This window comes from Rathayibacter sp. SD072 (assembly GCF_017355185.1).
GTDB lineage: Bacteria > Actinomycetota > Actinomycetes > Actinomycetales > Microbacteriaceae > Rathayibacter.
Genome location: NZ_JADILJ010000004.1, coordinates 55618 through 112484, shown reverse-complemented (window position 1 = coordinate 112484; position 56867 = coordinate 55618). Strand labels below are relative to the sequence as shown.

Genomic DNA, 56867 nt, shown 5'->3' with positions numbered 1-56867 from the left:
GTCGAGGTCGCGTTGCCGCTGAACTCGGCCAGCGCGGCGATGCGCGACGTGCGCTCGTCCTCGGTCGCGAGCTCCGGGAGGATGTAGCGCGAGCGCCACGGCACGAGGATCTCGGCAGCCGGGTCGGCCTTCGCATCCGGGAGCGTGCCGTACAGGGCGTTGCGGCGCAGGGCCGGATCGAGCTCGCGGAGCGTGCGGCCCGCGCCGTCCCAGCCCACGAGGACGATCTGGTGGCGCTGGACCCACTCCGCGATCGTCTTGCGGACGACGCGCTGGATGCCGGTGGCGAGCCCGGTGCGCGCGGTGTGGTGCACGTCCACGACGACGGCTCCCGAGACCACGCGGACTCGGGGCGTGCGCAGGCGGTTGAGGACGAAGCCGTTCGCCCGGCTGCCGATGAGGGAGCGGACGAGGGCGCGGGGCCCGTCGAGCCGGACGAGGCGGAGCGCGTCGACCACCTCGTCGCGCACGGGCAGGGCGCCGGTGAGGACGGAGAGCGTGAGCCACACCTCGTCGCTGCCGGGCTCGGCGAGCGCATCGGCGAGCTGGTGGACGAGACCGTCGGCGTCGGCGGCCGGAGCGATCTCGGGCGCCAGTGCCTCCAGCAGCACGCTCATGCGATCCACGGCGAGTGCATCACGCATCGACGTCCTCCTTCGTGATGACGGAGCGGGCGGCTCCCCGACCGTCGGGGACGAGCGCGTCCCACAGCTCCTGCGCGTAGTCGTCCCAGGTGCGGACCGGTCGAGCGAGAGCCTCGGCACGGAGCTGCTCGATGCGCTCGTCGGAGTCGAGCAGCTCGCGCATCGCGGCGAGCAGCGCGTCGTCGTCGCCGGGGTCGACGGTCACGCAGCCTCCGTCGCGGGCGATCTCGACCAGCGAGCCGTGATCGGACGTGATGACGGGCACCCCCAGGGCGAGAGCCTCCGCGACGGGCAGTCCGTAGCCCTCGTGCGTGGAGGGGAACACGAGGAAGCGCGCGTTCTCGTAGGAGGCGATCAGCTTGTCGTCGCTCGCCCCGCGCCACAGCTCGACGGTGCGGCCGCGGTTCTGCGCCTCGCGGATGCGGACGTCGAAGACCTTCGTCGACCAGTCGTTGCCGTTGCCGATGAAGCGCAGCGTGAACACCTTCCCCTCGCGCCACAGGCGCTCGGCCGCGTGCAGCACGGCGAGGTGGTTCTTGCGCGGCTCGGTGCTGCCGACGGCCAGCACGAGCGGACCGACGACCGACGGGGCGATCGACGCGTCGACCGAGTTAGGGCGGTCGACGGGGAGGGCCACGGTGCTGATGCGGGGCCCGACCAGGCCCTGGGCGGGCAGGGCGTGGGCGAAGCCCTCGAACTCGGCGGACGCCGACTCGCTGATGCCCGCGACGCGATCGGCGTGCTTCACGATCGAGAGGTAGTTCACGAAGCGGGCGGTCTCGACACCGGGGACCGTATCGGCGCTCACCACGGGGATCGCGTCGTAGCCGATGAGGCCGACGGAGTTGCCCGAGTGCGCGGCGAGCGACGCGTAGGGCCCGCACAGGTTGAACCCGGGGACCTCCGGGATCAGCACGGTGGAGCGGAACGGCACGACGAAGCGCACCTGGTCCGGATCGCCGTCCTGCCAGGGCTTGGAGCGGCTCACCTCGTAGTCCACGACGCGCTCGAGCTCGACGGGGCTCAGACGGCGCATGGCCATCGAGCCGTTGACCCAGGCGACCGGCAGGACGTCCTTGTCGCCGTGCCAGCGCCTCATCGTGTTGCGCACCACCCGCTGGATGCCGGTCTGGTGGGCGTGGCGCGCGCAGAAGTCGACGTCGGCGACCACGGCACCGGTGACGATCTCGACCGTCGATCCGAGATCGGCGTAGCCGGTGGTCGCGCGGGCGCCCGCCGCGAGGAAGACGCGGATCGCCTCGTCCGGCTCGCAGAGCTCGAGGGAGCGGCGGAACCAGAGGAAGAAGTGCTCGACGGGCATGACCGCGAGGAACGCGGCGAGCGCGAGCCACGTGATGTCGTCCGAGGCCCGGCGCTTGGTCTCGCGCGCGATGGCGTCCAGGAGCGGCCCCGGCCCGCGGCCGCGGAGAGCCTCGCGACGGCGCTCATCCTCGATGACGAACGGAGCGAGCTGGTCGAGGCGCTGCTGGAGGAACGCCCGTCGGTCCGCTCGGGTCGACTGCTCCGCCATCAGGCGCGGCGGCCGAGTCGACGGGAGACGTACCGGGCGGTGTGGCCGACGGCACCGCCGACGCCGAGCTGGGAGGCGCGGATCTGGAACAGCCGGACGGCGCGCAGGGGCTTCGTCACCCGCCAGGACAGGGTCGATTCGAACGGGGCCGCAGCGACCACTCCCCCGACGTGCATGTGCTGGAGCCACTCGTCGAGGGGGTCGTTCAGCAGCGCGTCGAGGCGCTCCCGCAGCTCCTCCACCGTCTCGTCCTGCGACCAGGCGGCGGTCGCGGAGTCGGATGCTGCGGGGACGTCGTCCCCGCGGGGCGGCTCGTTCTCGGTCACGTCAGGCACCCGTCCATATTAGGTGGACGTCGTGGAGCCGTTCGACTCGAGGGACACGCTCTCGAACAGCTCCCGGTACTGGGCCACCACGGTCTCACGGGAGTAGAGCTCCTCGGCGATGCGGGCGCCCTCGACGCGGTCGAGGCCGTCCTCGCGGATGCTCTCGAGGGCGCGGGTGATCGCCTGCGCGTCCCGACGGGGCACGATCCGACCGAAGCCCGTGCGCTGGACCGGAGTGCGCACGCCGGGCAGATCGGAGGCGATCGCCGGCGCACCGGCGCGCATCGCCTCCACCTGCACGATGCCGAACGCCTCGAGAGCGTTGATCGAGGGGAGGGCGAAGACGTCGAGCGACGCGTAGAAGTCGGGGATGCTCTCCTCCGCGACGAACCCGAGGACGCTGATCCGGTCGTCGCCGCCGATGCGCCGGCGCACCTCCTCGATCACGCTCCCTCCCGCCACCGCGGCGAAGTCGCCCCCGATCAGCAGGCGGGCGTCCGGGTCGTCGAGGGCGCGGAAGCCGTCGACGAGGTAGCCGATCCCCTTCTCCTCGACGATGCGCCCGAGGAAGCCGACGTGCAGCCCGGCGCCGGTGCGGAAGGCCGCGGAGCCGCCGGTGCGGTCGCGGGTGGGCGGTGGGATCTCCTCGAGGCGTCCGCGCTGGAGGGTCGCCGCCAGACGCGAACGGCTCGCGTAGTCGAGCGTGGTGACGATCGTCGCGGCCGACAGCCGGATCGCCGCCCGGCAGGACGCGTCCATCGCGGCCATCTGGAAGCGGTCGAACGCGCCGGCGCCGAGGGTGACGTCGCAGTGGTAGGTCGAGACCACCGGGGTGCCCGTCCGGACGACCGCGGTGATCACTCCGGACTCGAGCATCGGGAGGTGCATGTTCACCACGCGGCTGCGCCGCGCGTAGCGCGCGGCGACGACGGGGAACGAGGCCGAGAGCAGTCCCTTGCCGATACGGACCTGGACGGCGCACCGGCGCACCTCGACGCCGGCGATGACCTCTTGCGAGGGCAGGGAGTCGTCGTGCTTCTGCGCGACGACGGCCACGCGCACGCCCTCCGCCGCGAGCGACTCCGCCACCATGCGGACGACGTCCGTCAGTCCGCTGACGTAGGGGGCGTAGTAGTTGACGACGAAGAGGACGTCGATGTCGCGGTCGGGACGGGGCACGCCGCTCCTTTCGGTGTCTGGTCGGGATCCGACGGGACGGGGGTCACCGCGGGCGGTGCCGCCGTGCGATCGCCTCGATCCGGAGGAGGTGCAGGGCTCCCGCGAGAACCGATCCGACGGCGAGCGGGAGTACCGAGCGTACGACATCGTCCACGGGGAGCAGCAGGGCGAGCGCCCCGGCGGCGGCGCCGATCAGCCAGTGCGCCGAGAGCGCGGCGTGGTCGCCGAGCGCGGCGAGACCGTCGGAGGCGACGAGGGCGACCAGGAGCAGCGAGACGGCGGCCGCGATCGCGCCGATCCCGACGGCGTCCGGCGCGGCGACGGCGGGGAAGGCCACCGACATGACCCACGGGCCCAGCAGCGAGGCGGTCGCGACGACGAGCACGGCGACGACCGAGGCTGCGCCCACGGCGACCGCGACGACGCGCCGGGCCCGCGGACCGTCCCCGTCGCGCAGCGCCCCCGCGACCAGCGGCAGGTACATCGACTGGAGCGACTGGTACACGAAGATCGGGATCCGGGCGAGCGTCACCGTGGACAGGACGGCGCCCGCGAGTGCGCCCGGGGAGAGGGCGGCGGCGAGCAGCGGCGGCGAGTTGAGCAGGAGCTGCAGGACGATGGTCCCGAGGACGAGCCGGGACAGCCCGTGGCGCACCTCGGCGCCGGTCGGAGTGCGCACGGCGTCGACCTGCGCACCCCGCTCCCCCCTGAGCGCCAGCAGCGCCGGGACCGCCGACGCCGCGGCGGCGACGGCGACGAGACCGGCGAACGCCGCCGTCTCGGGCAGGAGCAGCGCGACCAGGAGCGCGAGGAGGATCCGCGCGACGCCCTCCGATCCCACGACCACCCCGTAGAGCGCGCGACGGCCGGTCCCGGCGAGGAGCCCCCGCACCGAGAACTGCACGGCGTAGCCCGCGTAGCTGAGCACGAGCGCGCCGAACAGGACCAAGGACCGGGAGGAGAAGCCCACCAGGACCGCCCAGAGCCCCGCGCTCACGACGCCGGCGAGCAGGGCGAGCACGAGGCCGCGCCGCAGCATCGAGCCGACGACCGTCGACGCCGGCCCGGCGAGCCTGCCCGTGCTGACGAGCCGCGACGTCTCCTGCTCGAGCGGGAGGAAGACGCCGAGCGCCACGATCACGGTCATCGACCAGAAGACCGAGAACTCGGAGTAGGCGGACGCCTCGGCCGTGGCGGCCACGATCAGGACCAGCGCGTACGTCGCCGCTCCGGCCACGGCGGCCCCGGCGAGCAGGACGAGCGCCGTCGTCCGGGACGGTTCCGGAGCACGACGAGACATCCCGCACAGCCTAGTCATGCCGTGACGGGGCCGGTGCGCGCGAGGTAAGTAGTATTCACTGGCCGACTCCGCCCTCCGGGCGTCCGATCGCGGGCGCGCGGGCCTCGGAGCCCTGACCCACTCATTGGAGCGAACGATCATCGACACCGACCGTCTTCCCCGCGCCCAGGCTCCCGATGAGGAGCGCTCCGGTGGATCCCGATGGGCGTCGCGGGAGGCGATCGGGCGCAGGAGCCGCGCTGTCGTCTCGCGGGGAAGCCACCTGTGGCCGCTGCTGGTCCTCGCCGCGGCGACGACGATCCTCTGGGGCCGGACCGCCCTGCGCGACTTCGGGAACCTCCGCCTCTCGAACGCGGGCGACTCGGAGACCTTCGTCTACGACCTGCAGTGGAACGTCCACGCGCTGCTCACCGGGCAGGACCTCTTCCTCACGCCGAACCTCTACGCGCCGACCGGCCTGGACCTCGGCAACGCGATCTCGCTGCCGAGCGTCTCGATCCTCGTCGCTCCGGTCTCGCTCCTGTTCGGAGGCACGACCGCCTACAACGTCGCGTTCCTGCTCGCGATCTTCCTCGCGGCGGCGTCCGTCTACCTCCTCGCCCGCGAGCTGACGGGGTCGAGCATCGGATCGACCCTGGCCGGGCTGCTGACGGTGATGAGCCCGTACTTCACGGCGCACTCCCTCTCGCACATGAACCTCATGTGGATCTTCGGCCTCCCGTTCCTCGCCTACCTCACGGCGCGCTACGTGCGCGGCAGGCTGCACGCGGCGCTGTACACCGCACTCATCGGCCTGACGATCGGTTTCACGGCCGGAGCCTCGACCGAGCTCCTGATGACCTCCGCCGTCTTCGGGCTCGTCATCTACCTCGTCGCCCTGGTCTTCGTCCAGCCGCGCTGGCGCTCGAGGCTGCTGCGCGCCTTCCTCTGGATCGTCGCCGGTGGACTCGTCGGCGCCGTGCTCTCGCTCCCCGTCGTCTTCGCGGCGCTGCGCTCGGGCATCCCCGCCACACCGGGCAACCCGCCGGAGCTCTACAGCACGGAGCTCACCAACCTGCTCGTCCCGACCCGCCTCTTCGCGTTCGGCGAGAGCTACTTCCAGCCCGTCTGGCCCCTTTGGGTGGGCAACGACGCCGAGAACTCGGCGTACATCCCGCTCACGCTCATCGCGCTCCTCGCCGTGACGCTCCTCCTGGTGCGCAACCGCAGCACCGGCGGCCTCGTGGTCTTCGCCGTGATCGCACTCGTCTTCAGCTTCGGCCCGTACCTGACCGTCGCCGGTCGCGCCACCGTCCCGCTCCCGTGGATCTACACGAAGGAGATCGTGGGGATCGACCACGCCCTGCCGAGCCGGTTCTCGGCCTTCGTCTTCTTCGCCCTCGCCGTCCTCGTCGCCGTCGCGTGGGCCGAGCTCCCGCGCCTGCGGGTCCTCACGGCCGCCCTGGTGGCCGGGTCGCTCGTCCTCCTGCAGCCCAGCTTCGCCGTGCTCGGCTTCCCGGTGAGCACGGAACCCGACGAGTTCGTCACCTCCGGATCGATCTCGGACTTCGTGGAGCCCGGCGACAACGTCCTGGTCCTGCCCTCGGGGCAGAACGGCCCGGGCATGCGCTGGGTCGCGGAGGAGGACTTCTCGTTCTCGATGCCGACGGGAGGCGGCGGCGGCGCGATCAAGCCCCCCGCCCTCGACACGCCCATCGGCGATGCGCTGTGGCGTCAGGACCTGGGCTTCGACTACGCCGCCGCGCTCCCCTCGTTCATCGACGAGTACGGCATCGATGCGATCATCGTCGACGACGACCACCCCGAGTGGGTCCCCGTGATGGAGAACGCACTCGGCGTAGCGCCGGTCGTCGAGGACGGAGCATCCGTCTGGGAGCTCGACAGCCCGTCGAGATGACTCCGCTCGCGCGGCCCGACTCACCACTGCCACTACGGAGGAGAACCCCTCACATGCTCTCGAGCCTGATCGCCGGCCTGCGACCCCGCCAGTGGGTGAAGAACATCCTCGTGATCGCCGCGCCTCTCGCCGCGGGGATCCTGCTGGAGCCGCCCGTGCTGCTGCGGGTCGTGATCGCCTTCGTCGTGATGTGCCTCGCCTCCTCGGCGATCTACCTCCTGAACGACCTGCTCGACGTGGAGGCCGATCGGGCGCACCCGAAGAAGCGCTTCCGCCCGATCGCCTCGGGCCGCCTGCCCGTCCCGCTCGCCTGGGCCGCCTTCGTGGTGCTCGTGATCCTCGCGCCCGTGCTGGCGCTGGTCTACGCGACGTTCGGCTTCTTCACGATCGTGGTCCTGTACATCGCCCTGCAGGTCAGCTACTGCGTCTGGCTGAAGCACGTGGTCGTGCTCGACCTGGTCATCGTCTCGAGCGGCTTCCTCATCCGCGCCGTCGCCGGTGGTCTCGCCACCGATGTCACGCCGTCGCAGTGGTTCCTGCTCGTGACCGCCTTCGGGTCCCTCTTCATGGTGGCGGGCAAGCGCTACTCCGAGAAGCGGCAGCTCGAGGGCTCGAGCGAGACGCGCCGCAGCCTCGCCGCGTACAGCCCGGGCTACCTCCGCTTCGTCTGGCAGACGGCGGCCGGAGTGGCCCTCGTGGCCTACACGCTCTGGGCCTTCGAGCTCTCCGCCCCGGACTCGGCCGTGGCCTGGACGACGATCTCGATCATCCCCTTCGCCGTCGCCCTCCTGCGCTACGCCTACGAGATCGACCGCGCCGAGGCGGGCTCGCCGGAGGACACGGTCCTGGGCGACAAGCCGCTGCTCGTCCTCGGCCTGCTCTGGGTCCTGACCTTCTCGCTGTCGGTCGTCGTCCGCTGACCCCCTCGCAGACGGCCCCCATCGGAGGACGGGGCCCTCGCGGGCGACCGGTGTCGGATGACCGCAGGATCGACGCGTCAGCCTTGCGCGGGCACCTCGAAGAGGAGCCATCGGCCCGCACTCGAGGCGACCTCGGGCTCCAGGTCCGGCGAGACAGCGTCGACGAGCGACCGCCACGCCTCGGCGTCCTCGGGGTAGGCCGCGGTGTCGACGAGAACCGCGCAGGCTCCGCTCCCGCGCACCGCCTCGGCGAACGACGCCGGTGATCCGGAGCCGTCCCAGACGTCGAAGCCGGTCGTGCCCTCGATCGATCCGTAGCTCCAGCGCAGCGAGGCGTCGTCGGTGTAGAGGTAGGGCAGCGCCTCGTCGTAGTCGCGCATGCCGCCGATCGGACCGGTGTCGGGGAAGCTCTTGATCGGCAGCTGCACCACTCCGCACCCGTCGGGCAGAGCGTCGTCGACCGAGTCGACCAGCTGCACCACCTCGTCGTCCGCCACGGGATCCACCGGCAGGTCCTCGCGGACGCCCAGGAGCTGATCGGACACCGCGACCAGCGCGAGCAGGCTCGCCACGACGATGAGGGAGCGCCGGCGCATCCGCTCGAGCGCCAGAGCGAGTGCGCCCAGCGCGAGGAGGCAGAGGACGATGCTCAGCCGCGACCAGGCGCGGATCGTCGGGCCGACGAGGAAGGCGAACGCCATCCCGAGACCCGTGAGCAGGTAGAAGGCCAGGGTCCAGAGCGTGGCCGCGGCCAGCACGCGGAAGCGGGAGTCGTCGAGCAGGCGTCCGACGGCGGAGCGCCGCAGTCCTGCACCGCCGAGCGCCAGGACGGGCAGCGCCGCCAGGAGGACCCCGAGGGCGAGCGACGCGATCAGGGGCAGGCCCGGCGGCTCGGTCATCGGACTCGAGCCGGACTCCGCGTAGTAGAGGACCGAGATCGTGCCGAGCTTCGGGATCCCCGTCGCGGCCCAGGGGAACAGCAGAGGCAGGAACTTCCCGGCGTACAGCTCCGACTCCGCGATCCGCCTGCCCTCGAAGTACGGCGCGTAGCGCTCCCCGTAGCCCAGCGAGAGCAGGAGCAGCTCGGCGCCGATCACGACGGCGAGGGCGACGACGGGCGCCGCTCCCCCCAGCGCGGAGCGCAGCCCTCCTCCGCGGACCAGGCGGGAGACCGCGCCGATCCCCCACACGCCGCCGACCACGATCGCGGCGAAGACGTAGTAGTAGCCGCCGCCGCTGGCGATGAGCAGGGCGACGACGGCGGGGGCGGCCCACCTCCGCAGCAGCGCCGAGCGGCGGCTCGTCGAGGAGCGCGCCCAGCGGCGGAACGGATCCGTCGACTCCCCCGCGACCGCCAGCACGAGGATGCCGAGCAGCGGGATCGTCCAGTAGTTCGCGAGGAAGGCGTGGCCGGAGGCGACGCGGAGGAAGTGGTACGGAGCGAGGGCGAAGACGACCGCCAGAGCGGCGGAGAGCCAGGGACGCACGCGCAGGACCCGGAAGAACGGATAGGCGGCGGCTCCGACCGAGCCGAACGTCAGCAGGTAGAACGTGTTCAGCAGCACGATCCCGTTCGGGATCGCGAGCCCGAGGACCGAGACCGTCAGCGCGCTCGCCAGGTCGAACTGCGTGCTGAAGAAGGCGTTGAACCCGTCGGGGAAGCCCAGCGCCCCGTTCGTCGCGAACGGGAAGGACTGCGTCGCGCTCGTGAACAGCAGGTAGTGCAGGATCTGGTCGTCACCGCCCGCCGTCCATCTTCGGGCCAGGTCGCCGGGGTCGAGCCCCAGGGCGAGTGCCGCAGCGAGGATCGGCACCACCGCGGCTCCTGCCGCCCAGGCGACCTCGACGAGGAGCGGTCGGGAGCGGCGGAGACGGGGCGCGGCCGTGTCAGAAGTCACGATCCTCCTTCGCCCGGTCGATGCTCTCGCCCACCAGGCGGTTCAGCTCGGCCGCGCCAGGACCGCCCTCGTAATCGTAGATGTCGAACTCCCCGCAGGGCACGACGGCGAGCGGCTCGCCGAGCGCCCGCGTCGCCAGCACTCCCCAGTCGGGATCGTGGTCGGCGAGGACGAAGGTGAAGGGCCGGCGCTCGTAGTCGTCGATGTTGCTCATCCAGAGCTGCGCCGAGAAGTCGAAGTTCACCTGGACGAGCTCGAGGCGCGGATCGCCGTAGAGCTGCAGCGGTCGCACCGTCCAGAAGGATCCGACGCCGGCCAGCTCGCGCTCGCCGATCCAGTCGGTCAGGCACCGCTCGGACGACGAGTCCCGTGTGCCCGCGGACGCCGACGCCACGGACGGCAGCGCGACCGCGGCGACGACGAGCGAGGCGACCGCGGCGATCGCCGCACCCGCACGGCGCACCCCGCGCCGCGGCGTCCTCGGTGCCGCGCGCGCGACGAGCACCAGCGCGGGCAGAACGGCGAACACGGCGACCGGCATGAGGTAGCGCGTGACAGTGCTCCCGGTCACGACCTGCCCCGACAGCATCGCGAGCGCGGCGACGACGGGGAACACGGTGAGCAGCGCGGCCGTGGCGTCCGGGTCGTCCCCCCTCCGGCGCGCGGAGCGCAGGACGACGACGGGGACGACCACCAGCAGCGCCGCCAGCAGGACGAGCTCGAGCACGCCCGCCGGAGTCGACGCGACCGACTGCACCTGCAGCCGGAGCGCCCCCGCGGCGAAGCGGATCCGCTCGAGGTGGAGGTAGGTGCTCGCGTCCACGGCGACGAAGCGCTCGAACGGCCCGCGCGACGCGTAGCCGAGGATGGCCGAGCCGACCACGGGCGCCGTGAGGAGCATCGCCGCGCGCACGGGCACGACGCGCACCACCGCGAGCAGGACGACCGACGCCAGCCACGGAGCGACGACCACGAGCACGAACAGCGGATTCGAGAGGGTCGTGAGCGCGCCGATCACGAGGGCCAGCACCACGGGCACGACGACGGGGCGGCCGTCCCGCCGGCGGCGCAGCGCCTGGAGCACCAGGGCGAGGCAGGCCAGCCCCGAGAGGACGACCCCTCCGTAGTAGGTCGTCAGCAGGAACGTGGTGGCGAGGGCGCCCTCGTTGTTGAGCGCCCGCCCCTCCGTCAGCACGAGCACCAGCAGGAGCAGGGTCGCGACGACGGCGCCGACCACCGCCTGCGGCCGCCGCGGGGCGACCAGCGAGGCCAGAGCGCGGAGGAGGGCGTAGAGGACGACGACGTTCAGCACCGCGTTCACGAGGAGCGAGCCCTCGACGGACCCGCCCAGCAGTCGGCTGAGCAGGTGGAGCGGGATCTCCGGGAAGAGGAAGATCTGGCTCGTCATCACCCAGTGCAGGGGATCGACGTCGGTGCGCAGCAGCAGCGGCAGCGCGAGCGAGTCCCCCTCGTAGAGGATGTAGTGGCGCCACGGACCCGAGACGAGCACGGCGAGGGTCGCGATCGCCGACGCGGTGACGACGACGAGGCTCAGCACCTCCCGTGCGACGGCCGCACGGCGTCTCCCGGCGGGGTCGGAACCTCCTGCGATCGGCTCCCCCATCAGCGCCGCCGCGAGAATCGGAGCCGCAGGACGAGCAGTAGGTTCCGCGCGAGGGTGTCGCGCGGGATCTTGGACGTGCCGTGCGTGCGGTCGACGAAGACGATGGGCACCTCCCTGGTCCGCTTCGATTCGCGCAGGGCCCGGTGCTTGAGGGCGATCTGGAAGCCGTACCCGGACGCGTCGACGTCCTCGACGTGGATGCGCCGCAGGAGCTCCGTGCTGAAGAGGTTGAAGCCGCCGGTCCAGTCCGTGAGCCGGGAGCCCAGGAGCAGTCGCGTGTAGATGTTGCCGCCCCAGCTCAGCAGCTTGCGGTCCAGGGTCCAGTCCGGCGTGCCACCGCCGCGGACGTAGCGCGACGCGACGACCAGATCCGCTCCCGCGCGGACCTCTTCGAGGAATCGCGCCACGTACTTCGGATCGTGCGACAGGTCGGCGTCCATCTGCAGGATCGCGTCGGGCGGGTGCTCCGAGGAGAGGATCCGCTCGAACGCCCAGAGGTAGGCGGCTCCGAGTCCCTTCTTCTCGGCCCGGACGAGCACCTCGACCGAGAACCGGTCGGAGACGAGGCCCGCACCGACCTCGCGAGCCAGTTCGGCGGTGCCGTCGGGCGACGAGTCGTCGACCACGACCACGCGCACGGCGGTGTCCACCTCCCGGGCGGCGACCTCCGCGAGCCGTCGGAGGAGCTCGCCGATGTCGGCGGCTTCGTTGTAGGTGGGGACGACGAGTGTCAGCGAGAGCATCAGGATCCGATTCGTACCGGGACGGCGGCGGCGGTGGACGCGGGCAGCCGAACATTATCAGCGCTTCCGCGGCCCTTCCGCCGAGTGGATGTCCGTGGAACGACTTCTCAGACGCCGTTCGCCTGCGAGGGGGTCACTCTTCAGATCCAGTGCGTAGTGTCGATGGTGTCGTGTTCGTCCGAGCCGATGGAGACGAGCCCGGAGGACACCCCGCACATGCCCCACCGCGAACCGGATCGCAGTGCTCGCAGGAGCACCGTCCGGGCCGCCCGCGCCGAGGCGCGCGGCACCGGTGCGCGCGGCGTGCGGCGCGTGCTCGATTCGCAGAAGGTGCGCTTCCTCCTCGCCGGGTGCACCAACACCGCGCTCGACTTCCTCGTCCTCAACGCGCTCATCCTGCTGCTGCACCTGCCGACCCTGGTTGCGAACGTCTTCTCGGTGCTCCTGGGCATCACGATCTCGTACGCGCTCAACCACTTCTTCGTGTTCCGTCACCCGGGTCGCATCAAGTGGTCGACCTTCGCCAAGTTCTTCGCCGTCACGGGCTTCAGCTCGCTGGTCCTGCAGTCGGTCGTCATCTGGGGCTTCGAGGTGTTCTTCGACACCCGTTTCGGAAACTCCCTGCTCTTCCTGCCCAGCTCGGGCGAGAACGCGTTCCTCGCGATCAACGTGGCCAAGGCGTTCGCGGTGTTCGTCGGCCTGATCTGGAACTTCTGCATGTACAAGTTCGTCGTGTTCCGCGCTTCCGCGACGCCCCCGGTGCCCGCGCTCGAGACCGTGTCCCCGGCCGCCGTCGCCGTCGCCGGCGAGCCCCTCGACGTCACCCGCTGAGGCTCAGGGCCGCTTCTCGAGCCCCGTGCTAGCCTCGTCGAGTTCTTCCGACGGAGCCTTCGCCCGTCGACGCCGCACCTCCGGAGGCTCCCATCGCCCGCTCGACGTTGCCCATCGCGGTGGTCGTGGTCACCCACTTCTCGGGTGAGGTCCTGCGCGCGTGCCTCGAGTCGATCCCGGAGGCGACCGAGCACGACGTGCACGTCGTCGTCGTGGACAACGCGACGACCGACGACTCGGTGCGCAGGGTCGTCGAGCGTCGTCCCGAGGTCGTGTTCCACGAGACGGGCGAGAATCTCGGCTACGGCAAGGCCGTCAACTACGCCGTCGACCGCCTGGGTCCGGAGTACGAGTGGATCCTGGTGACGAACCCGGACACCGTGTTCCTCCCCGGCTCGATCGACGCTCTCTACGCCGCGGCCTCCGCCGACTCCCGGATCGGCTCGATCGGCCCGCGCATCCTCGACTCGGACGGCACCGTGTACCCGTCGGCGCGCGCTCTGCCGTCGCTGCGCACCGGAGTCGGTCACGCCCTCTTCGCGCACGTCTGGCCCGGCAACCCGTGGTCGGCCCGGTACCGCCGCTCCCGAGCGGTCGGCACCCTCGAGCACGGGAGCATGACGGCCGGCTGGCTCTCGGGCGCCTGCGTCATGGTGCGCCGCACCGCGTTCGAGCAGATCGGCGGCTTCGACGAGCGCTACTTCATGTACTTCGAGGACGTGCAGCTGGGCGACTCGCTCGGCCGACTCGGCTGGACGAACCTCTACCTGGCGGACGCCCTGGTGTCGCACCTCGGCGGCCACTCGACGCGGCTCGCGTCCGCGCGCATGCTCGCGGTGCACCACCGCAGCGCCTACCTCTACCTCGCGCAGAAGTACGACGCCTGGTACCTGGCGCCGGTGCGTCTCGCGGTGCGCATCGGGCTGCTGGCCCGAGTGGGGCTGATGCGCCTCCGCCCTCACCACTGAGGCGGAGCGGAGGCGCTCGTCAGCGCCCGAGTTCGAGCAGCCGCTTGAGGTAGGCGCCGTAGCCGCTCTTGACGAGGGGTGCGGCGAGGTCGGCGAGCTGGGTGTCGTCGATCCAGCCGTGGCGCCAGGCGATCTCCTCGATGCAGCCGATCTTGAAGCCCTGACGCTGCTCGATGACGCGCACGAACTCGGTCGCCTCGATCATCGAGTCGAACGTCCCCGTGTCCAACCACGCCGTCCCACGATCCAGGACCTGCACGTTCAACCGGCCCGACTCGAGGTAGCGCTCGTTGATCGTCGAGATCTCCAACTCCCCCCGAGCCGACGGCTCGATCGTCTTCGCGATCGCGACGACGTCGTTGTCGTAGAAGTACAGACCCGGGACCGCGTAGTTGCTCTTGGGCGACTGGGGCTTCTCCTCGATCGACAGAGCCCGGAACTCGTCATCGAACTCCACCACCCCGTACGCACGCGGATCCGCGACCTGGTACGCGAAGATCACCGCACCCTCGATGACCGTGTTCGCCGCCAACGCGGTGCCCAGAGCGGTCCCGTGGAAGATGTTGTCGCCCAGCACCAGCGCGACGGAGTCGTCGCCGATGAAGTCCTCACCGATCAGGAACGCCTGCGCCAACCCGTCCGGCGACTCCTGCACCGCATACGAGATCGACATCCCCAACGACGATCCGTCGCCCAGGAGGGCCCGGAACTGGTCGTTGTACTCCGGCGTCGTGATCACCAGGACCTCGTCGATCCCGGCCATCATCAACGTCGACAACGGGTAGTAGATCATCGGCTTGTCGTAGATCGGCATCAACTGCTTCGAGATGCCCTTCGTGATCGGCCACAACCGCGACCCCGACCCACCCGCCAGAACGATCCCCTTCATCGACCCGCCTCCTGCTCGTCGAGACCCGAGTAGTAGGCCCGAGCCTCGTCCCACGTCGGCAGGAGGCCCTGCGCCTCGGCCTCGGCCAGGGTCGGGGCGTCGGTGTCCTTCGGCGAGAGCAGCAGCTCGCCCGCCTCGGCGGGGAAGCGGAGGCCGATCTGCTCGTCGAGCGGGTCGATCCCCTTCTCCCGCACCGGGTCGAAGGTCGAGTTCACCAGGTACGAGACGACGGCGCCCTCGGTCAGGGCGACGAAGGCGTGGCCGATGCCCTCGGAGATGTAGACGGAGCGGCGGTCGACGTCGTCCAGCAGGATCGTCTCGTACTGCCCGAAGGTGGGCGACCCGACCCGGATGTCGACGACGTAGTCGAGCACCGCGCCCGAGAAGCACGACACGTACTTCGCCTGCGACGGCGGGATCTGCGCGAAGTGGATGCCCCGGACGGTGCCGCGCTTGGACACGGAGGTGTTGCCCTGCTTCAGCGAGAGCGGGTGGCCGACCTTCTCGGCCAGGTGGTCGAAACGGTAGAACTCGAAGAACACCCCCCGGTCGTCGGGGAACTGACGCGGAGTGATCTCATAGACGTCGGGGATGTCGAGTTCGCGGATCTGCACGGGGGCCAGTGTAACGAGCGCGTGTTTCCAGGACGCGACGCCCGTGCGGGGGCACCTCCCCGTCGGGCGCGGTGCGCCCCCTCCTCGCCGGACGGCGCCTCCGGCATGATGAACGGGTGACCTTCCTCCTCACGGGCGCCTCCGGCATGCTCGGCACCGACCTCCGCTCCGCACTCGGCGATCGACCCGTCACGGCCCTCGGCCGCCGCGACCTCGACGTCACCGATCTCGACGCCGTGCGCGCCGCGGTCGCGGGGCACGACGCGGTCCTCAACTGCGCCGCCTACACCCGCGTCGACGACGCCGAGAGCGACGAGGAGGAGGCGCGCCGGGTCAACGCGCTCGGTGCGCAGAACCTCGCCCTGGCCGCCGCCGAGATCGGCGCGGCGATCGTGCAGGTCTCGACCGACTACGTCTTCGACGGATCCGCGACGAGCCCGTACCGCGAGGACCACCCGCGCGAGCCGATCTCGGCGTACGGCCGCACCAAGGCCGAGGGCGAGGAGCTCGTGCTCGCCGCGAACCCGGAGCGCGGCTACGTGGTCCGAACTGCCTGGCTCTACGGGGCGCACGGCGGCAACTTCGCGAAGACCATGGTGCGCCTCGCCGGCTCGCACGAGACTCTCACCGTCGTCGACGACCAGCGCGGACAGCCCACCTGGACGGGCGACCTGGCCGTGCGGATGATCGAGCTGATCGACTCCGATGCCCCGTCGGGCGTCTACCACGGCACGAACGCCGGCGAGACGACGTGGTTCGGCTTCGCCCGCGCCGTGTTCGAGAAGGCCGGGCTCGACCCCGAGCGGATCCGCCCGACCGACAGCGGCAGCTTCGTCCGCCCCGCCCCGCGCCCCGCCTACTCCGTCCTCGGCCACGACGGCTGGAGCCGGGCGGGCCTCGCTCCGCTGCGCTCGTGGGAGGACGCGCTCGCCGCCGCCCCCCTCGAGGCGGTCACGCCGTGACCACGACCCTGCGCGTCGTCGTCGACCAGATGCTCGCCCGCGTCCCGGGCGGCATCGGCCGGTACACCGAGGAGCTCACCCGCGAGCTCATCGCGACCGCTCCGCGCGACTGCGAGGTCGAGGCAGTCGTCTCGGCGCATCCGCCCGAGAAGGAGGAGGAGCTGCGGCAGCGCCTCCCCGGTCTCGCCCGCATCCACCGACTGCACCTGGGTCGGCGCGAGCTCTCGCGGGCGTGGCAGTACGGCATCGGCATCCCGGCCGGCGGCGGCATGCTGCACGCACCCAGCCTCTTCGCACCGCTGCGGAGTCACGAGGGCCGCGAGGGCGAGCAGATCGCCGTGACCATCCACGACACCGTGCCGTGGACGCACCCCGAGACGCTGACGCCCCACGGTGCGAAATGGCACCGCGCCATGGCGAAGCGGGCGCGCAAGCACGCCGACGCCGTCGTCGTGCCCACCCACGCGGTCGCCCAGCAGCTGTCCGAGGTCCTCGACTTCGGCGACAGGCTGCGCGTGATCGGCGGCGCCGTCGGCTCCGCTCTCGTGCTGCCCGACGACGCCGACGAGCGCGCCGCGGCTCTCGGACTGCCGGACGAGTACGTCCTGAGCGTCGGGACCCTCGAGCCCCGGAAGGGTCTCGTCTCGCTGATCACGGCGTTCCAGGGCGCCTCCGCACCGCAGATCCCCCTCCTGATCGTCGGGCCGACCGGGTGGGGCGAGCTCGACATCGCCTCGGTCGCCGACGAGCAGGGTCTGGACGAGCACCGGGTGCGCGCCCTCGGCGTGCTGAGCGACGCCGATCTCGCCGTCGTCCTGTCCCGCGCGACGCTCTTCGTCTACCCCAGCATCGCGGAGGGCTTCGGCCTCCCGGTGCTCGAGGCGATGCACTTCGGTGTGCCGGTGATCCACTCCGACGACCCCGCCCTGCTCGAGGTCGCGGCCGATGCCGGAGTGGCCGTGGAGCGCGCGGTCGCCAAGGACTACCCCGAGCGCCTCGCCCTCGCGATGAGCAGCGTGCTCGCGGACACCGCGCTGCGCGAGCGGCTGTCGATCGCCGGTCGCGACCGTGCGCGCGCCTTCAGCTGGCGCGACTCCGCCGAGCGCGTCTGGGCGCTGCACGCCGAGATCTGACGACCCGCGGGGCCCGTCGAGCTATTCCCCGGAGTCGGGGAACAGCGCCTCGCGCACCATCGAGTGCACGAGGTCGTAGTCCGGGTCCGTCGGATCGATCGCCGGCGGCACCATCTCGACCGAGGAGACCGGCAGGCCCTTGGTCTTCAGCCCCAGCTGCACGAAGTAGCCGAGCATCCCCTGCGGCACGTCGGTCTTGATGACCTGCGATCCCGCCGCGGCGACGTCCTGGAACTTCGAGAGCACGTTGGCCGGCTCGAACTGGCGCAGCAGCGCCTCCTGCACCTGGCGCTGCCGGTTCATCCGGTCGTAGTCGCTCGTCGTGTAGCGCGAGCGGGCGTAGGCGAGCGCCTGCTCGCCGTTGAAGTGCCAGTCGCCCGGGTCGATCCACTGGTTCACGCCCTGCATGACGCCGTCGGAGTCGGGCAGACCTCCCAGCGGCAGCGGATCCGGACCCGCGTAGGTCACGTCGATCCCGCCCAGCGCGTCGATGAGCTGCGCGAACCCCTCCATGTCGATGAGCGCGTAGTACTGCACGGGGAGGTCGAGGATCCCCTCGACCGCGTCGCGCATCGCCTCGATGCCGGGCTCGCTGCCGTCGGCGACCGCGTCCGGGTAGAGCTCGGCGTTCTTCAGCTCGACCTCGGTGTAGATGGAGTTGAGCTGGCAGACGTCGACGTTGCAGTTGTAGGTGTTGTAGCCGTCCGGGTAGAGCTCGTGCATCGGGCTCCCGTCCGGGAACGGGATGTTGTGGAAGTCGCGGGGCAGGCCGATGATCGTCGCCTCACCGGTGGAGGCGTCGAGGCTGACGACCGAGACGCTGTCCGGGCGCAGCCCCTCCCGGTCCTCGCCGGCGTCGCCGCCGAGCAGCATGATGTTGTACCGGCCGTCGACCGGAGCCTCCATCGCGCCCCCGCCGAAGATCGACGAGAGCGTGCCGCGCGTGACGCCGAGGAGGTACGTGCCGACTCCGGCCGTGCCGACCGAGACGGCCAGCAGCGCGACGGTCGCGAACGCCAGCACCCCGCGCATCCTCGGCCGCACGCGGACGACCCGGATGAGCCGCAGGGTGTCGAGGGTCAGCACGAGCCAGACGACCGCGTAGATCACGAGCGCCGCCTGGAGCGCCAGCATCGACAGATCGAACGTCGCGAGGGTGTAGAGCCCCGTCGGGAAGACGAAGTAGAGGGCGAGTGCGACCAGCAGAGCGGTCCACAGCGCGAGGGTGAACGCGAGCCCGAGCCGGCCGAGCCGGCGATTGCCCGCGAGGACCTGGGCGGAGCCGGGCACCAGGAAGTTGCCGACCAGCAGCCACCAGGCTCGGCGCGTCATGAACGTGCTGGACCGCACGTCCGGATGGCGCAGCGGCAGGGACACCGCCGTCACAGGCTCGCCACCAGGGCGTCGTTCTTCGCGGCGACCTGGGTCTCGAGGTCCTCGGCGAACGCGACGAGCTTCTCGGAGAGGGCGTCGTCGGCCGTGGCGAGGATCTTGACGGCGAGCAGCCCCGCGTTGCGGGCTCCGCCGATGGAGACGGTCGCGACGGGGACGCCGGCGGGCATCTGCACGATCGAGAGGAGGGAGTCGAGGCCGTCGAGCCGGGCGAGAGGCACCGGCACGCCGATCACGGGCAGCGGAGTCACCGCCGCGAGCATCCCGGGCAGGTGCGCGGCACCGCCCGCGCCCGCGATGATCGCCTTCAGACCGCGCGACCGGGCGTCGCGACCGTAGGCGATCATCGCCTCCGGGGTGCGGTGCGCCGAGACGACCCGGACCTCGTGGGCGACGCCGAACTCGGACAGGGTCGTCGAGGCGGCCTGCATGACGGACCAGTCGGAGTCGGAGCCCATGACGACGCCGACGACGGGCGCGGATCCGTTCACGAGCGCGTCCGCGCTCACGTGGGGTCTCCGGCGGGGGCGGGGGTCGTCAGTCGGCTCGTCACGGCCACCATGGTACGTGTCAGTCGGTGAGAAGCGCCGCCGCGGCTCGCGCCTCGTAGACGACGCTCTCGAGCTCGTCGCCGGACGCGTTCACGTGGCCGACCTTGCGCCCGGGGCGCGGCTGCTTGGAGTAGTTGTGCACCTTCACACCCGGGTGCTCGGCGAGGACGCGCGGGTAGCGATCGGTGAGGGACTCCCCCACCGGCCCGCCGAGCACGTTCACCATGACGGTCCAGGGATCCCGGCAGCCCGTCGCACCCAGCGGCAGGTCGAGGACCGCGCGCAGGTGCTGCTCGAACTGCGAGGTCGTCGATCCGTCCATGGTCCAGTGCCCGCTGTTGTGCGGTCGCATAGCGAGCTCGTTCACCAGGATGCGGTCGTCCGTCGTCTCGAAGAGCTCGACGGCGAGGACACCGGTGACGCCCAGGCGCTCGGCGATCGACTCGGCGATCTCGGCGGCGGCCGCCGCGACGCGACCGGCCGATGCCGGGGCGGGCGCGAAGACCTCGGCGCAGACCCCGTCGCGCTGGACCGACTCGACCACCGGCCAGAGCATCGTCTCGCCGGAGGGCCGGCGGGCGATGAGCTGCGCGAGCTCGCGGCGGAACTCGACCAGCTCCTCGACCAGGAGCGAGCCGCCCCGGCCGTCCTCGGCGAGCGCCTCGAACCAGTCGTCGGCCTCCGCCGCGCCGCGCACGACGCGCACCCCCTTGCCGTCGTAGCCGCCGCGCGCGGTCTTGACGACGGCGCGGCCGCCGTGATCGGCGAGGAACGCCGCCAGCTCGTCGGCCGACGAGACCTCGGCCCAGTCGGGGACCGGGAGGCCGAGGTCGGCGAGCCTGCGGCGCATGAGCAGCTTGTCCTGGGCGTAGAGGAGGGCGTCGGGACCGGGGTGCACGGCGATCCCGCGGGCGACGAGCTCGCGCAGGATCGGCTGGGGCACGTGCTCGTGGTCGAACGTCACGACGTCGACCGTCTCGGCGAACGCCAGCACGGTGGCCTCGTCGCGGTAGTCGCCGACCTGCGTCGCGGCGAGCGCCGCGGGGGCGCCCTCGGTCTCGGCGAGCACGGCGATCTCGATCCCGAGCTCGACGGCCTCGGGGATCATCATCCTGGCGAGCTGGCCGCCTCCGATCACGCCGACGCGCATGGTGCTCCTCCGTCTCCGCCCGCTGGCGCGGGGCGGGACCATGGTACCGACGGGGAGTCCGGACGGCTCACTCCGGAGGGAGGGGGTCCGGCCACTCCGGGACCGGCATCGGTGCCGCCGCGATCGCCTCGCGGAGCACGAGTGCCGTGAGCTCCGGGTCGGGCAGGTCCCTGAGCACGAACACGTCCTCGCCGTCCTGCACCAGGTGGACGTCCGCGCAGCGCGCCAGCCGCTGGGCCGGAGTCCGCGACACGCTCACGCTCATCCGCGGGTCGAAGTCGACGACCGCGCGGCGCACCCTGACGAGACCGCGGCGGGCGTGCAGCCTCTGCGGGGTGATCCGGTAGCGGATGCCCGCCCAGCGGGCGAGTGCCGGCGCGCAGAGGAGGAGGACGAGGACGGCGGTGCCGATCGCGATGATCCACCGCTGCAGCGCGAGGTCGAACTGCGCGGCGAAGTAGAAGCCGGTCCAGGTCAGCAGCAGGAGCCCCGCGACGGGAGCGACGGCCTTCCGGGCACGCGGGGCGAGCCGCGCGAGCTCGCGCTCCCCGGTCATCGGAAGGTGCTCACTGGCGCAGGTGCGTGACGTCGCCCGCCGAGAACGAGCGCCGTCCCGCCGGCAGGTCGACGACGAGGCTCCCGTCGGCGTCGAGGGCCACGGCGTCGCCCTCGAGGACGGAGCCGTCCGGCAGCTCCACGCGGACGCGGCGGCCGAGCGTGCCGCAGCGCTCCCGGACGGCGTCCGCGGTGCCCGCCGCCTCCGCGTCGCCCCGGGCCAGCAGGGGCCCGAGCAGAGCCGACAGCTCGGTCAGGTACGCCGCCAGGACGGCGTCCGCGTCGGTGCTGCGCGCCCCGGCGAGCGCGAGCGACGTCGCGGTCGGCACGGGCAGCTCGTCCTCACCGAGCAGGAGGTTGACACCGGTGCCCAGGACCACGCGCCCGTCCGGGAGCCGCTCGGCGAGGATCCCGGACGTCTTGCGCTCGTCGAGGAGCACGTCGTTGGGCCACTTCACCGCGACCGGCACGTCGACGAGCGGAGCCAGGGCGCGGGCGAGAGCGGCACCGGCGACGAGCGGCAGCCAGCCGGCCGCCGCGGCCGGCAGAGCCGACGCGTCGACGAGGATCGACGCGGCCAGCGTGCGTCCGGGCGTCGCCTGCCACACGCGCCCCAGACGGCCGCGGCCGGCGCGCTGGTCGTCGGTGGCGACGACGGAGAGATGCGGCCACCCGGCGGGATCCGCCGTGGCGCGCTCGCGGAGGACGTCGTTCGTCGACCCCGCGCTCTCGAGCCAGAGCACCTGCGGGGAGACGGAGCGGGAGAGCGGGAGCTGCATCCCGCCACGGTACCCGCGCCTCCCGTCCGCCCGCTGGAGCAGCGGTCCTTGTCGACATCCTCCCGTCCCGGGCCGCGCTCCCTGTGGCCGGACGACAAGGGGGCCGCCCCCACCCCCGCCGGTAAGGTGAGCGGGTGACCGCGAACATCGAACGTCCCGCGCCCGACATGTACACGACCGCGGGGAAGATCGCCGACCTCAAGGCCCGGTACCACGAGGCGGTCACCGCGAGCGGCGAGGCCGCGATCCAGAAGCAGCACGCCAAGGGCAAGATGACGGCTCGCGAGCGCATCGACACCCTGCTGGACCCGGGATCGTTCGTCGAGCTGGACGAGTTCGTCCGCCACCGCACCCACGCCTTCGGCATGGAGAAGAAGCGGCCCTACGGCGATGCCGTGGTCACCGGCACCGGCACCATCCACGGCCGTCAGGTCGCGGTCTACTCGCAGGACTTCACGATCTTCGGCGGCTCCCTCGGCGAGGTCGCCGGCGAGAAGATCATCAAGGTGATGGATCTGGCCCTGAAGACGGGCGTCCCGATCATCGGCATCCTCGACTCCGGCGGAGCGCGGATCCAGGAGGGCGTCGTCGCCCTGGGCAAGTACGGCGAGATCTTCCGGCGCAACACCGCGGCGAGCGGCGTGATCCCCCAGATCTCGATCATCTGCGGACCGGCGGCCGGTGGCGCCGTCTACTCCCCCGCGCTGACCGACTTCGTGATCATGGTCGACAAGACCAGCCAGATGTTCGTCACCGGCCCCGACGTGATCAAGACCGTCACGGGCGAGGACGTGGGCATGGAGGAGCTGGGCGGGGCGCTCACGCACAACAAGATCTCGGGAGTCTCGCACTACCTCGCGAGCGACGAGAACGACGCGCTCGACTACGCGCGGACGCTGCTCTCCTTCCTCCCCGACAACAACCTCTCGCAGGCCCCGGTCTTCGACAACGAGGTCGACCTCGAGACCACCGACTCGGACCGCTTCCTCGACACGGTCATCCCGGACAGCCCCAACCAGCCGTACGACATGCGCGCCGTGATCGAGCACATCGTCGACGAGGGCGACTTCCTCGAGGTGCAGCCGCTGTTCGCCCCCAACATCGTCATCGGCTTCGGCCGGGTCGAGGGCCGCTCGGTCGGCATCATCGCGAACCAGCCGAGCGCCATGGCCGGCACCCTCAACATCGAGGCCGGAGAGAAGGCCTCGCGCTTCGTCCGCTTCTGCGACGCGTTCTCCCTCCCGATCCTCACCCTCGTCGACGTGCCCGGCTACCTCCCCGGCACCGATCAGGAGTGGACCGGCGTCATCCGCCGCGGCGCCAAGCTGCTCTACGCGTACGCCGAGGCGACGGTGCCGCTGGTCACCGTCATCCTGCGCAAGGCCTACGGCGGCGCCTACATCGTCATGGGCTCCAAGCAGCTGGGAGCCGACATCAACCTCGCGTGGCCCACCGCCGAGATCGCGGTCATGGGCGGCCAGGGTGCGGTCAACATCCTGTACCGCACCGAGATCAAGAAGGCCGAGGAGGCGGGCGAGGACGTCGCCGCCGTCCGCACCCGCCTCGCGAACGAGTACACGTACAACGTGGCGAGCCCGTTCCTCGCCGCCGAGCGCGGCGAGCTGGACGGGGTCATCGAGCCCTCCGCGACCCGGGTCAGCGTGATCAAGGCGCTGAGGGCTTTGCGCACCAAGCGCGCGAACCTGCCCGCGAAGAAGCACGGCAACATCCCGCTCTGAGGCGTCGGCGGCAGCGGCCCCGGGCCGCGCCGCCGCCCTGTTAGCGTGGGCGCCGACGGCATCGACCGTCGGCGACGGAGGGAGGGCGAGGATGACCGCGGACTCCCTCGCCCGCCTGTCGATCTCGTACACCGACGACTTCCCGGTGCGGGGCGCCGCCATCTCGACCATCGGCTCCTCCTTCGGGGGCGAGACCGTCTCGGCGACCGACGACGTCGCCGCTCGGCTCGACGAGATCCAGCTCGACCTCGGCGAGGGACCCTGCTGGGAGGCCTCCCGCCGCAGGACCCCGGTGCTCGTCGTCGACGTCCGGGCCGAGGCCGACCGCTGGCCGCTGTTCTCGGCGGAGGCGGGTCGGCTGCCACTGGCCTCGGTCTACGCCTTCCCGCTGCGCATCGCCGGGCTCGACGTGGGAGTGGTGGACCTCTACAACGTCCGCGCCGCCCCCCTCTCGACGGCGGACATCGAGCGCATCCGCTCCCGATCTCCCGGAACGGCCCTGCGCGTCGTCGCCCAGGTGCTCACCGACGACGCGGGCGAGGCGAGCGCCAACGTGCACTCGCGGCGGCTCGTCCACCAGGCGACGGGCATGATCCTCGCCCGTCACGGCATCACTGCCGACGAGTCGCTCCTCCTGCTCCGGGCCCACGCGTTCGCCCAGGGCCGCCCGGTCTCGGAGGTCGCCGAGGAGATCGTCGACCGCCGCACCGGCTTCCCCCCTCCTCCCCTCGAAATCTAGGATCGACAGCATGGCGGCCCGCACACGGGAGCACGACCTCATCGAGACGTTCGTGACTCTCTCCGACACCCTCGTCGACGACTACGACACGGTCGAACTGCTCCAGACCCTCGTCGACCGCAGCGTCTCGCTGTTCGACGCGGCCTCCGCGGGCATCGTCCTGCGCGATGCGAACGGGGTCGCCGAGGTCCTCGCGTCGACGGACGAGGACTCGCGGCTGATCGGGCTCCTCCAGCTCCGCGAGGAGGCCGGGCCCTGCCTCGAGTGCCTCACCACGGGCGAGGCGATCATCGTCGCCGACATCGAGGACGTGCGAGCGGCGTGGGGGCCCTTCCGCGATCGGGCCCTCGAGCTGGGGCTGCGCTCCGTTCACTGCGTGCCCATGCGGCTGCGGAACGAATGCATCGGCTCGCTGAACCTGTTCCGCACGGAGACGGGGACGCTGCCCGACGAGGACGTCGCCGTCGTGCAGGCGTTCGCCGACGTCGCCACGATCGGGATCCTGCACCAGCGCGCGCTCGTCGAGAGCGACACCGTGCGCAGCCAGCTCCAGCACGCTCTGAACAGCCGGGTGCTGATCGAGCAGGCCAAGGGAGCCGTCGCCTACGCCCGCGAGATCCCGCCCGACGAGGCGTTCCAGCTCCTGCGGCGGCACGCCCGCTCGCACTCGACCGCGCTCACCGTCGTCGCGGGCCGGGTCGTGGCGGGCGAGCTGCGCCTGTAGGCGGGCGCCGACCGCACCGAACGACCGGCGGTTCAGGCCGCGGTCGTCTCCGAGACAGCCTCCCGAGCCTCCGGGCGCGCGCCCAGTGCGCGAGCGAAGGCGAGGGCGTCGCGCGCCGAGAGGTCGGGCAGGTACGCGCGGGCGAGGGCGGTCCCGATCTGCGGGAGGCGCAGCGCGTCGGGGTACGCGAGCCAGAGGCCTTCGTAGCGGGGGTGGAACTTCGCCTTGAAGCGGAACAGCGACGTGAATCCGTACGCCGGTTCGAGAGTCCGCGCGAGGAACTCGAGCAGCCGCGAGAGCACGGTCGGCTCCGGCGGCTCCTCGCCGTCCGCGACCGGAGCGGTCGCGAGCGGCGCACCCGAGAGCGAGACGAACTCGGCACCGTCCTCCTTCGCCCGCAGGGCCGCCGAGGCGATCAGGAACTCCATGATCCCCGGCATCGCATCGTCCGAGCGGCGCATGAAGTCGAGGGTCCAGCCGACGACGGCGCCCTCGCGGCGCACCGGCAGCCAGCTGGTGACGCCCTGCAGGACGCCGTCGGGGCCGACGGCGAGCAGGAGGGCGACCTCGGGATCGCGCGCCTCGTCGAGACCGCCCAGCGTGAAGCCCATCTCGGGCAGCGCCTTCTCGGCGACCCAGCGCTCCGAGAGGTCGACGACGCTGTTCGCGGTGGCGAGCGACAGCTCCGGCCAGGTGGTCCACTCGGCCCGGATGCCGAGCTTCAGACCGCGATTGAGCGGGTAGCGCACCTTCTGCCACTGCTTGCCCGTGAGCTCGAAGCCGGCGAGGTCGATCACGGTCTCCTCGCCGACCGAGACCGCGGACCAGCCGAGGGCGCCGAGCACGGGCAGCAGCTCGTCGTGCACGCTGTAGAAGACGGGCGACCAGCCGTGCTCGTCGCAGTGACGGAGGAAGCCGTCGACCACCTCGCGGCGGCACCCGGGAGCGCAGGCAGGATCGGACAGGGCGATCGCCACCCCTCCCACGACGCGGTAGGCCACGCCGCCCTCGCCGTCCGGAGCGATCCAGTGCTCGTTGCCCTGCCACGTGCCCTGATGACCCAGGCTGCCGGCACCGTGCCGGGCCAGGATCCCGCGGTACCGCGCCTCGTCGCCGTGCAGCCGCTCTGCGTCCGTCGCCCGCAGCAGCGCCAGGACGGCGATGATCACCACGAGCCAGAACACCGGTCCGACCCACTCGAAGACGAACCGCGCGAGCGGCTCCCGGGGCACGGCGATCCGTCCGGCTCCGCCCAGGAAGACCACGGGGACGAAGCGCAGCAGGCCGTCCACCACGAGCCGGGCCGTGCCGACCGCCGGCTCGAAGCTCGACCGCGCGGCGAAGGCGAGGGCCAGGCAGCCGCCCAGCCCGACGGCGAAGGACGCGGCGACGACGCGCCGCCAGCGTCGGGCGGCCGCGCGCGGGGCGCGGATCCGGAAGTGGCGCCGCCCGCCGATGAGCAGCGCCATCACCGCGAGCGGCACCAGAACGGTCGTCGCCACCCAGAGCAGGTACTCGGTGTAGTGCGCGAACTCGGGGTGCCGTGCCGCCCGCTGGAGCGAGAGGACGTCGAGCACGACGATGGCGCCGTTCACCCCGAGGGCGAGGACGAGCCCGAGGCGCCGCCCGGACCGCAGGCCTCCGGCGGCCACGAGCAGCAGGACCATCGGCACGAAGGCGAGCAGGATCGCTCCGGGCTCGGCGAGGCTGAGCCGGACGTGGTGCGTGCAGTGCCGCGCGAGGCGGGTGCACGGGTCCTCGAGGTCACCCGTCCCGGTGAACGCGTTCTGGAGCAGTCGGCCGAGGAACGAGAAGGGACCGTACCCGGAGTCGGAGAGCACGGCCACCAGCGGTCCCAGAGCGGTGACCGCCACGATCACGGCGAGGAGGCCCCGCGACTCGCGGTGCGAGCTGGGTGCGATCCGGCGGGGGCGCAGCCCTGCGACTCCGCCCGACAGGACGGCGCCGAGCACGAGACCCGCGAGCCCGGCGAGCAGGCGGTGGACGTCCGCGGAGTCGCCGGCGTAGAGCACGAACATCAACACGACGGCGAAGGTCGTCACCCGCAGTCTGCGGCGCCACAGCGCACCCGTGACGGCCGTGGAGGCCATCAGCGCGCCGACCGCCCCGATCAGAGGATCGAAGGTGAGGTCGCCGAGGGTGTCGCTCGCCCACCACTCGCCTGCCGCGGCTCCCACGACCTGCAGGAGCGACCCGGTCGTCACTCCGATCGCGCCCGTGACGACGAACGAGAGCGCGGTGCGCAGCGGCCCGAGGCGCCGTTCGGCGATCACGAGCACCAGGAGCACCAGGACCGCGTCGAGGACGAGCTGCAGCGGATCCGAGGCGATGAGCAGAGCCGTCACCGCCGTCCAGGGGCGCCCGGCGAGGGTCGTGCCCGGTCCCGCGGCCCACGTCTGCCCGGTGAGCGCCGAGGCGGGGCCCGCCGTCGTTCCGGCGAGGGTGCTCGCGACCAGGAGGAGGGACACGACCGCCACGGCGACGGGCGAGCGGCGCGCCCCCGCGATCACGGAGCGGGCGGCGGCGGAGGCGCGCGGAGGGATCCACGACGGCACGATGGGACTCCCGGTTCGAGAACGGTGCGGTCGTCGCTCCAGCGGCGTCCGGCGTCAGCATAATGACACCCCGCCGCGCGTCGGCCGCGAGTGGCATGCGGTACCGTCGCGGGATGAGCGCTCAGGACTCCTCCCCCTCCGTCGTGATCTCCACCCCCGGTCTCGGCGATCGCGAGATCGCCGCTGTGACCGCTGTCGTCACCGCCCTCGCCGCTCAGGCGGCCGACGTGCCGGAGGAATCGGCCGAGCTCGTGAGCGGCTGGAACGACCGCTCGAACGCCGTCCGCGCGCCGCTGCACCCTGGCCCCGGAGCCTGGCGCTCGTTCTCCGGCTGAGCCCCACCGGGCAGCTGTCGCCCGTCCAGGGGGACGCCTTCCGCAGGAGCCTCGAATTTGTACCCCGATTAGTCCCCTAAAGTGACGACTATCTGGGGGCGTCCGGACTGAGCATGATTATCCGTGTTAGGTGTTCACTCCTCGGAGAGAGCATCGCCAATCACTCGCCGACCAGGGTAACGAGGCGGGTGTTTTGGGGGCGAGTGAGGGCGATATTCGGGTTATTGCCCTCACTCGGGGTTTGACGGCGGGCTGGGCCCCCTCTTCGGAGGAGTGGACAGCCCGCCGCACTCTTTTAACCGGTCCGTTCCGGTGCCCCGGTGCGGCACGGTTCCGCGATCGGGTCGGGCGGGGAGCGACGTCCGGCGGGCCCCGTCGACGGCGGCGCACCTCCGAGACCCCCGAGGCCGGAAGGCTACGCGCCGCGCCCGTCGCGGCGGATCTCGACCCAGGCGTCGACCTCGTCCGCGGAGTCGTCGGAGCCCAGCGCGCCGGCACTGCCGTCGTCCGCCGTCCGCAGACCGACCACCGTCACGGCCGACGGCGAGTCGGCGGAGGCGGTCCGCACGACGATGCGGTCCACGCCGTCGCGGATCCCTCCGAGCGCCTGGGCGAGCTCGCTCAGCACGCGATCGCTCTCCTCCTCCGAGGTGTGGTCGAGCCCGCCGTCGTCGAGCACCGAGACGGTCACTCCCCGTCGACGCGCGTCGAGGACCAACCGGCGGACCCGGTCGTCCAGCAGCCGCCGTCCCCGGATCTCGTCGCGCACGGACGCCTCGAGGAGACGGCACTCGCGGCGCTCCTCGTCCGACAGCCCCGAGCCGCCCGTGGCGATGCGGCGGAGCATCTCGGAGGCGATGGCGCGGGTCTGGTCCAGGCGCACCTCGCGCTCGGAGAGGTGCGCCTCCTCCGCCGCCCGCCACGACGTCGCCGCGCGTTCGGCCGCCTCGAGGACGCGCGCCTCCGAGCCGGCCCGGCCGAGCTCGATGATGAGCAGCTGCGCGATCCCGACCCAGGCGAGACCGCCGATGACGCCGAGCGTCGCGAGGGCGATCGGGCCGGCCCACACCACGGTGTGGACGGCGAGGAAGAGCATGCCCGCCCAGGCGAAGGCGGGGCGGCTGCGCGCGCAGACGATGGTCATGAGCGTGCCGACAGCCGCGATGTACCACGTGGAGTACCCGTTCGACGCGGTGGGGTCCTGCGTCGGTGCGACCAGGAGCGGGAGGGCGATCGCGACCGCCGTCATGCCGGCGGCGAGCGCCGACTCCATCCGGGTCGTCGATCCCGGCCACAGGGCGAGGACGGTCGCCGCGACGTAGACGGCGACCGCGACCAGGTCGAAGACGCTCGCGGGCGAGTTCCGGAACGAGAAGAAGGCGAGGACGACGTGGTAGAGCGAGAAGCCGGCGCCGAGCGCGTAGAGCAGCGGTCGCGGGTAGGCGATCACGAGCGCGCTCCCGACCGGACCGCCTGCGCGGCCGCGGTCCAGGCGATGCTGACCCGCGTGCCCCGCCCCGGACTCGACTCGACCCCGGCCTCTCCGTCGACGTTGTGCACTCGCTCGAGGATCGAGAGGCGGATCCCGAGGCGCTCGCGCGGCACCTCGGACACCTGGAAGCCCCGTCCGTCGTCCTCGACCACGACCGCGACCGCATCCCCGCCGAGCAGCCCGGTGACGCTCCGGCGCACCCGATCGCTCGGGCCCGCGTGCTGGACGCTGTTCGTGAGCGCCTGCCAGACCGCGCCGAGCACGGCCTCTGCGACGGCGCGCGGGACCGCGTCGGTCCTCCCGTCGGCACCGTCGGCGATCCGCACGTCGTTCACCGCCGAGAACGTGGAGGCGGCGTGCGCGAGCTGACGCTCGACCAGTTCGAGGGGCACCGCTCCCTCCGCCACCTCCGACTCCTTCTCGGGCAGCAGGACCGCCAGCGTCCGCCGCGCCATGGAGGCGACGAGCGAGCGCTCGGCCGGCGACTCCGCGGTGGCCGCGGCGAGCAGAGTGGCCAGCACGTTGTCGTGCACGAGAGCGTCGACCTCGATCCGCTCGACCTCGCCCGCGTGCTGGCGCATGGCGGCCTCGTACTGCTCCATCGCGGTCGTCTGGGCCCGGTCGACCTCGTCGGCCGACTGACGCAGCACCGTGATGAGGACCATCATGACGAAGCCCACGATGCCGACGTAGAAGGCGTCGAGCACCGCGCGGGTCGGCTCCGCCGCGCCACCGGCGGGGAGCACGCGCAGGACGCCGAAGAGGACGGGGGTGAGGACCGCATACACGATGACGACGCGAAGCGGAGCGACCACGGTGCAGAAGGCGGTCCCGATCGTCAGCAGGTAGTAGACCCAGGGCGTGTCCGCCGCGACGCCCGGCTGGACCGCGAGCGGCCAGGTCAGGAGCGCGATCAGGAGGCCGCCGGCGGCGAGCACGGCGGTGACCCTGGTGCCGCGCCCCAGCACGGCGGTGACGACCGACGCCGCCATCGCACCGAAGACGAGCACGAGCACCGGCCACGCGACCGCGGGCACGAGGTCCGGCAGCTGGTTCAGGATCGGCGGGATCGTCTGCAGGGCGAAGCCGAAGCCGAAGAACGAGACGACCGTGCCGATGATGCGGTCGATGCGCGTCCGGTTGGCGTGCGCGCGGGCGGGAGCGACCTCAGCGGCCGGCATCGCCGTCGTCCGGATCGATGCCGGGCAGGATCCCGTCCTCCACTGCGCGACGCAGGAGGTCGACCTTGGTGGGCGCCGGCCGGCCGATCTCGACGTACTTGTCCCGGATCCGGTCGAGGTACTCCTTGGCCGTCGACACCGAGATCTGCAGCCGGTCGGCGACGAGCTTCAACGGCAGACCGGAGGCGTACAGGTGCAGCACATCGCGCTCGCGGCGACCCAGCACGGCCCGGGCGAAGTCGTCGTCGGCGTCGATCGCCGACGCCCACTCGAGGTTGTTCAGCACCTCGCCCCGGGCGACCGTGCGGATCGCGGCGACGACCGTCGACATCGGGGAGGACTTCGGGATCACGCCGGCGGCACCGGCGGCGAGCGCCTCCCGCACCGCGACGACCCGGTCGGCGATGCTGTGCACGAGGACGGCCGATCCGCGGACCTGGCCCCACTTCACGTTGGCGGTGATGCTCGATCCGTCGTTCAGCGAGAGATCCAGGACCAGGACCTCGATCTCGGCGCCGCCGACCACCTGCTCGAGCGCTCGGACCGTCTCTGCGGCGGCGACCACGTGCATCCCCGCGGCATCGATCGCGGCGGCGACTCCGAGGCGCACCGACTCGTGGTCGTCGACGATGGCCACGCGCACGCGCGGATCCTCGGCGGGCTCAGCGTTCATCCGTCCACTCCATCGGGGATCATCGTAGCGAGGGCGGGGTCAGCCGGAACGGCGGGAGAGGCGGGCGACGGCCTCGACGTGCGAGGTGTTCGGGAAGAGGTCGAAGCCGTCCAGCCGCTCCAGCTCGTACCCGCCGGCGGTGAGCGCTCCGACGTCGCGCGCGAGGGCGACCGGGTCGCAGGCGACGTAGACCAGCTGCGCCGGCGCGAGCTCGACCAGCGCATCGGTGACCGCGCGGCCCGCACCGGAGCGCGGCGGATCGAGGACGACGGTCGCCGAGCGCCAGCGCTCCCGCTCGCGGGCGTCCGCCTGGGCGATCGCGTCGCGGAGGTAGCGGTCGACCCGCGCGGTGACGGCGCGGGCGCCGACCTGGTCGGACAGGTTCTCGAGCGCGTGCTCGGTGGCCCGGGAGTCGCTCTCGACGCTCGTCACGCGGACGCCGGCGCCGAGACGGTCGGCGAGCGCGGCCGCGAGCAGGCCGACTCCGCCGTAGAGGTCGTGGTTCGCGGCCCGCGGATCGCTCAGCTCGACGTCGAGGGCCGACTGCACGGCGTCGAACAGCGCCGCGGCGGCGCCGCGGTGCACCTGCCAGAAGCCGGCGCGGTCGACGCGGAAGGTGCGGTCGGCGACGAACTCGGTGACGACGGTCCGATCGCGGCGCGCGCGCTTGTCGGAGGGGTCGTGCACGAGGACGGCCGCGCCGTCGGAGCCTGCCGCATCGACGAGGTCGACCACGGAGCCGGGTGCGAGCCGATCGGCGAGGGGCGCGGCCGCGGAGGAGGCCGCGGTCGCGAGCGGCAGGCTCTCCACCGTGACGACGTGGTGGCTGCGCGAGGCGTAGGGGCCGACCCTGCCCTCGTCGTCCACGTGCAGGCGGTTCCTCGTGCGCCAGCCCAGACCCCGCGTGCCGTCGTCACCGGCGATCGCCGACACCTCGACGCTCACCTCGCGGCGGGCGAAGCGGGAGAAGGCGTCCTCGAGGACCGCCCGCTTGAGGGCGCGCTGGTGCTCCAGCGCCGCGTGCCCGAACTCGGCTCCGCCGACGCGCTCCTCCGGTCGGCGCTCGATGGCGGCCTCCGGCCAGACGTGGGGCACCCGGTGCGGCGAGGCCTCGAGCACCTCGAGGGCGTCGGCGCGCCAGAAGCTGTCGTGGCGGACCTCGCTGATGCGGGCGCGCACCCGCTCCCCGGGGAGCACGTCGGGGACGAAGACGACGCGGCCCTCGTGGCGGGCGACGAACACGCCGCCGTGGGCCACGTTGCTAATCTCGAGCTCGACCTGCGTCCCGAGTGCGCCGTCGTCCTCGGAGGGACGGGAGGGTGTGCGGGACGCGGACTTCGACATCCATCGAGCATCCCACAGCGGGGGCCCGGCCGCAGGGAGCACGCATGCGCCTCTACCTCGCCTCCACCTCCCCCGCGCGCCTGGCGCTGCTGCGGGCCTCGGGCATCGAGCCGGTGGTCGTGCCCTCGGAGGTCGACGAGCCCGCGGCCGTCGCCCGCGCCGAGGAGGAGGCGGGTGCGCCGCTCGACGCCGACGGGACCGTCGCCCTGCTCGCACGGGCGAAGGCCCGTGCCGTCCTCGGACCGCGGATCGACGGGCTGGTGCTGGGCGGCGACTCCGCCTTCGTGCTCGACGGCGTGGTGCACGGCAAGCCGCACGAGCCGGAGCGGGCGCGGGAGCGCTGGCGGGCCCAGCGCGGCAGGGAGGGGCGCCTCCACTCGGGTCACTGGCTGATCGACCACCGCGGCGGGCGGGTCCGCGCCGAGACCGGGGCGGTCACCTCCGCGGCCGTCCACTTCGCCGCCGACATCGAGGACGACGAGATCGACGCCTACATCGCCACGGGAGAGCCGCTCGAGGTGGCCGGAGCGTTCACCATCGACGGACGCGGAGCCGGGTTCATCTCCCGGATCGAGGGCGACCCCTCGACCGTCGTCGGCATGTCCGTGCCGACCCTCCGCTCGCTGGTGCGCGAGCTCGGCGTGCCCTGGACGGCGCTCTGGAACCGCTGAGTCCGCGGGGGTTGTGAGGAACCGACGAAGCCCCCGCTCTTCTTTGTGGTGAGCCGCCACAGGCATCGCCGAGCGGGCCCCTAGGGTGGGGAACCATGTCGCGTATTACGAAGGTGCTCATCGCCAACCGAGGCGAGATCGCCGTCCGAGTCATCCGAGCCGCCCGCGACAGCGGTATCGCGTCGGTCGCCGTCTACGCCGACCAGGACCGCGACGCGGTGCACAGCCGCCTCGCCGACGAGTCGTACGCCCTCGGCGGCACCACCAGCGCCGAGACCTACCTCGTCATCGAGAAGCTCCTCTCGGTCGCCCGCCGCTCCGGCGCCGACGCGGTCCACCCCGGCTACGGCTTCCTCGCCGAGAACGCCGGCTTCGCCCGCGCGGTCATCGACGCCGGGCTCGTCTGGATCGGCCCGAGCCCCGACGCCATCGAGCGCCTCGGCGACAAGGTCTCGGCGCGCCACGTGGCCGAGAAGGTCGGCGCGCCGCTGGCCCCCGGAACCCTGAACCCCGTCTCGGGCGCGGCCGAGGTGCTCGAGTTCGTCGATCAGCACGGTCTGCCCGTCGCCATCAAGGCGGCGTTCGGAGGCGGCGGTCGCGGCCTCAAGGTCGCCCGCGAGCGCGACGAGGTCGAGGAGATGTTCGCCTCCGCCACCCGCGAGGCGGTCGCCGCCTTCGGCCGCGGCGAGTGCTTCGTCGAGAAGTACCTCGACCAGCCCCGGCACGTCGAGACGCAGTGCCTGGCGGACGCCCACGGCAACGTCGTCGTCGTCTCCACCCGCGACTGCTCGCTGCAGCGTCGTCACCAGAAGCTCGTCGAGGAGGCGCCCGCGCCGTTCCTCACGGACGAGCAGAACGCCGAGCTCTACCGCGCGTCCAAGGCGATCCTCCGCGAGGTCGGCTACCAGGGCGCCGGCACCTGCGAGTTCCTCGTGGGCAAGGACGGCACCGTCTCGTTCCTCGAGGTCAACACCCGGCTCCAGGTCGAGCACCCGGTCTCGGAGGAGATCACGGGCATCGACCTCGTCCGCGAGCAGTTCCGCCTCGCCGAGGGCGGTGTCCTCGACTACGACGACCCGGCTCCCCGCGGCCACTCCTTCGAGTTCCGCATCAACGGCGAGGACGCGGGACGCGGCTTCCTGCCCGCCCCCGGCCCCGTGCACGTCTTCAAGGCGCCGGGCGGACCCGGCGTGCGCGTCGACTCCGGCGTCGTCTCGGGCGACGTGATCTCGGGCTCGTTCGACTCGCTGCTCGCCAAGCTGATCGTGACCGGCAGCACCCGCGCGGAGGCGCTGGAGCGCTCGCGCCGCGCCCTCGAGGAGTTCGAGGTCACCGGTCTGCCGACCGTCCTCCCCTTCCACCGCGCGATCGTGCGCGACCCCGCCTTCGCGCCGGAGGGCGACGCCCCGTTCTCGATCTACACGCGCTGGATCGAGACCGAGTTCGACAACACGATCGAGCCGTGGAGCGGTGAGCCGGGAGCGGCCCCGGAGGCTACAGCACGTCAGAGCGTGGTCGTGGAGGTCGACGGGCGCCGCGTCGAGGTGTCGCTGCCGGGCGACCTGATGCGCTCCTCCGGCCCGGTGCGCTCGGCCTCGGCCGCGAGCGCCCCCAAGCGCCGCGGCTCGGGCTCGGTCAGCACCGTGACGGGCGACTCGGTCACCGCGCCGATGCAGGCGACGATCGTGAAGGTGGCCGTCGCCGAGGGCGACAGCGTCGTGGCGGGCGACCTCGTCGTGGTGCTCGAGGCGATGAAGATGGAGCAGCCGCTCACCGCCCACAAGGACGGCGTCGTGACGGGCCTGGCCGCCGAGGCGGGCACGACGGTCTCCGCGGGTCACGTCCTGCTCTCGATCGTCTGACGCGCATCCGCCGCGCGCGGGGCGGGTGACCGCTCCCCGCGCGTCCGTCGTCGGTGGATCTCGATACGCCCGCTCCGCGGGCTACTCGATCAGCAACAGCGGGGGGGGGCGGGCGCCCTCCGCCGAGATCGGTGTCGTCAGCCCCGGATGAGAGCCTCGGGCGACGGCTGGGCGCGCCCGGCTGTCGTTCTGCATCGCTGACGTCCGAACGTCGAGAACCCTCCTCCGCTCTGCTCACTGCGCATCCGATCCGGAACCACGAGCCGACAGTGACCGGATCGCCGACCCGCACGAGCGCGCGAGTGAGAATCGCGTGCCAGCGATTCGAAGCAGCGCGACGCGACCCGCTCTGCAGAACGCCCCACCCGCTCAGCCGACCGCGCTGAGCCGCACAGGGGGCGGCTCAGAAAAAGGCAGCAGATCGCGTGCCAGCGATTCGAGACAGCGCGACGCGACCCGCTCTGCGAAACGCACCACCCACGCAGCCGACCGCGCCGAGCCGCGCAGGGAGCGGCTCGGAAAGAGGACCGCACATCGTGAGCTAGCGCTCATCGTGAGCGAGCTCACGATGAGCGCTAGCTCACGATGTGCATGGCACGCGCCGCATCCGAGATCGAGCCGGTGAGGCTCGGGTACACGGTGAAGGCGCGGGCGACCTGGTCGACGGTCAGCCGGTGCTCGACGGCGAGCGCGAGGGGGAAGATCAGCTCGCTCGCCTTCGGGGCGACGATGACGCCTCCGATGACGGTGCCGGAGCCGGTGCGGGCGAAGAGCTTCACGAAGCCGTCGCGGATGCCCATCATCTTCGCTCGCGGGTTCGCGGCGAGCGGGAGCTTGTAGATCTCGCCCTGCGCGATGCCCTCCTCGATCTCGCGCTGGCTCCAGCCGACCGTCGCGATCTCGGGCTGGGTGAAGATGTTCGCGGCGACGTTGCGCACCTCGGTGGGGTTCACGGCGTCGCCCATGGCGTGGAACACGCCCGTGCGTCCCTGCATGGCCGCGACGGAGGCGAGCGGGAGGAAGGTCGTGCAGTCGCCTGCCGCGTAGATCGACGGGACGCTGGTGCGCGCGACGCGGTTCACGCGGATGTGGCCGGACTCCGTCAGCTGGACGCCCGCCTCCTCGAGGCCGATGCCGGCCGTGTTCGGCACGGAGCCGACGGCCATCAGGCAGTGCGAGCCCTCCACGACGCGGCCGTCGGAGAGCACGGCGCGGACGCCCTTCTCGGTCCGCTCGACGCGGTCGGCGCGGGACTTGGAGAGCACGGTCATGCCGTTGCGCTTGAAGACGTTCTCGATGACGGCGGCCGCGTCGGCGTCCTCCCCCGGCAGCACCTGGTCGCGGGACGAGATCAGGGTGACCTTCGCGCCCAGAGCGCGGTACGCGGAGGCGAACTCGGCGCCGGTCACCCCGGAGCCGACGACGATCAGGTGCTCGGGAACGGTCTTGAGGTTGTAGAGCTGCGTCCAGCTCATGATCCGCTCGCCGTCGGGGGCAGCGGTGGGCAGGACGCGCGGGCTCGCCCCGACCGAGACGACGATGGTGTCGGCCTCGATGCGGTCGAAGTCCATGCCCTCCTCGCCGGGCGCGGTCGAGACGATGAGGGCGTTCGAGCCGTCCAGTCGGCCGTCGCCCGAGACGATGCGCACGCCGTGGTGCACGAGGTTCGCGCGCATGTCCTCGGACTGCTGGCGCGCGAGACCGAGCAGGCGCTTGTTGACGGTGGCGAGGTTCACCGCCACCTCGGGGCGGACCGGCTTGTTCGTCTGCTCGGAGCGGGTGAAGAACTGCACGCCGAGATCGGCGGCCTCGCCGATCGCGTTGGTCGCCTCGGCGGTCGCGATCAGCGACTTCGACGGGACGACGTCGGTGATGACGGCCGAGCCGCCCACTCCGACGCGCTCGACGAGCGTGACCTCTGCGCCCAGCTGCGCGCCGGCGATGGCGGCTTCGTAGCCTCCGGGTCCCCCTCCGAGTACGGCGATCCTCTGCGTGCGCTCGAACTCGTAAGCCATGGCTCCCATTGTCCTCCGTCGCTGGGAGTTCACCCAATCGGCGTGGCGCCCGGCTCGGCGCCTTCCGCGCTCGGACCTTCCCGCGGGCCGTGGATAGGGTGGGGGAATGGCCGACCAGACCCCGAATCCGCTCGATTCCGCCGACGCCGATCCTTTCGCGATCGCCCGCGACGCCGCCGCTCAGATCGCCGAGGCGACGGGTGTCGAGAAGCACGACATCGCCCTCACGCTCGGCAGCGGATGGGGCAAGGCCGCCGATCTCATCGGCGAGACGACCGCCACCGTCGACGCGACCGAGATCCTCGGCTTCTCGAAGCCGGCGGTGCACGGCCACGGAGGCACGCTCCGCTCCGTCCTGCTGCCCACCGGCAAGCGCGCGCTCATCATCGGCGCCCGCACCCACTACTACGAGGGCTACGGAGTGCGCCGCGTCGCCCACAGTGTGCGGACGGCGGCCGCGACCGGCGCCTCGGTGATGATCCTCACCAACGGCGCGGGCGGCATCAAGGAGCACTGGACGCCGGGGACCCCGGTGCTCATCAGCGACCACATCAACCTCACCGCCGGCTCGCCCCTGGAGGGCGCGACCTTCGTCGACCTCACCGACCTCTACTCCTCCCGGCTGCGCGCTCTCGCCCGGGGGACGCGCGCCGAACTCGACGAGGGCGTCTACGTCCAGTTCCGCGGTCCGCACTACGAGACGCCCGCCGAAGTGCAGATGGCACGGATCATGGGCGGCCACATCGTCGGCATGTCGACGGCTCTCGAGGCCATCGCCGCACGCGAGGCGGGCATGGAGGTGCTCGGCATGTCGCTGATCACCAACCTCGCCGCCGGCATCCAGAAGACGGCTCTGAGCCACGAGGAGGTCCTCGAGGCGGGTCGGAACGCCGAGGACGATCTCGCCGGGCTGCTCGCGGGCATCACGGGGACCCTGTGAGCGCCGGGATCCGCTCCCTCGCCGAGGACTGGCTCGCCCAGGACCCCGACGCCGAGACCCGCGAGGAGCTCGTGCGCCTGCTGGTCGCCGACGAGGCCGGCGACGCCGAGGCGTCCGCCGAGCTCGAGGACCGTTTCGGCTCGCGCCTCGCGTTCGGCACCGCTGGCCTGCGGGGTGCGATCGCCGCCGGCTCCAACCGGATGAACCGCGTGCTGGTGTCGCAGGCCGCCGTCGGCCTCGCCGAGCACCTCCTGGCGCGCGGCACCGTGCGTCCCGTCGTCGTCATCGGCTACGACGGGCGGAAGAACTCCCGGATCTTCGCCGAGGACTCCGCCGCACTGATGGCCGGAGCGGGCGTCGACGCGGTGCTCCTGCCGCGCCTGCTGCCCACCCCGGTGCTCGCCTTCGCTGTGCGCCACCTGCGGGCGGACGCCGGCGTGATGGTCACCGCGAGCCACAACCCGCCTCAGGACAACGGCTACAAGGTGTACCTCGGGGGTGCGGACGACGGCTCGCAGATCGTGCCGCCGGTCGACGGCGAGATCGCCGAGAGGATCCTCGACGTGGCGCGGACCCGGCGTGTGACGGACCTGCCGCGCGGCGAGTACCGGACGGCCGACGAGAGCGTCGTGACCGCCTACATCGACGCCACGGCCGGGGTCGGGCGTCAGAGCACGCCGCTGCGCGTCGTCTACACGGCGATGCACGGGGTCGGCTGGGAGACCGCGCACCGCGTGCTGTCGGCCGCGGACTTCGACGAGCCGCTGGTCGTGGTGGAGCAGATCGATCCCGATCCCGCGTTCCCCACGGTCGCGTTCCCGAACCCGGAGGAGGAGGGGGCTCTGGATCTCGCCTTCGCCACTGCACGCACGGGACGAGCCGATCTGATCGTGGCGAACGACCCCGACGCCGACCGGTTCGCCGCCGCGATCCCGGACGAGAGCGCTCCGGAGGGCTTCCGTCGCCTGACCGGCAACGAGGTCGGCTCGCTGCTCGGCTGGCGGGCGGCGGAGCGGGCCCGCGCCGAGGGCCGGGTGAGAGGGGCGCTCGCCTGCTCGATCGTCTCCTCCCCCGCGCTGGGCGCGGTGGCGGCCGACTACGGGCTCGCGTTCGTCGAGACCCTGACCGGCTTCAAGTGGATCTCGCGCGTGCCGGACCTCGTGTTCGGCTACGAGGAGGCGCTCGGCTACCTCGTGAATCCGGCGACCGTGCGGGACAAGGACGGCATCTCGGCGGCGCTCGCGTTCCTCGATCTCGCCAGCTCCCTCGCTGCGGAAGGGCGGACGATCGCCGACGAGCTCGAGTCGTTCGCCGAGCGCTTCGGGCTCTTCGGCTCGGAGCAGATCTCGCTGCGGGTCACCGACCTGTCCGAGATCGGTCGGATCATGGCGGCGGTGCGTGCCGCTCCCCCGACTTCGATCGGCGGCCTCCCGGTGCAGCGGGCCGAGGACCTGCTCGCGGTCGAGGACGGTGTGCCGCCGACGGACGCGCTCCGCTTCACCCTCGAGGGCGCGCGCCTCATCGCCCGCCCGAGCGGCACCGAGCCCAAGGTCAAGCTGTACCTCGACGCGTGGTCCTCGGACCCCGACGCCTCGGTCCGCCGCTCCGAGGTCTCCACCCGCCTGTCCGCCCTCCGCACCGGCGCCGAGTCCCTCCTCCGCTGACCCGCCCACGCCTCCCCCGAGCTGCCACTTCGGTACGCCTGCCTCGGTGCGCCCCGTACCGAAGTGGCATCTCGCAGCGCACAAGCGTCGGCGCCGCCCTCGAGCAACGCGAGCGCTTCCCGACCCGACAGGGGCGCCGGAGCACCACTAGACGTCTGGATGACCGGATCGCCGCCCCGCAGGGAGCGCGCGATCCGGAATCGCGTGCCAGCGATTCAGGACAGCGCGACGCGACCCGCTCCACGGAACGCACCACAAGCACAGCCCGACCGCGCTGAGCCGCACAGGGGGCGGCTCAGGAATCAGCACAGCGGATCAGCCGAGCGCCCGCTCGATCTTCTCGGTGATCTCGGCCTGGTCGAGGTAGTTGTCGATCACGACGACCTCGGCGAAAGTCCGTCCGATGCGGTCGACGAGCTCGCCGGAGGTCAGGATGACCTGCGCGTCGGCAGCGAGGGCGTCGACCGAGGCGATGTCGGAGGCGACGACCTCGGCCTCGAGGTCGAGCGCTTCGAGGGCGCGCTCGGCGCCGAGCTTGAGGATGGCGGAGGTGCCGATTCCGGCGCCGCAGAGGGTGACGATCTTCATGAGCTTCTTCCGTGGTGCGGGGTGGCGTCCGTGAGGACGGCGTTGACGCCGCCGACCGTGCGCGCGGCGGCAAGTGCGCCGATCGCGTCGGGGCGGCTGAGGACGTCGGCGAGGCCGGCGACGAACCCGACGTGGCCGTGGGCCTGGGTGGCGGCGATGCCGATGACGACGGAGACCGGGTCGTTGGTGCTGTGCCCGAAGGCGACGGGCTCGGCGAGCGTGACGACGGAGAGTCCGTCGCTGTGCACGTCGTTGCCGGGGCGGGCGTGCGCGAGCGCGAGTCCCGGGGCGATGACGATGTAGGGCCCGAGGACGTCGATCTGCTCGACCATGCGGCGCGAGTAGGCCGGATCGACGGCGCCGCTGCGCTCGAGCGCGCGACCGGCCTCGAGGACCGCCTCCCGCCAGCTGGCGGCGGGGTGCCGGAGTGCGATCGCGTCGTCGGCGAGGGCGTCGAGGGGCACGGTCAGGCCGCTTCGAAGCCGGCGGTGATCGTCTCGACCAGCTCGCGGCGCTCGTCCAGCGGGAGGAAGCTCGCCTCCGCGGCGTTGATCTGGAACACCTCGAAGTCGTCGAGGTCGTAGCCGAACGCGTCCGACAGCAGCGCGAGCTCACGGCTGAGGGTCGTCCCGCTCATCAGGCGGTTGTCGGTGTTGACGGTCACCCGGAAGCCCAGCTGATAGAGCAGGTCGAACGGGTGGTCGACGAGCTCGGTGCCCCAGGCCGCGACGGCGCCGGTCTGCAGGTTCGACGACGGGCTGAGCTCGAGGGCGATCCTGCGGTCCTTGACCCACTCGGACAGCTCGCCGAGGGTCACGTAGCTCGCGTCGTCGTCCTGGCGCTCGATCGCGATGTCCTCGGCGAGCCGCACTCCGTGGCCGAGGCGGAGGGCCCGGCCGTCGAGGAGGGCGGAGCGGATGCTGTCGAGACCGTCGGCCTCGCCCGCATGGACCGTCGTCGGGAAGTGCGCGGCCGCGAGGAGCTCGAAGGCCGGCCGGTGGAGGGAGGCGGGGAAGCCCGCCTCAGCGCCGGCGATGTCGAAGCCGAGGGCCCCGCGCTCGCGGTGGCGGAGGGCGAGCTCGGCGATCTCGAGCGAACGGTCGGTGTGGCGCATCGCCGTGATCAGCTGGCCCACCCGCAGGCGCGAGCCCCGAGCGGCGGCCTCCTGGACGCCCTGCTGCAGTCCCTCCTGCACGGCCTCGACCGCGGCGTCGAGCGTGAGCCCCGAGCGCAGGTGCTGCTCGGGCGCCCAGCGGACCTCGCCGTGCACGACTCCGTCAGCGGCGAGATCGAGCACGAACTCGCGCGCGACGCGCTCGAGTGCGGGCGCGGTCTGCATCACCGAGACCGTCGTCTCGAAGGTGGCGATGTAGTCGGTCAGCGATCCGGAGTCGGCGGTGGTCGTGATCCAGCGGCGCAGCGCCTCGGGCTCGTCGGCCGGAACGGCGACGCCGGCGGAGGCGGCGAGCTCGAGGATCGTCTCGGGACGGAGCCCCCCGTCGAGGTGGTCGTGCAGCGAGACCTTCGGCAGCTCGTCGATGAGGATGCCCTCGCCCGGGAGGAGGTACTCCTCGATGGTGTCGGTCACGGTGCTCCTCGGGGTCGGGCGACGGTTCGCGGACCACCCTACTGCCGAGGGCCGACGCCGTGACGGGAGCACTCCCCACCCCGCGGAGACGGCACGGATCCGCGCCTGGGGAGGAGCCGCGTAGGGTGCGGGGATGAGCGGACGACGGATCATCCTGGACTGCGACCCCGGCCACGACGACGCGCTGGCGATCCTCCTCGCCCACGGCAGCCCCGCGATCGAGCTGGTCGCGATCACCACGGTGGCGGGCAATCAGACGCTGGAGAAGGTGACCGCCAACGCTCGCGCGGTCGCCGCGATCGCCGGACTGACCGGCGTCCCGATCGCCGCGGGGATGCAGCGCCCCCTCGTGCGCGACGCCGAGCCCGCGCCGGACATCCACGGCGAGAGCGGCATGGACGGTCCGGCGCTCCCGGAGCGGCGCCCCGCGCTCGATCCCCGCCACGCGGTCGACCTGATCATCGAGGAGGTCCTGGCAGCACCCCCGGGCTCGATCACACTCGTGCCGACCGGACCGCTGACCAACATCGCGATGGCGGTCCGGCGCGAGCCGCGACTCGCGGAGCTCGTCCGGGAGGTCGTCCTCATGGGCGGAGGGGTGCAGGGCGGCAACTGGACAGCGACCGCGGAGTTCAACATCCTCGCCGACCCCGAGGCGGCCCACATCGTCTTCGGCGCCGGCTGGGACGTGACCATGGTCGGCCTCGACGTCACGCACCGGGCACTCGCGACGGAGGACGTCGTCGCCCGGTTCCGCGGCGTCGACTCCGAGGTCGGCCGCTTCTGCGTCGGGCTCCTCGACTTCTTCGCGGCGAGCTACCGCGACGCGCAGGGCTTCGACGCGCCCCCGGTGCACGATCCGGTCGCGGTGGCGTACGTCATCGACCCGTCGGTCCTGGAGGTGCGCCGCGCCCCGCTCACGGTGGAGCTGCGCGGCGAGCACACCGTCGGCATGACGGTCGCCGATCTGCGCACCACCGCTCCGGCCGGCTGCCGGACCTCCGTGGCGACGGCGATCGACTCCGACCGCTTCTGGGATCTGGTGATCGGCGCGGTCGCCCGCCTCTGACGCCTCAGGCGATGCGCTCCGCCACGAGCGGTCCGCCGTCGAGGACGGCCTCGCCCTCGTCGCCGATGCGGTAGGCGCCCTCGAGCGCGGCGAGAGCACGCTCGAACCGCGCGGGCTCATCGGCCGAGAGGGTGAGCAGCGGCTCCCCCGCGCGCACCGGGTCGCCCGGCTTGGCGTGCAGGTCGATGCCCGCCGCGTGCTGCACGGCGTCCTGCTGGCGGGCGCGGCCCGCTCCGAGGCGCCAGGCCGCGATGCCGAACGGCAGCGCCCGCTGCTCCACCAGCACTCCGTCGCGCTCCGCGCGGACGACGTGGGTCTCGCGGGCGACGGGCAGCGCGGCCGTCGGATCGCCGCCCTGGGCGCGGATCACCGCGTTCCAGGTGTCCATCGCCGCGCCGCCGTCGAGCGCCCGCTCGACATCGGCGTCCGGCAGTCCCGCCAGCGCGAGCATCTCGCGGGCGAGGGCGAGCGTGAGCTCCCGCACATCGGCGGGGCCGCCGCCGGCGAGGACCTCGACCGACTCCCGGACCTCGTTGGCGTTGCCGATGGCGAGCCCGAGCGGCACGTTCATGTTCGTGAGCAGGGCCGTGGTGCGCACCCCCGCGTCGTTCCCGAGGTCGACCATGGCGCGCGCCAGCTCGCGCGAGCGCTCGATGTCGACCATGAAGGCGCCGGAGCCGAACTTGACGTCGAGCACCAGCGCATCGGTCCCCTCCGCGATCTTCTTCGACATGATCGACGAGGCGATCAGCGGGATCGCCTCCACCGTCCCCGTGATATCGCGCAGGGCGTAGAGCTTCTTGTCGGCCGGCGCGAGTCCCGAGCCGGCGGCGCAGACCACTCCGCCGACAGTGCGCAGCTGCTCGAACATCTCGTCGTTGCCCAGCTCGGCGCGCCAGCCGGGGATCGACTCCAGCTTGTCGAGGGTCCCGCCGGTGTGGCCGAGTCCTCGACCGGACAGCTGCGGCACCGCGACGCCGAACGACGCGACGAGCGGCATCAGGGGCAGCGTGATCTTGTCGCCGACTCCCCCGGTCGAGTGCTTGTCGACCGTCCTCTTGCCCAGCCCGTCGAAGTGCATCCGCTCGCCGCTCGCGATCATCGCCAGAGTCAGGTCGCGGATCTCGTCCCGCCCCATCCCGTTCAGCAGGACGGCCATCGCGAAGGCGGCCATCTGCTCGTCGGCGACGTAGCCGCGGGTGTACGCGTCGATCAGCCAGTCGATCTGCGCGGTCGACAGGGAGCCCCTGTCGCGCTTGGTGCGGATGATGTCGACGGCGTCGAAGGCCTCGACGGGAGTGGAGCCGGTCATGGCGGTGCTCGATTCGTGTGCGGGGCGGGCGGGGGCGGTGGCGCCGCTACTCCCCCGCGTAGGCCTGGAGGGTGCGGGGGCCGAACGCGTCGGGGATGACCTCGTCGATGCTCCGCAGTCCCGAGACGGTCTCGAGGACCATCCCCTCCGCGGAGTGCTCGAACAGGAGCTGACGGCAGCGGCCGCAGGGCATGAGCGTCGCACCGTTGCCGTCGACGCACGTGAAGGCGACGAGCTTGCCGCCGCCGGTCATGTGCAGGGACGAGACCAGCGCGCACTCGGCGCAGAGGCCGATGCCGTACGAGGCGTTCTCGACGTTGCAGCCGGAGACGATCCGGCCGTCGTCGACGAGGGCCGCCGCTCCGACCGGGAAGTTCGAGTACGGGGCGTAGGCGCGGCCCATGGCGTCGTTCGCGGCGGCGCGCAGCGCCTCCCAGTCGATGTCGGTCACGGGACCCCTCTCAGGACTTCAGGTACGGCTTGCCGGCGGCCGCCGGTCCGCGGGACTGGCCGACGAGACCCGCCACGGCGAAGATCGTGACCAGGTACGGGAGCATCAGCATGAACTCGCTCGGAACGGGCGAGCCGATCACGCCGAGCACGTTCTGCAGGTTCGTCGCGAAGCCGAACAGGAGGGACGCGAGCGTGGCCTTGATCGGGTCCCACCGGCCGAAGATCACCGCGGCCAGGGCGATGAAGCCCGCACCCGCCGTCATCTCCTTGCCGAAGGCCCCGACGGCGTCGAGCGTGTAGTACGCGCCGCCGATACCCGCGATCGCTCCCGCGAGGGACACGTTCCAGAAGCGGGTGCGCGCCACGTCGATGCCGACCGTGTCGGCCGCCTGCGGGTGCTCGCCGACCGCGCGCAGGCGCAGTCCCCACTTCGTCTTGAACAGCCCCCACCAGACGGCGGCGATGGCGACGTACATCAGGTAGACGATCACGGACTGCTTGAAGAGCACCGCGCCGATCACCGGGATCTGGCTGAGCACCGGGATCGGCAGGGTCTCGAACTGCACCGGCGAGTTGAAGGTCTCGGCGTCGGAGGTGAGGACCTGCGAGTAGAGGAAGCTCGTCAGACCCGTCACGAGGACGTTCAGGACCACTCCCACGATGACCTGGTCGACGACGTACTTGATCGCGAAGGCCGCGAGCACGAACGAGACGAGCACGCTCGCCAGCATCGCCGCGACCAGGCCCAGGATCGGCTGACGCGTGATCGACGCGACGACCGCGGCCGTGAACGCGCCCGCGAGGAGCTGCCCCTCGATCGCGACGTTGACGACGCCGACGCGCTCCGAGATGACGCCGCCGAGGGATCCGAAGATCAGCGGAGTGGCGAGGCCGACGGTGCCGAGCAGCAGTCCCGAGACGGGCAGGGTCGCTCCGGCCGAGGCCCAGACGAGGAAGCCGAGCAGGAAGACGAGCGCGAACACCGTCGAGAACCACAGCGGGATGCGCCGCGCCGCACGGGCCGTCATCGCGGCGAGCACGGTGAGCGCGACAGTGGCGACGGCCACGACGACGCCGGTCGCCCGGGTCGGGAAGGGGAGATCGGGCAGGGCGAAGAAGTCGCCGCCCGCTGCGAGGCGGAACGAGCTCGTGCCGTCGCGCCCCGCGACGACGAAGAGGACGATCGCGAGGAGGGAGAAGACCCCGAACGCGATCGGCGCCTTCCAGCTGCGCACGGGCACGCGCGAGGCGTCGACGTGGGCTGTGGTAGCGAGGCCGGTCATGCGGAGACCTCCGAGGCTCGGCGCGTGCGGGGTCTCGGGGCGGCCCCGGGAGTGGGCAGGCGGAAGATCGCGCGCACCAGCGGCGGGGCGGCGATGAAGAGGACGATCAGCGACTGGACGACGAGGACCACGTCGATCGGGACCCCCTGCGCCGCCTGCATCGAGTAGCCGCCGGCCTTGAAGGCGCCGAACAGGATGCCGGCGAAGAAGACGCCCCACGGCCGCGAGCGCCCGAGGAGCGCCACCGTGATCGCGTCGAACCCGATGCCGGCGTCGATCCCGGAGGTGAAGCCCGTCGTGACCGTGCCCATCACCTGGGCACTGCCCGCGAGGCCGAGCAGGCCGCCGGAGAGGAGCATCGCGTACACGTAGCTGTTCTTGACGTCGATGCCCGCCACCCGAGCCGCGTGCGGGTTCTCGCCCACCGCCCGGAACTTGAAGCCGATGCTCGAGCGGTTGAGCAGCCACCACACGAAGACGGTCGCGAGGATCGCGAACACGAACCCGAGGGTCAGGGAGTAGCTCGGCCCGAGCAGCGACGGGAACACCGCCGTCTCCTTCATCGCAGGGGTCTTGGGGTTGTTCGAGCCCGGAGCCTGGAGGGCGCCCGGGGTGCGCAGCAGGTACGAGATCAGGTAGAACGCGACGTAGTTGAGCATGATCGTGAGGATCACCTCGTGGGCGCCGGTGCGGGCCTTCAGCAGGCCCACGAGTCCGCCCCAGAGAGCGCCTCCGAGGATGCCCGCTGCGAGCGCGACGACGAGGTGCACGCCCCACGGCAGGTCGAACGAGAAGCCGACCCAGCCCGCGCACGCCGCGGCGATCAGCATCTGCCCGCGGCCGCCGATGTTGAAGAGGCCGACGCGGAAGGCGAGGGCGACCCCGAGGCCGCCCGCGATGAGCGGAGTCGCGAAGGCGAGCGTGTCGGTCAGCGGCTTGATGCCGTTGGCGAAGCCCTCGCGCCGGAAGTTGTAGACGGAACCCTGGAAGAGGGAGGAGTACGCCCCGGCGACCGACTGCCAGATCGCCTGCAGGGTGTCGACCGGACGGGCGAAGAAGTAGCCGGACGCCTCCTGGACGTCGGGGTCCGTCGCCGCGATCAGCACGCCGCCCGCGATCAGCGAGAGCAGCACGGCGAGCACCGACATGAGAGCGGTGCCCGAGAGGATCTCGCGGAGCACGCGGGACGCGCCGCTCTCGACGGCGCCGGGGCGCGCCTCCTGACCCGGCTTCTGGCCGGGCTCGAGGCCGGTGGACTTCTCGGTCTCCGCGTCGGGGTCGACCGCGGGCAGTTGCGCGTCGCTCACGCCGCCGCTCCCTTCTCGGCGGGCGACTGCCCGGCCATCATGAGTCCCAGCACGTCGCGGGGGGTGTCGGCGGGCACGATCCCGATGATGCCGCCCTTGTACATGACCGCGATGCGGTCGGCCAGCGCGGCCACTTCATCGAGCTCGGTGGAGACGACGATCACGGGCACCCCGGTGTCTCGGGTCTCGACGATGCGCTTGTGGACGAACTCGATCGAGCCGACGTCGATTCCGCGAGTGGGCTGCGCGGCGATGAACAGCCGCAGTTCGCGGCTGAGCTCGCGGGCGAGGACGACCTTCTGCTGGTTGCCGCCCGAGAGCCGGCCGACGTGGGTTCCGATCCCCTGTGCCCGGACGTCGAACTCGCGCACCCGCTCCTCCGCGAACCGGTCGAGCTCCTTGAGCCGGAGGTTCAGGCCCTTCACGAAGGGGCCCCCGTCGCTGCGGTCGAGCATCAGGTTCTCGGCGATCGTGAACTCGGCCACCAGGCCGTCCTCGGTCCGGTCCTCGGGCACGAAGCCGACACCGGAGTCGAGGACGCGGCGCACGGAGAGCCCGTCGAGCCGCTTGCCGTCGAGGGTCACGGTGCCCTCGACCCGCTCCTGCAGCCCCATGATCGCCTCGGTGAGCTCGGTCTGGCCGTTGCCCTGCACGCCGGCGATCGCCAGGATCTCGCCGCGGCGGACCTCGAACGAGACGTCGTCGACGACGGCCTGCCCGTTCGCGTCGCGGACCGTGAGGCCGCTGACGACCAGCGCCTCGTCGCCGGCGCGGGCCGGCTCCTTCTGCACGGTCAGCTCGACGGCGCGGCCCACCATCAGCGAGGCCAGCTCGGCGTTGCTCGCGGTGGGCGAGGCCTCGCCGACGACCTTGCCGAGGCGGATGACCGTGATGCGGTCGCCGACCTCGCGCACCTCGCGCAGCTTGTGGGTGATGAAGACGATGGCGGTACCGGCGGCGCGCAGCTGGCGCATGATCGCGATCAGCTCGTCGGTCTCCTGCGGGGTGAGCACCGCGGTCGGCTCGTCGAACACGAGGACCCGGGCATCGCGCGAGAGCGCCTTGATGATCTCGACGCGCTGCTGGACGCCGACGGGCAGATCCTCGACGATCGCATCGGGATCGACGTCGAAGCCGAAGCGGTCCGAGATCTCGCGGACCCGCGTGCGGGCCGCGGCCAGATCGAGGCGGCCGCCGAACTTCGTCTGCTCGTGCCCGAGCATCACGTTCTCGGCGACGGAGAAGACCGGCACCAGCATGAAGTGCTGGTGCACCATGCCGATGCCCGCCTTCATGGCGTCGCCCGGCCCCGAGAAGTGCTGGACGACGTCGTCGAGCAGGATCTCGCCCTCCTCGGCCTGGTAGAGGCCGTAGAGCACGTTCATCAGCGTCGACTTGCCGGCGCCGTTCTCGCCCAGGAGGCAGTGGATCTCACCGGGTTCGACGGTGAGATCGATGTGGTCGTTGGCCACGAGGGCGCCGAAGCGCTTCGTGATGCCCCGCAGTTCGAGCTTCATGGAACCAATCTAACTTTCAGCGAGGCTCCCGACGTCGGCGGGGCTCGAGGACGATCAGCGACAGGGAGGACGCGTGCCGCGCCGGCGGTGCCCGCGGGGGATCACCCAGCGGCAGAGAAAAGAGGCCGGCCGGCTCCGGGAGGACTCCCGGGGCCGGCCGGCCTCTTCCCGTCGACTAGGAGGCGGCGGGCGCCGACGGCGACTCGACGGTGATCGATCCGTCGATGATGCCCTCGGTGATCGCGTCCAGCTCGCCCTGCAGGTCGGGCGAGACCTTCGACTCGAAGTCGTGGAACGGGGCGATGCCCACTCCGTCGTTCTCCAGCGTGCCGACGTACGGCGTGGCGTCGAACTCGCCGGCGCCGGCCGAAGCGGTCACGTCGGACGTGCCCTCCTTGATGCCCTTGAGGATCGACGTCAGGTAGAGGTCGCCGCCGTCCGGGTACGTCTCGTACAGGTCGGCGTCGACACCGACCATCGCGATCTCCTTGCCGGAGTCGCGGATGGCCTCGATCGCGGACTGGAAGATCGGACCGCCGACGGGGAGGATGACGTCCGCGTTCTGGTCGATCAGCGACTGAGCGGCCGACTTGGCCTCGACGCCCGGCGCGAAGCCGCCGGTGAAGGAGCCGTTCTGCGACGCGACGTCCCAGCCGACGACCTTCACATCGGCGCCCTTCTGCTCGTTGTAGTACGCGACGCCGTCGGCGTAGCCGTCCATGAAGATCGTGACGGTCGGGTACGGCTGTCCGCCGTACGTGCCGACGACACCGGTCTTCGAGTACGACGCGGCAGCGTAGCCCGCGAGGAACGCGGACTGCGACGTGTCGAACGTGATCGGCTTGACGTTCTCGAGATCGATCGAGGCGTCGTCGATGATCGCGAAGTCGATGTCGGTGTTCGCCTCGGCCGCGGCCTTGGTCGCATCCGCGAGAGCGAAGCCGACGGTGATGATCAGGTTGCAGCCCTGGTCGACGAGGCTCGTCAGGTTCGGGGCGTAGTCCGTCTCGGACTCCGAGGTCACGTCGATGGGCTCGACGCCCAGCTCGTCCGCGGCCTCGACGAGACCCGTGTAGCCGAGCTCGTTGAAGGACTTGTCGTCGAAGCCTCCGGCGTCGGAGACCATGCAGGGCAGGAAGTCGCTGCCCGCGGCGGCGCCCGAGTCGCCCTCCTCGGGAGCGGAGGCGCAGCCGGCGAGAAGCGCGGTGACGCCCAGTGCGGCCAGACCGCCGAACGCGGCCTTACGCGTGGTGATAGTCAAGAGATTCGTCCTCCAGGATTCGGCCCGAGCGTCGTGCGCAGCAGGGCGTCGATCCGCTCACGTTACCCAATGTGACGATTCACTCACGGCTCCCGGGGACAGCGTTCGGAAGTCGTTACACAGTGTTGATTTTGTGGAGGAGGCGCTGAGCGCCTCCTCCACCGCGGACGGCTCTCCGAGGTGGCGCGTTTCCGAGAGCAAGGTGCTTCGGGCTGGCGGACATCGCTGGCACGCGATCTGGGCTCACGGCCCTCCCCCGTTCGCTCGAGGTTCCGAGCTGCTCGGCCCCCTGCGCGCTGCGCGCGGACGGGTGCGGACAGAGGGAGGGTCGCGCTGCCGAGGCCCGGGGGTGGGAACGACGAAGCGCGGCGCTCCGGAGGGAGGCCGCGCTTCGGGGGGTGGGGCTAGAGGACGTCGGTGCGGCCCGAGAGACGGAGGGCGTCGACGACGCCCTTGACCTTCTGGGCGTTCTCGGTGGTGGTGACGAGGAGGGCGTCGGGGGTGTCCACGACGACGATGTCCTTCACTCCGATCAGGGCGATCGTGCGGTTGCCGCCGCTGACGACGATGCCGGTCGCGGAGTCCGCCAGGACGCGGGCGTCCTCGCCGAGGATCGCGAGGTCCGAGCGCAGACCGCTCGCGTGCAGCTTGGCGATGGAGGCGAAGTCCCCGACGTCGTCCCACGAGAAGTGCCCGGGGATCACGGCGAGCTTGCCCGCCGCGGCGGCCGGCTCGGCGACGGAGTAGTCGATGGCGATCTTCTCCAGACCCGGCCAGATGCGGTCGACGACGGCGCCGCGCTCCGGGGTGTCCCACGCCTCGGCGAGCTCGAGCAGCCCGGCGAGCAGCTTCGGCTTGGAGCGGCCCAGCTCCTCGAGGAGCCGATCGGCGCGCGCGATGAACATGCCCGCGTTCCAGAGGTACTGCCCGCTGCCGACGTAGCGGCGGGCCGTCTCGGCATCGGGCTTCTCGACGAAGGAGTCGACGGCGAGCGTGTGCGCGGCGCCGTCGATCCCGAGGTGGGCACCCGTCTTGATGTAGCCGAAGCCCACCGCCGGCTCGGTCGGCGTGATGCCGATCGTCGCGATGTAGCCGGCGTCGGCGGCGATGACCGCCTCCGCGACGGCGTCGTGGAAGAGGTGCTGCCCGCTGATGACGTGATCGGCGGCGAACGAGCCGATGATCACTCCGGGCTCGCGGCGCTCGAGGATCGCGGCGGCCAGGCCGATCGCCGCGGAGGAGTCGCGAGGCTCGCTCTCGAGGACGACGTTGAGGTCCTCGAGGCGCTCCAGCTGGCGCTCGACGGCGGCGCGGTGCGCGCGCCCGGTGACCACCATGATCCGGTCGGCTCCCGAGATCGGCGCGAGCCGGTCCCAGGTGTCGCGCAGCAGGGTCTGGCCGGAGCCGGTCAGGTCGTGCAGGAACTTCGGGGCGTCCGCCCGGGAGAGCGGCCACAGCCTCGAGCCGATCCCGCCTGCGGGGATCACGCTGTAGAAGCGGTCGAGCGGGGCGCGGCCATCGGTCTCAGGTGATGTCATGTCCGCAGGATACAAGGGCGCCCGGCCGCGACCGTCCGTTCACCGGGCGGCGCTCCCCCGTTCACGCGGGAGCCGTAGCGTCCGGGATGTGAGAGTCGCGGTCGTCACCGAGAGCTTCCTGCCGTCGTTGAACGGCGTGACCACGAGCGTCCTGCGGGTGCTCGACGAGTTCGCGGCCCGCGGGATCGAGGCCCTGGTCGTCTGCCCCGCCGCGGGCGCGCCCGCCCGCTACGCCGGTCACCGGGTGGTGGAGCATCCCGCCATCGCCTACCGCGAGTTCCCCGTCGGGATCCCGACGCTCGCCCTGACCCGCGAGCTGGCCGACTTCGCGCCGGACGTCGTGCACGTCGCCTCGCCGTTCCTCCTGGGGGCGCGCGCCATCGCCTCCGCCGGCAGACTCGGAGTGCCGAGCGTGGCCGTCTACCAGACCGACGTCGCCCGCTTCGCGGCGCGCTACGGGATCCGCGGAGCGCGAGCGCTCGCCTGGAAGGTGATCCGCCAGATCCACGCCGGGGCCGATCTCACGCTCGCACCGTCGAGCAGCGCCCTCGACGACCTGGCCGCGGCGGGCATCGAGCGGACGGCGCTCTGGGGACGGGGCGTGCAGAGCGATCGCTTCCACCCGCGGATGCGCTCCTCCTCCTATGCGCACGACGTGCGCGCCGGGCTCGGCGCCGGGGACTCCCTCATCGGCTACATCGGCCGACTCTCCCCCGAGAAGAGGGTGGAGCGACTGGCCGCCCTCACCTCGCTCCCGAGGACCGATCTGGTCGTCGGGGGGTACGGTCCCTCCTCCGCCCGGGTCGCCTCGGCTCTGGGATCGCGAGCGCGGATGCTCGGCCGACTCGACGGGGAGCGGCTGCCGGCGGTCTACGCCGCCCTCGACGTGTTCGTGCACACCGGCACCGAGGAGACCTTCGGCCAGACGGTGCAGGAGGCGCAGGCGTCCGGCACCGCGGTGGTCGCCCCGCACGCGGGCGGGCCGACGGACCTGATCGAGCACGGGGTGGACGGTCTGCTCTACGCGCCGGAGAGCGACTCCGATCTGCGCCGTCAGGTCGAGCGCCTCACCCGCGACCCCGCGCTCCGCGCCAGGCTCGGCGAAGCGGGACGCCGTCGCGTGCTGCACCGCACCTGGAGCGCGCTCACCGACGAGCTGCTCGCGCACTACGCCGCCGTCGGAGTGCCCGCGGTGGTGGAGCACCGCAGCTAAGGCTCGCCTTAGCCGCGCTTGATCCGATCGCCGTTTAGAATCGGAGGGCGATATTCTCGTCGCTCCCCCGCCCCGTCCACGTCCACGAGACGCGGAGCAGGTCAGGCCGTCGGAGTGCACAACCAGGGAGGGTTGTCCGTGTCAGTTCAAGCTGCTCAGACCCTCGCACCCCGGAAGCAGGGGAAGATCCGCCGTCCGGCCGGAACCCTCTACCGCGGTCGCGAAGGCATGTGGTCGTGGGTGCTCCACCGCATCACCGGTGTCGCCATCTTCTTCTTCCTCCTCGTCCACGTCCTGGACTCGGCCCTCATCGCCGTGAGCCCGGAGGCGTACGACGCGGTCATCGGAACCTACAAGAACCCGGTCATGGGCCTGGGCGAGACGGGGCTCGTGGGCGCCATCGCGTTCCACGCCCTGAACGGCCTGCGCATCATCCTGGTCGACTTCTGGAGCTGGGCGACGCGCAACCAGCGCCTGCTGTTCTGGGTGGTCATGGGGCTCTGGGTCGTGCTGATGCTCGGCTTCGCACCGCGCCACCTCATGTTCGTCTTCGGAGAGGGAGGAGGGGAATGAGCACCGTCGCCGCCCCCCGCACGCCGCACACCCCGACCCGCTCCTCCGGGACGAACTGGGAGAAGTGGGGCTGGATCTACATGCGCGCCTCCGGCGTCGTGCTGATCGTCCTGATCTTCGGGCACCTGATCTACAACCTCCTCCTCGGCGACGGCATCAAGGCCATCGACTTCGGCTTCGTCGGCGGCAAGCTCGCGAACCCGTTCTGGCAGTGGTGGGACGTCCTCATGCTGTGGCTCGCCCTCATCCACGGCGGCAACGGCATGCGCACGCTGGTCAACGACTACGCGACCTCGCCCCTGCTGGCCCGCGCCTTCAAGGGCGGGATCCTCGTGGCCGTCGTCTCCCTGATCGTCCTCGGAACCTGGGTCGTCTTCGCGTTCGACCCGTGCCCGCCGAACACGGCGGCCGAGTTCCTGCCGTCGTTCTGCGGCGCCTGACGCACCGCCGCTGATGTGGGAGGAGGCGCTGCGGATCACCGCGGCGCCTCCTCCCGGGTCAGGCACCCCCTCCCGTCCTCCTCACCCGCACAACGGAGCACCCACCCAGTGAGCACAGCAGGCCACGTACACACCGGCGGCGACCAGAGCGCCTTCACGCAGACCGTCGGACCCGACGGCGTCCACTACCACCAGTTCGACGTGGTCATCGTCGGCGCCGGTGGCGCGGGGATGCGGGCGGCCATCGAGGCCGGACCCAAGGCGAAGACCGCCGTGATCTCGAAGCTCTACCCGACGCGCTCCCACACCGGGGCGGCGCAGGGCGGCATGGCCGCCGCGCTCGCGAACGTCGAGGAGGACAGCTGGGAGTGGCACACCTTCGACACGGTCAAGGGCGGCGACTACCTCGTCGACCAGGACGCGGCCGAGATCCTCGCGAAGGAGGCCATCGACGCGGTCATCGACCTCGAGAACATGGGCCTGCCCTTCAACCGCACCGAGGACGGCAAGATCGACCAGCGCCGCTTCGGCGGTCACACCCGCGACCACGGCAAGGCGCCCGTGCGACGGGCCTGCTACGCGGCCGACCGCACCGGCCACATGATCCTGCAGACGCTGTTCCAGAACTGCGTCCGCCTGGGCATCAACTTCTACAACGAGTTCTACGTCCTCGACCTCGTGATGACGAAGGTCGACGGCGTCGACAAGCCGTCCGGAGTCGTGGCCTACGAGCTCGCGACCGGCGAGCTGCACGTGTTCCAGGCGAAGGCGATCATCTTCGCGACCGGCGGCTTCGGCAAGATCTACAAGACCACCTCGAACGCGCACACGCTCACCGGCGACGGAGTCGGCATCATCTGGCGCAAGGGCCTGCCCCTCGAGGACATGGAGTTCTTCCAGTTCCACCCGACCGGCCTCGCCGGTCTCGGCATCCTCCTCACCGAGGGAGCGCGAGGAGAGGGCGCGATCCTGCGCAACGCCTCGGGTGAGCGCTTCATGGAGCGCTACGCCCCGACCATCAAGGACCTCGCACCCCGCGACATCGTCGCCCGCTGCATGGTCCAGGAGGTCGCGGAGGGCCGGGGGGCCGGTCCGCACAAGGACTACGTGCTGCTGGACTGCACGCACCTGGGCGCGGAGGTCCTCGAGACCAAGCTCCCGGACATCACCGAGTTCGCCCGCACCTACCTCGGTGTCGACCCGGTCGTCGAGCCGGTTCCGGTCATGCCGACCGCGCACTACGCGATGGGCGGCATCCCCACGAACGTGAAGGCCGAGGTCCTCTCGGACAACACCACGGTCGTCCCCGGCCTCTACGCCGCCGGCGAGTGCGCCTGCGTGTCGGTCCACGGGTCGAACCGCCTCGGCACCAACTCCCTCCTCGACATCAACGTCTTCGGCAAGCGCAGCGGCAACAACGCCGCCGACTACGCCAAGACCGTCGACTTCACTCCCCTGCCCGCCGACCCGGCCGGAGCGATCCGCGACATGCTCGCCTCGCTCCGCGACGCCACCGGCACCGAGCGGATCGCCTCGATCCGCAAGGAGCTGCAGGACGAGATGGACAAGAACGCCCAGGTGTTCCGCACCGACGAGTCGCTCGAGCAGGTCACCGGCACCATCCAGCGCCTGCGCGACCGGTTCCGCAACATCTCGGTCCAGGACAAGGGCAAGCGCTTCAACACCGATCTCCTGGAGGCCGTCGAGCTCGGCTTCCTCCTGGACCTCGCCGAGGTCGTCGTCTTCTCGGCGCGCAACCGCAAGGAGAGCCGGGGCGGTCACATGCGCGACGACTTCCCCAAGCGCGACGACGACAACTACATGCAGCACACGATGGCGTACCTCTCCGGTGACGCCCACTCCTCCGATGCCGGTGACCACATCCGGCTCGACTGGAAGCCCGTCGTGATCACCCGGTACCAGCCGATGGAGAGGAAGTACTAGCCATGTCGACCGCTACCCTCGAGCAGCCCCCCGCGGCCCCCGCCGCCCCGGAGGCGTTCACCGTCACATTCATCATCCGCCGCTTCGACCCCGAGGTGGACGCCGAGCCGCGCTGGCAGGACTTCGACGTCGAGATGTACTCGACCGACCGCGTCCTCGACGCGCTGCACCGCATCAAGTGGGACCAGGACGGGTCGCTGACCTTCCGCCGCTCCTGCGCGCACGGCATCTGCGGCTCGGACGCGATGCGCATCAACGGACGCAACCGCCTGGCCTGCAAGACGCTGATCAAGGATCTCGACATCTCGCAGCCGATCTACATCGAGGCGATCAAGGGCCTGCCCCTCGAGAAGGACCTCGTCGTCGACATGGAGCCGTTCTTCGCGTCGTTCCGCGAGGTGCAGCCCTTCCTGATCGCGAACGCCCCGGCCCCCAAGGGCAAGGAGCGCGTGCAGTCGGTCGCCGACCGCGCCCGCTTCGACGACACCACGAAGTGCATCCTCTGCGCCGCGTGCACCTCGTCGTGCCCCGTGTTCTGGACTGACGGCCAGTACTTCGGCCCGGCTGCGATCGTGAACGCGCACCGCTTCATCTTCGACTCGCGCGACGACGCGGGCGGAGCGCGCCTCGACATCCTCAACGACAAGGAGGGCGTGTGGCGCTGCCGCACGACCTTCAACTGCACCGAGGCGTGCCCGCGCGGCATCCAGATCACCCAGGCGATCGCCGAGGTCAAGCAGGCGGTCATCCGCGGCCGCGCCTGATCACACCCCTCGAACGGCCCCTCGGATCCCTGATCCGGCGGGCCGTTCGTCGTTCCCGGGTCCCCTCCCCGCTCGCGTGACAGCCGACGCGGGCGGCGGCCCTACCCTGGAGGCATGACGGAGGCGGCAGACACCCCGCGCGGCATCCCGGCGCTGATCGAGCGGGTCCTGCGCAC

The 56867-nt window shown here is 71.7% G+C and carries 52 protein-coding genes (2 of these 52 only partly in view); 21 read left to right on the top strand and 31 right to left on the bottom strand.

Going from position 1 to position 56867, the window contains the following annotated elements; genetic code table 11:
* The 5 genes in view from IOC53_RS03030 to IOC53_RS03010 are tightly spaced (at most 43 nt apart) and all read right to left on the bottom strand, a layout consistent with a single transcriptional unit that may run on beyond the window.
* On the bottom strand, window positions 1-644 hold the 5' end (the start) of the coding sequence (locus tag IOC53_RS03030; RefSeq protein ID WP_207402904.1) for a glycosyltransferase family 1 protein. 826 nt of this gene lie to the left of the window's left edge; 644 of the gene's 1470 nt are visible here — the first part of the coding sequence; the start codon lies at window positions 642-644; its stop codon lies beyond the left edge, outside the window.
* Window positions 637-2175, bottom strand: coding sequence for a glycosyltransferase family 1 protein (locus tag IOC53_RS03025; RefSeq protein WP_207402903.1), 1539 nt, complete (start codon window positions 2173-2175; stop codon window positions 637-639). The genes IOC53_RS03030 and IOC53_RS03025 overlap by 8 nt, the downstream gene beginning before the upstream one ends.
* Complete coding sequence (locus IOC53_RS03020) at window positions 2175-2510, bottom strand: hypothetical protein (protein ID WP_207402902.1); 336 nt, start codon at window positions 2508-2510, stop codon at window positions 2175-2177. The genes IOC53_RS03025 and IOC53_RS03020 overlap by 1 nt, the downstream gene beginning before the upstream one ends.
* A gap of 9 nt (window positions 2511-2519) precedes the next feature.
* On the bottom strand, window positions 2520-3680 hold the full coding sequence (locus IOC53_RS03015; protein WP_307786048.1) for a glycosyltransferase family 4 protein: 1161 nt from the start codon (window positions 3678-3680) through the stop codon (window positions 2520-2522).
* Window positions 3681-3723: 43 nt separating this feature from the next.
* Complete coding sequence (locus IOC53_RS03010; protein ID WP_207402900.1) at window positions 3724-4980, bottom strand: hypothetical protein; 1257 nt, start codon at window positions 4978-4980, stop codon at window positions 3724-3726.
* Window positions 4981-5104: 124 nt separating this feature from the next.
* Between IOC53_RS03010 and IOC53_RS03005 the strand changes: the two genes are divergently transcribed.
* Window positions 5105-6877, top strand: coding sequence for a hypothetical protein (locus tag IOC53_RS03005; protein WP_207402899.1), 1773 nt, complete (start codon window positions 5105-5107; stop codon window positions 6875-6877).
* Window positions 6874-7797, top strand: a complete 924-nt coding sequence (locus IOC53_RS03000; RefSeq protein ID WP_207402898.1) for a decaprenyl-phosphate phosphoribosyltransferase — start codon at window positions 6874-6876, stop codon at window positions 7795-7797. Before IOC53_RS03005 ends, IOC53_RS03000 begins: the two co-directional genes overlap by 4 nt.
* 77 nt (window positions 7798-7874) lie before the next feature.
* Here IOC53_RS03000 and IOC53_RS02995 read toward each other — a convergent pair whose 3' ends face one another.
* The 3 genes from IOC53_RS02995 to IOC53_RS02985 are packed head-to-tail and all read right to left on the bottom strand — an operon-like array spanning window position 7875 to window position 12062.
* A complete protein-coding gene (locus IOC53_RS02995) occupies window positions 7875-9695 on the bottom strand; it encodes a hypothetical protein (RefSeq protein ID WP_207402897.1) in 1821 nt (606 codons plus the stop codon).
* Window positions 9685-11319, bottom strand: a complete 1635-nt coding sequence (locus IOC53_RS02990) for a hypothetical protein (RefSeq protein WP_207402896.1) — start codon at window positions 11317-11319, stop codon at window positions 9685-9687. Before IOC53_RS02990 ends, IOC53_RS02995 begins: the two co-directional genes overlap by 11 nt.
* Window positions 11319-12062: a polyprenol monophosphomannose synthase gene (locus tag IOC53_RS02985; protein WP_207402895.1), complete on the bottom strand. Its 744-nt coding sequence runs from the start codon at window positions 12060-12062 to the stop codon at window positions 11319-11321. The genes IOC53_RS02990 and IOC53_RS02985 overlap by 1 nt, the downstream gene beginning before the upstream one ends.
* A gap of 216 nt (window positions 12063-12278) precedes the next feature.
* On the opposite strand from IOC53_RS02985, the gene IOC53_RS02980 reads away from it, so the two are divergent.
* Together IOC53_RS02980 and IOC53_RS02975 are read left to right on the top strand one after the other, a co-directional pair.
* A complete protein-coding gene (locus IOC53_RS02980) occupies window positions 12279-12893 on the top strand; it encodes a GtrA family protein (RefSeq protein ID WP_242682819.1) in 615 nt (204 codons plus the stop codon).
* A gap of 107 nt (window positions 12894-13000) precedes the next feature.
* On the top strand, window positions 13001-13861 hold the full coding sequence (locus tag IOC53_RS02975; RefSeq protein ID WP_242682818.1) for a glycosyltransferase family 2 protein: 861 nt from the start codon (window positions 13001-13003) through the stop codon (window positions 13859-13861).
* Window positions 13862-13880: 19 nt separating this feature from the next.
* Here the strand turns inward: IOC53_RS02975 and rfbA are convergent, their stop codons facing one another.
* Complete coding sequence (rfbA, locus tag IOC53_RS02970) at window positions 13881-14750, bottom strand: glucose-1-phosphate thymidylyltransferase RfbA (protein ID WP_207402894.1); 870 nt, start codon at window positions 14748-14750, stop codon at window positions 13881-13883.
* Window positions 14747-15364 carry a dTDP-4-dehydrorhamnose 3,5-epimerase family protein gene (locus IOC53_RS02965; RefSeq protein WP_207402893.1) on the bottom strand — a complete coding sequence of 206 codons (618 nt, stop codon included), beginning with the start codon at window positions 15362-15364 and terminating at the stop codon, window positions 14747-14749. The genes rfbA and IOC53_RS02965 overlap by 4 nt, the downstream gene beginning before the upstream one ends.
* A 116-nt stretch (window positions 15365-15480) precedes the next feature.
* Between IOC53_RS02965 and rfbD the strand changes: the two genes are divergently transcribed.
* Window positions 15481-16326, top strand: coding sequence for a dTDP-4-dehydrorhamnose reductase (gene rfbD, locus IOC53_RS02960; protein ID WP_207402892.1), 846 nt, complete (start codon window positions 15481-15483; stop codon window positions 16324-16326).
* Window positions 16323-17459, top strand: a complete 1137-nt coding sequence (locus IOC53_RS02955; protein WP_307786046.1) for a glycosyltransferase family 1 protein — start codon at window positions 16323-16325, stop codon at window positions 17457-17459. Before rfbD ends, IOC53_RS02955 begins: the two co-directional genes overlap by 4 nt.
* Before the next feature lie 21 nt (window positions 17460-17480).
* Here the strand turns inward: IOC53_RS02955 and IOC53_RS02950 are convergent, their stop codons facing one another.
* From IOC53_RS02950 to IOC53_RS02930, 5 genes are all read right to left on the bottom strand, one after another.
* Window positions 17481-18791, bottom strand: coding sequence for an LCP family protein (locus IOC53_RS02950; RefSeq protein ID WP_207402891.1), 1311 nt, complete (start codon window positions 18789-18791; stop codon window positions 17481-17483).
* A 50-nt stretch (window positions 18792-18841) separates the two neighbouring features.
* Window positions 18842-19309: a 5-(carboxyamino)imidazole ribonucleotide mutase gene (gene purE / locus IOC53_RS02945; RefSeq protein WP_207402923.1), complete on the bottom strand. Its 468-nt coding sequence runs from the start codon at window positions 19307-19309 to the stop codon at window positions 18842-18844.
* 112 nt (window positions 19310-19421) lie between these two features.
* Window positions 19422-20552: a 5-(carboxyamino)imidazole ribonucleotide synthase gene (locus IOC53_RS02940; protein WP_242682817.1), complete on the bottom strand. Its 1131-nt coding sequence runs from the start codon at window positions 20550-20552 to the stop codon at window positions 19422-19424.
* Between the two features lie 67 nt (window positions 20553-20619).
* Window positions 20620-21108: a PH domain-containing protein gene (locus IOC53_RS02935; RefSeq protein WP_207402889.1), complete on the bottom strand. Its 489-nt coding sequence runs from the start codon at window positions 21106-21108 to the stop codon at window positions 20620-20622.
* A 10-nt stretch (window positions 21109-21118) separates the two neighbouring features.
* Window positions 21119-21886, bottom strand: a complete 768-nt coding sequence (locus IOC53_RS02930) for a biotin--[acetyl-CoA-carboxylase] ligase (RefSeq protein ID WP_207402888.1) — start codon at window positions 21884-21886, stop codon at window positions 21119-21121.
* Between the two features lie 167 nt (window positions 21887-22053).
* Between IOC53_RS02930 and IOC53_RS02925 the strand changes: the two genes are divergently transcribed.
* The 3 genes from IOC53_RS02925 (at window position 22054) to IOC53_RS02915 (ending at window position 25088) form a co-directional block, all read left to right on the top strand.
* A complete protein-coding gene (locus IOC53_RS02925) occupies window positions 22054-23625 on the top strand; it encodes an acyl-CoA carboxylase subunit beta (protein ID WP_207402922.1) in 1572 nt (523 codons plus the stop codon).
* A gap of 91 nt (window positions 23626-23716) precedes the next feature.
* The gene (locus IOC53_RS02920) at window positions 23717-24364 is read left to right on the top strand and encodes a GAF and ANTAR domain-containing protein (RefSeq protein ID WP_207402887.1); all 648 of its coding nucleotides are present in this window, start codon (window positions 23717-23719) and stop codon (window positions 24362-24364) included.
* A 10-nt stretch (window positions 24365-24374) separates the two neighbouring features.
* Window positions 24375-25088 carry a GAF and ANTAR domain-containing protein gene (locus tag IOC53_RS02915; protein ID WP_207402886.1) on the top strand — a complete coding sequence of 238 codons (714 nt, stop codon included), beginning with the start codon at window positions 24375-24377 and terminating at the stop codon, window positions 25086-25088.
* A 32-nt stretch (window positions 25089-25120) separates the two neighbouring features.
* Here IOC53_RS02915 and IOC53_RS02910 read toward each other — a convergent pair whose 3' ends face one another.
* Complete coding sequence (locus IOC53_RS02910; protein WP_207402885.1) at window positions 25121-27664, bottom strand: bifunctional lysylphosphatidylglycerol flippase/synthetase MprF; 2544 nt, start codon at window positions 27662-27664, stop codon at window positions 25121-25123.
* Between the two features lie 113 nt (window positions 27665-27777).
* On the opposite strand from IOC53_RS02910, the gene IOC53_RS02905 reads away from it, so the two are divergent.
* Window positions 27778-27999, top strand: a complete 222-nt coding sequence (locus IOC53_RS02905) for an acyl-CoA carboxylase subunit epsilon (protein WP_207402884.1) — start codon at window positions 27778-27780, stop codon at window positions 27997-27999.
* Window positions 28000-28414: 415 nt separating this feature from the next.
* Here the strand turns inward: IOC53_RS02905 and IOC53_RS02900 are convergent, their stop codons facing one another.
* Genes IOC53_RS02900 through IOC53_RS02885 form a run of 4 tightly spaced genes read right to left on the bottom strand, consistent with a single transcriptional unit; the run spans window position 28415 to window position 32689 of the window.
* Window positions 28415-29449, bottom strand: a complete 1035-nt coding sequence (locus IOC53_RS02900; RefSeq protein ID WP_207402883.1) for a hypothetical protein — start codon at window positions 29447-29449, stop codon at window positions 28415-28417.
* Window positions 29446-30672, bottom strand: a complete 1227-nt coding sequence (locus IOC53_RS02895; protein ID WP_207402882.1) for a sensor histidine kinase — start codon at window positions 30670-30672, stop codon at window positions 29446-29448. Before IOC53_RS02895 ends, IOC53_RS02900 begins: the two co-directional genes overlap by 4 nt.
* A complete protein-coding gene (locus tag IOC53_RS02890; protein ID WP_207402881.1) occupies window positions 30659-31345 on the bottom strand; it encodes a response regulator transcription factor in 687 nt (228 codons plus the stop codon). The genes IOC53_RS02895 and IOC53_RS02890 overlap by 14 nt, the downstream gene beginning before the upstream one ends.
* A 39-nt stretch (window positions 31346-31384) precedes the next feature.
* Window positions 31385-32689, bottom strand: coding sequence for a class I SAM-dependent RNA methyltransferase (locus IOC53_RS02885; RefSeq protein WP_207402880.1), 1305 nt, complete (start codon window positions 32687-32689; stop codon window positions 31385-31387).
* A 44-nt stretch (window positions 32690-32733) separates the two neighbouring features.
* Here IOC53_RS02885 and IOC53_RS02880 point away from each other — a divergent pair, with 44 nt between their 5' ends.
* On the top strand, window positions 32734-33360 hold the full coding sequence (locus IOC53_RS02880) for a nucleoside triphosphate pyrophosphatase (RefSeq protein WP_207402879.1): 627 nt from the start codon (window positions 32734-32736) through the stop codon (window positions 33358-33360).
* Between the two features lie 95 nt (window positions 33361-33455).
* A complete protein-coding gene (locus tag IOC53_RS02875; protein ID WP_207402878.1) occupies window positions 33456-35222 on the top strand; it encodes a biotin carboxylase N-terminal domain-containing protein in 1767 nt (588 codons plus the stop codon).
* Window positions 35223-35797: 575 nt separating this feature from the next.
* Here IOC53_RS02875 and IOC53_RS02870 read toward each other — a convergent pair.
* Window positions 35798-37237, bottom strand: a complete 1440-nt coding sequence (locus IOC53_RS02870) for an NAD(P)H-quinone dehydrogenase (RefSeq protein WP_207402877.1) — start codon at window positions 37235-37237, stop codon at window positions 35798-35800.
* Window positions 37238-37343: 106 nt separating this feature from the next.
* Here IOC53_RS02870 and IOC53_RS02865 point away from each other — a divergent pair, with 106 nt between their 5' ends.
* Entirely contained in the window at window positions 37344-38177 is an 834-nt protein-coding gene (locus tag IOC53_RS02865; RefSeq protein ID WP_207402876.1) for a purine-nucleoside phosphorylase, read from the top strand.
* Window positions 38174-39841 carry a phospho-sugar mutase gene (locus tag IOC53_RS02860; protein ID WP_207402875.1) on the top strand — a complete coding sequence of 556 codons (1668 nt, stop codon included), beginning with the start codon at window positions 38174-38176 and terminating at the stop codon, window positions 39839-39841. Before IOC53_RS02865 ends, IOC53_RS02860 begins: the two co-directional genes overlap by 4 nt.
* Window positions 39842-40156: 315 nt before the next feature.
* Here the strand turns inward: IOC53_RS02860 and IOC53_RS02855 are convergent, their stop codons facing one another.
* The 3 genes from IOC53_RS02855 to IOC53_RS02845 are packed head-to-tail and all read right to left on the bottom strand — an operon-like array spanning window position 40157 to window position 42017.
* A complete protein-coding gene (locus tag IOC53_RS02855; protein ID WP_207402874.1) occupies window positions 40157-40429 on the bottom strand; it encodes a PTS sugar transporter subunit IIB in 273 nt (90 codons plus the stop codon).
* Window positions 40426-40893 carry a PTS sugar transporter subunit IIA gene (locus IOC53_RS02850; RefSeq protein ID WP_207402873.1) on the bottom strand — a complete coding sequence of 156 codons (468 nt, stop codon included), beginning with the start codon at window positions 40891-40893 and terminating at the stop codon, window positions 40426-40428. Before IOC53_RS02850 ends, IOC53_RS02855 begins: the two co-directional genes overlap by 4 nt.
* Window positions 40894-40895: 2 nt before the next feature.
* On the bottom strand, window positions 40896-42017 hold the full coding sequence (locus tag IOC53_RS02845) for an adenosine deaminase (protein WP_307786044.1): 1122 nt from the start codon (window positions 42015-42017) through the stop codon (window positions 40896-40898).
* Window positions 42018-42150: 133 nt separating this feature from the next.
* On the opposite strand from IOC53_RS02845, the gene IOC53_RS02840 reads away from it, so the two are divergent.
* Window positions 42151-43086: a nucleoside hydrolase gene (locus IOC53_RS02840; RefSeq protein WP_207402871.1), complete on the top strand. Its 936-nt coding sequence runs from the start codon at window positions 42151-42153 to the stop codon at window positions 43084-43086.
* 4 nt (window positions 43087-43090) lie between these two features.
* Here IOC53_RS02840 and IOC53_RS02835 read toward each other — a convergent pair whose 3' ends face one another.
* The 7 genes from IOC53_RS02835 to IOC53_RS02805 all read right to left on the bottom strand — a co-directional run bounded on the left by IOC53_RS02835 (window position 43091) and on the right by IOC53_RS02805 (window position 51757).
* Entirely contained in the window at window positions 43091-44398 is a 1308-nt protein-coding gene (locus tag IOC53_RS02835) for a thymidine phosphorylase (RefSeq protein WP_207402870.1), read from the bottom strand.
* A gap of 46 nt (window positions 44399-44444) precedes the next feature.
* Window positions 44445-44849, bottom strand: a complete 405-nt coding sequence (locus IOC53_RS02830; protein WP_207402869.1) for a cytidine deaminase — start codon at window positions 44847-44849, stop codon at window positions 44445-44447.
* Between the two features lie 10 nt (window positions 44850-44859).
* Window positions 44860-46134 carry an ABC transporter permease gene (locus IOC53_RS02825; protein WP_207402868.1) on the bottom strand — a complete coding sequence of 425 codons (1275 nt, stop codon included), beginning with the start codon at window positions 46132-46134 and terminating at the stop codon, window positions 44860-44862.
* Window positions 46131-47441 (bottom strand): ABC transporter permease, encoded by a 1311-nt coding sequence (locus IOC53_RS02820; RefSeq protein WP_207402867.1) that lies wholly within the window; start codon window positions 47439-47441, stop codon window positions 46131-46133. Before IOC53_RS02820 ends, IOC53_RS02825 begins: the two co-directional genes overlap by 4 nt.
* The gene (locus IOC53_RS02815) at window positions 47438-48958 is read right to left on the bottom strand and encodes an ABC transporter ATP-binding protein (protein WP_207402866.1); all 1521 of its coding nucleotides are present in this window, start codon (window positions 48956-48958) and stop codon (window positions 47438-47440) included. Before IOC53_RS02815 ends, IOC53_RS02820 begins: the two co-directional genes overlap by 4 nt.
* Before the next feature lie 175 nt (window positions 48959-49133).
* Entirely contained in the window at window positions 49134-50219 is a 1086-nt protein-coding gene (locus IOC53_RS02810; RefSeq protein ID WP_207402865.1) for a BMP family protein, read from the bottom strand.
* Between the two features lie 404 nt (window positions 50220-50623).
* Window positions 50624-51757, bottom strand: coding sequence for a mannose-1-phosphate guanylyltransferase (locus IOC53_RS02805; RefSeq protein WP_207402864.1), 1134 nt, complete (start codon window positions 51755-51757; stop codon window positions 50624-50626).
* Between the two features lie 88 nt (window positions 51758-51845).
* Between IOC53_RS02805 and IOC53_RS02800 the strand changes: the two genes are divergently transcribed.
* From IOC53_RS02800 to IOC53_RS02775, 6 genes are all read left to right on the top strand, one after another.
* Complete coding sequence (locus tag IOC53_RS02800; RefSeq protein ID WP_207402863.1) at window positions 51846-52970, top strand: glycosyltransferase family 1 protein; 1125 nt, start codon at window positions 51846-51848, stop codon at window positions 52968-52970.
* 138 nt (window positions 52971-53108) lie between these two features.
* Entirely contained in the window at window positions 53109-53543 is a 435-nt protein-coding gene (gene sdhC, locus IOC53_RS02795) for a succinate dehydrogenase, cytochrome b556 subunit (RefSeq protein WP_374070183.1), read from the top strand.
* Window positions 53540-53983, top strand: coding sequence for a succinate dehydrogenase hydrophobic membrane anchor subunit (locus IOC53_RS02790; RefSeq protein WP_055787999.1), 444 nt, complete (start codon window positions 53540-53542; stop codon window positions 53981-53983). The genes sdhC and IOC53_RS02790 overlap by 4 nt, the downstream gene beginning before the upstream one ends.
* Before the next feature lie 201 nt (window positions 53984-54184).
* Window positions 54185-55927 (top strand): succinate dehydrogenase flavoprotein subunit, encoded by a 1743-nt coding sequence (gene sdhA / locus IOC53_RS02785; RefSeq protein ID WP_230673091.1) that lies wholly within the window; start codon window positions 54185-54187, stop codon window positions 55925-55927.
* A gap of 2 nt (window positions 55928-55929) precedes the next feature.
* On the top strand, window positions 55930-56691 hold the full coding sequence (locus IOC53_RS02780; RefSeq protein ID WP_207402862.1) for a succinate dehydrogenase iron-sulfur subunit: 762 nt from the start codon (window positions 55930-55932) through the stop codon (window positions 56689-56691).
* 114 nt (window positions 56692-56805) lie between these two features.
* On the top strand, window positions 56806-56867 hold the 5' portion of the coding sequence (locus IOC53_RS02775) for a YihY/virulence factor BrkB family protein (RefSeq protein WP_207402861.1). It continues 1021 nt past the right edge of the window; only the first 62 of its 1083 coding nucleotides appear in the window; it begins with the start codon at window positions 56806-56808; its stop codon lies off the right edge, out of view.

Coding starts and splice junctions, on each gene's coding strand:
- IOC53_RS02870 (WP_207402877.1), bottom strand. CDS start 37,237: ATGGCTTACGAGTTCGAGCGCACGCAGAGGATCGCCGTACTCGGAGGG.
- IOC53_RS02885 (WP_207402880.1), bottom strand. CDS start 32,689: ATGTCGAAGTCCGCGTCCCGCACACCCTCCCGTCCCTCCGAGGACGAC.
- IOC53_RS02825 (WP_207402868.1), bottom strand. CDS start 46,134: ATGACCGGCCTCGCTACCACAGCCCACGTCGACGCCTCGCGCGTGCCC.
- IOC53_RS02905 (WP_207402884.1), top strand. CDS start 27,778: ATGAGCGCTCAGGACTCCTCCCCCTCCGTCGTGATCTCCACCCCCGGT.
- IOC53_RS02950 (WP_207402891.1), bottom strand. CDS start 18,791: ATGACGCGCCGAGCCTGGTGGCTGCTGGTCGGCAACTTCCTGGTGCCC.
- IOC53_RS02865 (WP_207402876.1), top strand. CDS start 37,344: ATGGCCGACCAGACCCCGAATCCGCTCGATTCCGCCGACGCCGATCCT.
- IOC53_RS03010 (WP_207402900.1), bottom strand. CDS start 4,980: ATGTCTCGTCGTGCTCCGGAACCGTCCCGGACGACGGCGCTCGTCCTG.
- IOC53_RS02840 (WP_207402871.1), top strand. CDS start 42,151: ATGAGCGGACGACGGATCATCCTGGACTGCGACCCCGGCCACGACGAC.
- IOC53_RS02890 (WP_207402881.1), bottom strand. CDS start 31,345: ATGAACGCTGAGCCCGCCGAGGATCCGCGCGTGCGCGTGGCCATCGTC.
- IOC53_RS02835 (WP_207402870.1), bottom strand. CDS start 44,398: ATGACCGGCTCCACTCCCGTCGAGGCCTTCGACGCCGTCGACATCATC.
- IOC53_RS02930 (WP_207402888.1), bottom strand. CDS start 21,886: ATGCAGCTCCCGCTCTCCCGCTCCGTCTCCCCGCAGGTGCTCTGGCTC.
- IOC53_RS02790 (WP_055787999.1), top strand. CDS start 53,540: ATGAGCACCGTCGCCGCCCCCCGCACGCCGCACACCCCGACCCGCTCC.
- IOC53_RS02990 (WP_207402896.1), bottom strand. CDS start 11,319: ATGGGGGAGCCGATCGCAGGAGGTTCCGACCCCGCCGGGAGACGCCGT.
- IOC53_RS02815 (WP_207402866.1), bottom strand. CDS start 48,958: ATGAAGCTCGAACTGCGGGGCATCACGAAGCGCTTCGGCGCCCTCGTG.
- IOC53_RS02875 (WP_207402878.1), top strand. CDS start 33,456: ATGTCGCGTATTACGAAGGTGCTCATCGCCAACCGAGGCGAGATCGCC.
- rfbA (WP_207402894.1), bottom strand. CDS start 14,750: ATGAAGGGGATCGTTCTGGCGGGTGGGTCGGGGTCGCGGTTGTGGCCG.
- IOC53_RS02855 (WP_207402874.1), bottom strand. CDS start 40,429: ATGAAGATCGTCACCCTCTGCGGCGCCGGAATCGGCACCTCCGCCATC.
- IOC53_RS02780 (WP_207402862.1), top strand. CDS start 55,930: ATGTCGACCGCTACCCTCGAGCAGCCCCCCGCGGCCCCCGCCGCCCCG.
- IOC53_RS02935 (WP_207402889.1), bottom strand. CDS start 21,108: ATGACCGGGGAGCGCGAGCTCGCGCGGCTCGCCCCGCGTGCCCGGAAG.
- IOC53_RS02980 (WP_242682819.1), top strand. CDS start 12,279: ATGCCCCACCGCGAACCGGATCGCAGTGCTCGCAGGAGCACCGTCCGG.
- IOC53_RS02940 (WP_242682817.1), bottom strand. CDS start 20,552: ATGCGCGTCGGCGTGATCGGAGGCGGCCAGCTCGCCAGGATGATGATC.
- IOC53_RS02925 (WP_207402922.1), top strand. CDS start 22,054: ATGTACACGACCGCGGGGAAGATCGCCGACCTCAAGGCCCGGTACCAC.
- IOC53_RS02915 (WP_207402886.1), top strand. CDS start 24,375: ATGGCGGCCCGCACACGGGAGCACGACCTCATCGAGACGTTCGTGACT.
- IOC53_RS02895 (WP_207402882.1), bottom strand. CDS start 30,672: ATGCCGGCCGCTGAGGTCGCTCCCGCCCGCGCGCACGCCAACCGGACG.
- IOC53_RS03000 (WP_207402898.1), top strand. CDS start 6,874: ATGACTCCGCTCGCGCGGCCCGACTCACCACTGCCACTACGGAGGAGA.
- IOC53_RS02805 (WP_207402864.1), bottom strand. CDS start 51,757: ATGACATCACCTGAGACCGATGGCCGCGCCCCGCTCGACCGCTTCTAC.
- IOC53_RS02920 (WP_207402887.1), top strand. CDS start 23,717: ATGACCGCGGACTCCCTCGCCCGCCTGTCGATCTCGTACACCGACGAC.
- IOC53_RS03025 (WP_207402903.1), bottom strand. CDS start 2,175: ATGGCGGAGCAGTCGACCCGAGCGGACCGACGGGCGTTCCTCCAGCAG.
- purE (WP_207402923.1), bottom strand. CDS start 19,309: ATGGGCTCCGACTCCGACTGGTCCGTCATGCAGGCCGCCTCGACGACC.
- IOC53_RS02880 (WP_207402879.1), top strand. CDS start 32,734: ATGCGCCTCTACCTCGCCTCCACCTCCCCCGCGCGCCTGGCGCTGCTG.
- IOC53_RS02985 (WP_207402895.1), bottom strand. CDS start 12,062: ATGCTCTCGCTGACACTCGTCGTCCCCACCTACAACGAAGCCGCCGAC.